Consider the following 54868-nt stretch of genomic DNA (forward strand, 5'->3'; position numbering starts at 1 on the left):
CGCCGCACCCGAATACGTCGCCGCGCCGATGCGCGCCGCTGCCCACGCGAACTCGGCTCCGGTGACCGTCGGCGCCTCGGCGTTGCCGTCGCGTCGCGAGGAGGCAGCGAACCGGCAGCGCGCGAAGAACGTCGCCGCCGCCCCGATCATGCCGACGCGGGTGCCGTGGCTCGCCGTAGGCGTGTTCGTCGTGATCGCGTTCGTCGGGGCCTGGCTCGTCGCCCTGCCGCTCTGGACCTCGGGCGAGGGCCTCGCGCATCCGCTCTTCGGGCTGCTCGCGCCGGCCATGATGTTCACCCCGGCACTCGCGACGCTCGTCGTCGTGCTGTGGGTGCGCCGCCCGGCGAGCATCCCGCGCTCGCTCGGCCTGTCACCGATCCGGCCGGCGGGGCGCACCTGGCTGTTCATCGCGCTCGCGTTCGTGGGCTTCACGGCGCTGCCGTTCCTCGCGATGCTGCTCGGGCACGCGCTCGGCATCATCCGGGTCGACCTCGTGGGGCTCAGCGGCGTGCAGGCCGTGATCGACGCGCTCACCGAGAGCGCGGGCGGGCAGGCGGTGCCGATCGACGCATCCGTGGTCGTGGTGATGACGCTCGTCTCCCTGCCGTTCCTGACCGCGATCAACAGCGTCGCCGCGTTCGGCGAGGAGATCGGCTGGCGCGGATGGCTCCTGCCGGCGCTGCGCCCGCTCGGCACCGTGCAGGCGCTGGTGCTCTCGGGTGCGATCTGGGGCCTCTGGCATGCGCCCCTGATCCTGCTCGGCTACAACTACCAGCGCACCGACCTGCTCGGGCTCGCGAGCATGGTCGCGTTCTGCGTGCTCACGGGCGTCGTGATCGGATGGATGCGGCTGCGCTCGGCGTCGGTGTGGCCCGCCGTCGTCGCGCACGGCGCGATCAACACGGCGACGACGCAGTTCCTGATCTTCGCCGACGCGGACTCGCTCGCCGACGGCGACGGCATCTGGGGGAGCGTGCTCGGCTGGCCGGGCTGGATCCTGCTCGCGGCGGCGATCGTCGTGCTCGTCGTTACTCGTCAGCTGTGGAAGCAGTCCGAGCCGGGGCTCACGCTCGCGGAGTCGCGCGTCTCGCCGGTCGCGTAGGCGCGCCGGCGCCGCATCGAGACCAGCGAAGGGCGGGTCTCGATACGCTGCGCTACTCGACCGGCGGGGTGACGGATGCCCCGTGCTCGCGCAGCCAGTCGAGCAGCACGACGGCGTGGTTCGCGTGCTCGTCGCGCGCACCGAAGAGCAGCGTGACACGCTCGTGCTCACGGCCGAGCTCGAGCAGCGCCTCGGCTGCCGGGTTCTCGTCGAGCTCCTGCCGATACCGCGCGGCGAAGCCGTCGAACGTCGCCTCGCGATCGGCCGCGTGGTGCCACTCGGTGCGCAGGTCGGGCGACGGCGCGACCTCCTTCATCCATGCGTCGAGTTCGGCGCGCTCCTTGCTCACGCCGCGTGGCCACAGCCGGTCGACGAGCACGCGGTATCCGTCGGATGCATCGGGCGGGTCGTAGACGCGCCTGGTGGTGAACGCCATGGGGCCAGTCTGGCACCGGTGCCGGGCGTTCTCGAGCGCGGGAGCCCACTCGCGCCCCACGCCCGCCACCGGCATCCGCTCGCCCTGTGGGTTCGCTGAGACCTGCGGACCTGCGCTTTCGCGACCTTCGCCGCAGGCGTACGCTGGAGTCAAGATTGTTACACAATCTGGATGGGGAGACGCGACAGATGAGCACCGCGAGCACCACCGGGATGCCGACCACCAGCACCAGCACCGACACGGGCGCCGACACCGCGACCACCGCCGCCTGGGCGGGCTTCGCCTCCGGCCCCTGGCAGGACGGCATCGACGTGCGCGACTTCATCCAGCGCAACTACACGCCCTACGAGGGCGATGCCGGCTTCCTCGCCGGCCCCACGGCGCGCACGACCGGCATCTGGGCGAAGCTCAGCGCGAAGTTCCCCGAAGAGCGCGAGAAGGGCGTCTACGACGTCGACCCGAACACCCCAGCGGGCATCACGGCCCACGCCCCCGGCTACATCGACCGCGACGCCGAGCTCATCGTCGGCCTCCAGACCGACGCCCCGCTCAAGCGCGCGATCATGCCGAACGGCGGATGGCGCATGGTCGAGGGCGCGCTCGACACCTACGGCTACCCGGTCGACCCCGTGCTCCGCGAGGTCTACACGACCCACCGCAAGACGCACAACCAGGGCGTGTTCGACGCCTACACGCCGAACGTCCGCGCCGCCCGCAGCTCCCACATCATCACCGGACTGCCCGACGCCTACGGCCGAGGCCGCATCATCGGCGACTACCGCCGCGTCGCGCTCTACGGAGTCGACGCGCTCATCGAGGCCAAGAGGACCGACAAGCTCCTGCTCGACACCACGCCGTTCAGCGAGTCCGTGGTGCGCGAGCGCGAGGAGCACGCCGAGCAGATCCGCGCGCTGGGCGAGCTGAAGCAGATGGCCGCGAGCTACGGCTTCGACCTCGGCCGCCCCGCCGAGACCGCCCAGGAGGCCGTGCAGTGGCTGTACTTCGGCTACCTCGCCGCAGTGAAGGAGCAGAACGGGGCCGCGATGTCGCTCGGCCGCGTCTCGACGTTCCTCGACGTCTACCTCGAGCGGGACCTCGCCGCCGGCGCGATCACCGAGGAGCGCGCGCAGGAGGTCGTCGACGACTTCGTCATCAAGCTGCGCATCGTGCGGTTCCTGCGCACCCCCGAGTACGACGAGCTGTTCTCGGGCGACCCGACCTGGGTCACCGAGACCATCGGCGGCATGGGCGAAGACGGGCGCACGCTCGTCACGAAGAACTCGTTCCGCATGCTCCAGACGCTCTACAACCTCGGCCCGGCCCCCGAGCCGAACATGACCGTGTTCTGGAGCGACCGGCTGCCCGAGGGCTTCAAGGCGTTCTGCTCGCAGGTGTCGATCGACACCTCGGCCGTGCAGTACGAGTCCGACGAGCAGATCCGTTCGGCATGGGGCGACGACGCCGCGATCGCCTGCTGCGTCTCGCCCATGGCGATCGGCAAGCAGATGCAGTTCTTCGGTGCCCGGGTGAACCTCGCGAAGACCATGCTCTACGCCATCAACGGCGGTCGCGACGAGGTCTCGGGCAAGCAGGTCGCCCCCGTGACCGCCCCGGTCGCCGAAGGCCAGCCGCTCGACTTCGACGACGTGTACGCCCGGTTCGACCGGACGATGGACTGGCTCGCCGAGACCTACGTCGAGGCGCTGAACGTCATCCACTACATGCACGACCGGTACGCGTACGAGCGCCTCGAGATGGCGCTGCACGACCGCGAGGTCCTGCGCACCATGGCGACCGGCATCGCGGGCCTCGCGGTCGCGACCGACTCGCTCTCGGCGATCAGGTACGCGAAGGTCGTGCCCGTGTTCGACGACCGCGGCATCGTGGTCGACTACGAGACCACCGGGGAGTTCCCGACCTACGGCAACGACGACGACCGGGCCGACGCCATCGCGGTCGACCTCGTCGAGCGGTTCATGGCGAAGGTGCGCACGCACCCGACCTACCGCGACTCGGTGCCGACCCAGTCGGTGCTCACGATCACCTCGAACGTCGTCTACGGCAAGGCCACCGGCAACACCCCCGACGGCCGCCGCGCGGGCGAGCCGTTCTCGCCGGGTGCGAACCCGATGAACGGGCGCGACCACCACGGCATGCTCGCCTCGGCGCTGTCCGTGGCGAAGCTGCCCTACCGCGAGGCGCAGGACGGCATCTCGCTCACGAGCACGATCATCCCGAGCGGCCTCGGTCGCACGCGCGACGAGCAGTTGGGCAACCTCGCCGGCATCCTCGACGCCTACTTCGGCGCGAACGGCTACCACATGAACGTCAACGTGCTCCAGCGCGAGATGCTCATCGACGCGATGGAGCACCCCGAGCAGTACCCCCAGCTCACGATCCGGGTGTCGGGCTATGCCGTGAACTTCGTGCGCCTGACGCGCGAGCAGCAGCTCGACGTGCTCAGCCGGACCTTCCACCGGTCATGAGCGCGACGATGCTCGCCCCGACCGGCGTGGCGCCTCAGGCGCTCCGTCGGTCGGCGGTGGGCCTCGGCATGCCGACGGCCGACGGCACGCGCGGTGAGCAGCTGCGCGCCCGCCGCGCCGGCGAGGTCGGCATGGTGCACTCGTGGGACCTCTCGACCGGGGCCGACGGGCCCGGCACGCGCATGACGGTGTTCCTCTCGGGCTGCCCGTTGCGCTGCCGCTACTGCCAGAATCCCGACACCTGGTTCGAGCGTGACGGCATGCCCGTCGGGGTCGCGGATGTCGCGGCTCGGCTCGAGCGGTACCGCGGCGTGTTCGCGGCCACCGGCGGCGGCCTCACCGTGAGCGGCGGCGAGCCGCTGCAGCAGCCCGCGTTCGTGGCGCGCCTGTTCCACGAGGCGAAGGCGCGCGGCATCCGCACCGCCCTCGACACGAGCGGGTTCCTCGGTCGCAACGCGACCGACGAACTGCTCGCCGACACCGACCTCGTGCTGCTCGACGTGAAGTCGGGCCTCGACGACGTGTACCGCGACACCACCGAGCAGGAGCTCGCCCCGACGATCGAGTTCGGCGACCGGCTCGCCGCGCTCGGCACCCCGGTGTGGGTGCGGTTCGTGCTCGTGCCCGGGCTCACCGACGGGTTCGACAACGTCGAGGCGGTCGCCGACCTCGTGGCCCGCTGGCCGAACGTCGACCGCGTCGAGGTGCTGCCCTTCCACCAGCTCGGCCGGTCGAAGTGGGAGGAGCTCGGACGCGAGTACACGCTCGCGGACACGCGCTCGCCCGACCCCGAACTCACCGAGCGCGTGCGCGGGCAGTTCCGGGCGCGCGGGCTCGAGACGACCTGACGTCCGACGGGCGCCCGTCGTGCCCGCGACGATTCGCCGCGGCATCCCGCAACTGGTAGACTCTTCAGGTTGCCGTGAAACGGCCGCGCATCAAGAGAGCTCAGGCATTCCGCCTCGGGCAGCGCGCAACGAAGAGAGAGGGGATCCCATCTATGGCACTCGAAGCAGACGTCAAGAAGGCGATCATCGAAGAGTACGCGACGCACCCCGGTGACACTGGATCCCCCGAGGTCCAGATCGCGCTCCTCACGAAGCGAATCAAGGACCTCACCGAGCACCTGAAGGAGCACAAGCACGACCACCACTCGCGTCGTGGCCTGCTCCTCCTCGTCGGTCAGCGTCGTCGTCTCCTCGGCTACCTCGCCGATGTCGACATCAACCGCTACCGCAAGCTCATCGAGCGTCTCGGCCTGCGCCGCTAAGCAGCACCCTGCCGCATCCGTGCGGCGCTGCGGCTCTCGTTGAACCCGCGAGCTTCTTGCGAAAGCCCCCCGCCCGCTCTTCGGAGCCGGCCGGGGGCTTTCGTCATTTCCCGGTGACGGATGCCGCAGGCGGGCAGGTGGACGCCGCCCCGTGTCATCGGGTGTCCTCCGGTCGCGCCAGAATGTTCGGGTGCCCCGACGCCGCCGTTCCCGACGCCTCTCCCTGCCCGCCTTCCTCGTGATCGTGCTCGCGGTCGCCGTCTGGGTGTACCTCTACGGCCCAGAGGGCACGAGGTCCGAGGCGGGTGACTGGTGGGCGCCGTCGGCGCCGAGCGCGACCTCCGGCGCTCCCGACGTCGTGACGTCGAACCCCGACCTCGCCGCCTTGGTGGTCGCCGGGCCAGGCTCGACGACGCCGTACGACCGCGACCTGTTCGGTGCGGCGTGGGCCGACGTCGACGGCAACGGCTGCGACACGCGCAACGACGTGCTGATCCGCGACCTCGTCGACATCGCGTTCCGTGCCGACAGCAACGGCTGCATCGTGCGCACCGGCACGCTGCACGATCCGTACACGGGTGCCGTGATCTCGTTCGTGCGCGGGCCCGACACCTCCGAAGCCGTGCAGATCGACCACGTCGTGCCGCTCTCGTACGCATGGCAGCACGGCGCGTCGACGTGGACCGACGTGCAGCGCACCGCGTTCGCGAACGACCCCGCGAACCTCTCGGCGGTCGACGGCCCGGCGAACCAGTCGAAGTCCGACTCCGGCCCGGCCGAATGGATGCCGCCGCAGGGCGGCTACGCCTGCACGTACGTCGACCGGTTCGCCGGCGTGCTGCTCGCGTACGGGCTCACCGTCTCGCCCGCGGACTACGCGGCGATGACGACGGTCGACGCCGGCTGCCCATGAGCCCGGGCCGCCGGAGCGAATCCGTCGGCGCCGGGCTCGGCGCAGGCGCTCACTCGACGATCGCCATCTCGCGCGGGGTGACGTTGAACCGGCGCGCGCCGTCGGCCGTGACCGTGACGATGTCCTCGATGCGCACGCCGAAGCGCCCGGGCAGGTAGATGCCTGGCTCGATCGAGAAGCACATGCCGGGTCGCATGGGCAGCTGCTCGCCCTCGACCATGTACGGCGGCTCGTGGGTCGTGAGCCCGATGCCGTGGCCGACGCGATGGATGAACTGCTCGCCGTAGCCGGCATCGGTGATGACCGCGCGCGCCGCACGGTCGACCTCCTGGCAGGCCACGCCGACGCGGACGGACTCGAATCCGGCCTGCTGCGCGCGTTGCACGATCTCGTGCACCTCGCGCTCCTCGTCGGTGGGTTCGCCCACGTGCACGGTGCGCGTCGTGTCAGACCCGTAGCCGTGCTTGAGGCCGCCGAAGTCGAGCACGACCATGTCGCCGTGCTCGATGACGCGGTCGCCCATCTCGTGGTGCGGGTTCGCGCCGTTCGGGCCGGAGCCCACGACGGTGAAGTCGACCTGCGAGTGCCCGAACCGACGCAGGAGGTCGGCGAGGTCGAGTCCGACCTCGGTCTCGGTGCGGCCCGCGAAGCGCACGCCGAGGATCTCGCCGTAGGCCGCGTCGGCTGCTGCGCCGGCGGCGGCGAGGCGCGCCAGCTCGTCGTCGTCCTTGATCGCCCGCAGCATCGGGATCTCGGCGGTCATCGAGCCGTAGGTCGTGTCGGGCAGGTGCGCCTGCAGTCCGAGCAGGTGCATGGCCCAGGCGGAGTCCGACAGGGCGTAGCGTCCGGGGCCGAGCAGTCGAGCCGTGGCCTCGTACGGGTCGCTGCCGTCGGTCCAGTCGGCGAGCGCGAACACCGCGGAACCGGGAGACTCCTCGGCGTCGGGTCGCTCGAGCTTCGGCACGATCATCGTCGGTTCGCCGTCGACCGGCACGACGAGCATCGTGATGCGCTCGGTGATCGCGACGGGCGCGTATCCGCTGAGGTAGAGCAGGTCGGGGCCGGGGGTGAGCAGCAGGCCGGTCAGCCCCGCCTCGCGAGCGGCCTCGGCGGCGCGTCGCAGCCTGGTCTCGAAGTCGGCTGCGGTGAACGGCGCGGGTTCGGCGCTCCCGGTCGGATCCGACATGCGCTGGCCCCCTCGCCCGGTCGCCTCGGAAGCGGCCGACGGGGGCGAATCTACTCCGCTTCGGCGCGAGCCCGATAGGCGCGCACGGCCATGCGGTTGCCGCAGCGCGTGGTGCAGAAGCGGCGCGAGCCGTTCTTCGAGAGGTCGACGTAGAGGCTCTCGCAGTCGTCGGCGTCGCAGATGCGCAGACGCTCCATCTGGTCGGAGCGGATGACGTCGACGAACGCCATCGCCGCCTCCACGAGGATGCGCGTGGCGAGCGGCTCGTCGAGCGCGGTCGCGTGGATGTGCCAGTCGAGGTCGTCGTGGCGCACGAGCCGGGGGAGCGCGTGCGCGTCGGCGAGCAGGGCGTTCACGGCGTCGGCCGCGTCGTCGCGGTCGAGCAGCCAGATCGTGCGGAGCTGCGTGCGGGCGTCACGCACTTCGCCGAGCTCGCGCGCGTCGCGGTCGTGCCGGCCCGAGTACTTCCAGGTCGTGATGAGCGCGCTCAGCTGGGCGATCGTGCGCAGCTCGTCGTCGCCGGAGTCGGATGCCGAGGCATCCGTGTCGGTGATGGCCGCGACGAAGGCGAGCGCCGACTCCGTGTCATGGGTGAAAAACATTTGACTCCTGACTTGGTGCACGAGTACTGTCACGAGCATAACGACTTTCGGGCATGACATGGGCTCGAGATCGCGAGCACGGCGCACGACCCACACGAACGAACCATCATCGACGGAACGGCAACGCAATGCGGGCATCACGCGGCATCCTCGGCATCGCGCTCGGCCTCGGGTCGGGCCTCGCGTTCGGCGCGGGCGGCGCCGTCGTCAAACCCCTGCTCGAGTCGGGCTGGTCGCCCGGCGCGGCCGTCTTCTTCCGCGTGCTCGTGGGGGCGCTGCTGCTGCTCGTGCCCGGCCTCGTCGCCCTGAAGTTCGACCTGCGGCCGCTCTGGCGCGCGAAGTGGACCGTGCTGACCTACTCGGTCGTCGCGGTCGCGGGCGTGCAGCTCGCGTTCTACATGTCGATCTCGCGCATCCCCGTGAGCACGGCGCTGCTCATCGAGTACCTCGCGCCCGTCGCGCTCGTCGCGCTGGCCTGGGTGCGCACGCGGCACGTGCCGCAGTTCGTGGTGCTCGCAGGCTCGGTCGTCGCGATCGTCGGTCTCGTGCTCGTCATCGGGCCCGCCGGCGGCGCACTCGACCCGCTCGGCATCGCGTTCGCCGCCATCGCGATGATCGGCGTGGCCGTCTACTACGTGCTCGGCGAACGCAGCGATACGGGCATCCCGCCGATCTCGCTCGCCGCGGTCGGCCTGTTCATCGGATGCCTCGTGCTCGGCACCTCGCTGCTGGTCGGCCTCGTGCCGTTCGAGGCGAACTTCACGACGATGCCGTACTTCGGCGGCAGCGCGCCGTGGTGGGTGCCCGTGCTGACGGTGGGCGCGGTCTCGACCGCGTTCGCGTACGTCGCCGGCATCCAGGCGATCCAGATCCTCGGCACGCGGCTCGCGTCGTTCCTCGGGCTCTCCGAGGTCGTCTTCGCCGGAATCGTCGCGTGGATCCTGCTCGGCGAGGCGATCGGCCCCGTGCAGATGCTCGGCGGGCTGCTCATCCTCGGCGGCATCGTGCTCGTGCGCTTCGAGCGCCCTGCACTCGCGGTCGCGCCCGACCTCGTGCCGGGCGCGACGCCCGCCGTCGAACCCGACCTGTCGTTCGACCCCGAGCCGCTGCCGGGCGAGTTCCCGAGCGGTCCGGGCGGGTCGGCCGGATCCGGCGGCACCGGCGCTGCGGCGCGGACGATGAGCCCCGCCGAGCGGCCCGCGACGTAGGCTTCGACCATGCGCTTCGGCATCTGCATCCTGCCCCAATACGACTGGCCAGAGGCCGCCCGACTGTGGCGTGGAGCCGAGGCGTACGGCTTCGACCACGCGTGGACGTACGACCACCTCTCGTGGCGCTCGCTCGCCGGTGAGCGCTGGCATGCGACGGTGCCCACCCTCACGGCGGCCGCGATGGTCACCGAGCGCATCGAGCTCGGCACGTTCGTCGCCTCGCCGAACTTCCGGCATCCGGTGCCGTTCGCGAAGGACATCGCGACCGTCGACCAGATCGCCGGCGGGCGCGTGCTGCTGGGCGTCGGCTCGGGCGGTACGGGCTTCGACGCGACCGTGCTGGGCGAGCGCGAGCTGACGTCCGTCGAGCGGTTCGAGCGGTTCGCCGAGTTCACCGAGGCCCTCGATGTGCTGCTGCGCTTCGAGGATCCGGATGCCGCGGCATCCGACGCCGAGGGCATCTCATTCGACGGCGACTGGTACCGGGCGGTGAACGCGCGCATGGTCGGGGCGCCCGCGCAGGCCCCGCGCATGCCCCTGCTCATCGCCGCCGACGGACCCAGGGCCATGGCGCTCGCCGTGCGCCTCGGCGACGGTTGGGTCACGACGGCCGGCTCGATCGACGACACCGAAGAGTGGTGGGCCTACGCCGCGAAGCTCTCGCGGCGGCTCGACGATGCCTGCGAGGCGGCCGGGCGCGACGCCGCGGGCATGTCGCGCACGCTGCTGCTCGACTCGTCGGCGCGGTACGCCCTCGAGAGCGTCGACGCCTTCGAAGACGCCGTCGGCCGTGCAGCCGCGCTCGGCTTCACCGACGTCGTCGTGCACTGGCCGCGCGCAGACGGCATCTACGCGGGCAGCGAAGTGGTGCTCGACGAGGTCGCGTCTCGTCTGCCCGCGCTCCGCTGACGGCTCGGCCGGCTGCTCCGCTGGGAGCCGCGCCACAGGTTCGCTTCGCTACGCTGGCAGGCATGCCCGCACCCCGCTCGAAGTCCCTGTTCGCGTGGGAGCCGCTCCCGTATCTCGTGGTGCTCGTGCTGCTGATCCTCACCGGCCTCGTGCGACCCTCGTCGCCGACGTGGCTGTTCTGGCCGTTCACGCTGCTGCTCGTCGCCGCGATCGCGTGGCTCGCGGTCGGGTTCGTGCAGCAGGGCCGCGACCGCTCGAATCCCGATCGATGGGGCGAGCTGGCCACGCTCGACGGCCTGGAGATCATCGACGCGCCCGGCCGGGCGCGCGAGGTGCGATCGGTGATCGCGGTCGCCGACGTGCACCGGCATCAGGCGGCGATCGACCTCGCGCGCATCCACGGCGGCGCAGACCAGCACGCCGTGCTCGTGCCGCGCGCGAGCCGTTGGCTCTCGAAGCGATACCGGGTCGGCGTGCAGCTCGTGGGCGGCGATCGGCCGCGTCACGCGGGGTTCCTGTCGGATGCCTCGGCCGAGCCCTGGCTCGACCGGCTCGACGCCCTGCGGCTCGACGGCGCGTTCGTGCGCGTCCCGGCCCGCATCACGGGCGACGCCCGCCCCTTCGGGGTCGACCTCGACGCGAGCGGACTCGCGGAGGCACTGGCGTCGTCGAGGGCCTAGACGGCCGAACGGGGCATCCGCTCGCTCAGGAGGCGGGCGTGCCTGCGCCCTCGGGCTGCTCGGCGGACTCGGCCGCGATCTGCTCGCGCACGAGGTCCATGTCGAGCGCGCGGACCTGCGAGACGAGGTCGTCGAAGACGGGCCGCGGCAGCGCGCCGGCCTGGGCGAAGACGCCGATTCCGTCCTTGAAGGCCATGATCGTCGGGATCGACGTGATGTTCATCGCCGCGGCGAGCTGCTGCTGGTCTTCGGTATCGACCTTCGCGAACACGAGGTCGGGGTTCGCCTCGGATGCGGCCTCGTAGTTCGGTGCGAACTGCAGGCACGGACCGCACCAGCCGGCCCAGAAGTCGACGAACACGGTGCCGCCCTCGAGGATCGTCTTCTCGAAGGTCTCAAGCGTCAGGGGAACGGTAGCCATTGCTCCAGCGTACGTTCCACCCATGTGAGGACGCCCGATGTTCGCTCACGGCGACGGCGAACGCCGCCACCGCAGGCCTTTCGCGCACGAATCCTGCGTCCTCGCGGCTGAGAGCGCGTTCTCGTGCGCAGCCGCACCTCGGGGGTTCCGGGATCCGTCGCGCCCGACCTATGCTGGCCCCCCAAACGGGTGTCAACGGGTGACATCCGTGCGGAAGGGAACATGATGCACCGATCTGCACCACGATCCAGAACTGCCAGAACGCTCGCGATCGGCGCCGCCTCGGCGCTGGCGCTCGCCCTCGTTCCAGCCGGTGCGGCCTTGGCCGGCGGCTCGTCGAACAAGTGCGACAACCGCAACAACAACACGATCTCGAAGCTGCTCGAGTGCGCCTCGGCGAACGGGGTGGTGGAGCACCTCGAGGAGTTCCAGTCGATCGCCGACGCGAACGGCGGCAACCGCGCCGCCGGGTTGCCCGGCTACGACGCGAGTGTCGACTACGTGGTCGACACCCTCGAGGACGCCGGGTGGAACGTCACCCTCGACGAGTTCCCGTTCACCTTCATCGGGCCGTCGACGCTCGCGCAGACCGCGCCGATCACCGCCGACTACGAGACGGGCTCGTTCACGGGCACCGGCTACGGCCCGATCGACGGCACGATCGTGCCCGTCGACGTGGTGCTCACCGCCCCGTACGAGCCGGTCACGAGCGGGTGCGAGCCCGCCGACTTCACCGCGCTCGACTTCAGCGGGCCGAACGACATCGCGCTGATCCAGCGCGGCACGTGCGAGTTCGGCGTCAAGGCGCGCAACGCGCAGGATGCCGGCGCCGAGGCGGTCATCATCTTCAACCAGGGCAACACCCCCGAGCGCTCGGGCCTGATCACGGGCACGCTGTTCGGTGCGAACACCGAGCCGCTGGACATCCCGGTCGTCGGTGCGAGCTTCGAGCAGGGCGTCGCCCTCGCGCAGGCGGGCTCGACGGCTTCGATCTTCGTGCCGGCTCCCGAGGAGCGGCCGCAGGTCAACGTCATCGCGGAACTGCCTGGCAAGAACGACTCCAACGTCGTCATGGCCGGTGCGCACATCGACTCGGTGCAGGCGGGTCCGGGCATCAACGACAACGGCAGCGGTTCCGCCGCGTTGATCGAGATCGCCCAGGCGCTCGGCAAGCTGAAGCCCGAGAACACGCTGCGGTTCGCGTGGTGGGGTGCGGAGGAGAGCGGCCTGCTCGGCTCGGCGGCCTACGTCGACGGCCTGTCGCAGCCCGAGAAGGACGACATCGCCCTGTACCTCAACTTCGACATGATCGCGTCGCCGAACTCCATCTTCATGGTCTACGACAGCGACGAGTCGGGCTACGAGGCGCCGGTCGTGGTGCCGGAGGGGTCGGTGGCCATCGAGGATCTCTTCGAGAGCTACTTCACGCTCATCGGCAAGCCGTACGACGACGCGGAGTTCTCGGGTCGCAGCGACTACGAGGCGTTCATCCTGAACGGCATCCCGGCGGGCGGCCTGTTCACGGGAGCCGAAGTCGTCAAGACCGAGCAGCAGGCGGCGATCTGGGGCGGCACGGCCGGTGAGCAGTTCGACCAGTGCTACCACCTCGTGTGCGACACGATCGACAACATCGACAAGAACGCCCTGTACGTGAACATGGGCGCCATCGCCACGGCGGTGCTGACGTACGCGTACTCGACCGAGGACGTCAACGGCGTCAAGGGCAAGAAGCTGCCGTTCAAGCTGCTCCCCGAGCCTGCGGGCCCGGAGGGCACCGTCGGCGGCGGTGGCGGGCTCGCGCCCGACCACGGGCATTCCCACGGTCCGCTCGACGCGGCGTAGCAGTCCGGGGAGTGCGAGCGGGGGTGCCTTCGGGCACCCCCGCTTCGTGCGCTCGAGGCCCGAGGGCCGCATTCGGAGGCTCGCTCGGAATCGACGCGACGCGGTGGGAATAGTGTGGCCGGGACATCCGTTGGACCCGATGTATGCAAATGCATATAGTTGAAGGATCAGACGGAACACCCAGGAGGGGCGCCATGCAATTCGGAATCTTCACGGTCAGCGACATCACCCAGGATCCGACGACCGGGCGCACCCCGACCGAGGCCGAGCGCATCCAGGCGACGCTGACGATCGCCAAGCACGCGGAAGAGGTCGGGCTCGACGTCTTCGCGCTCGGAGAGCACCACAACCCGCCGTTCTGGTCGAGCTCGCCCACGACGACGCTGGCCTACATCGCCGGCCAGACCTCGAAGCTGCAGCTGACCACGTCGACCACGCTCATCACGACGAACGACCCCGTGAAGATCGCGGAGGACTTCGCGATGCTGCAGCACGTCTCGAGCGGCCGCGCCGACATCATGCTCGGCCGAGGCAACACCGGCCCGGTCTACCCGTGGTTCGGCAAGGACATCCGCCAGGGCCTGCCGCTCGCCATGGAGAACGTCGAGCTGCTGCACCGCCTCTGGAACGAAGACGTCGTCGACTGGCAGGGCCGGTTCCGCACGCCGCTGCAGGGCTTCACGTCGACGCCCCGCCCCCTCGACGGCGTCGCCCCGTTCGTCTGGCACGGCTCGATCCGCACGCCCGAGGTCGCCGAGCAGGCCGCGATGTACGGCGACGGCTTCTTCGCCAACCACATCTTCTGGCCCGCGTCGCACACGCAGCGCATGGTCGCCCTCTACCGTCAGCGCTTCGAGCACCACGGCCACGGCACCGCCGCGCAGGCGATCGTCGGTCTCGGCGGCCAGGTCTTCATGCGCAAGAACTCGCAGGACGCGGTGCGCGACTTCCGCCCCTACTTCGACAACGCGCCCGTCTACGGGCACGGCCCGAGCCTCGAGGACTTCACGCAGCAGACCCCGCTCACGGTCGGCAGCCCGCAGGAGGTCATCGATGGCACGCTCGGGTTCCGCGACTACGTCGGCGACTACCAGCGCCAGCTCTGGCTCATCGACCACGCCGGACTGCCGCTGAAGACCGTGCTCGAGCAGCTCGACCTGCTCGGCGAAGAGGTCGTGCCCGTGCTGCGTCGCGAGTTCGCGAAGAACCGCCCCGCCGAGGTGCCGGATGCCCCGACCCACGCCTCGCTCGTCGCCGCCAAGTACGGCGACCAGGCGCCCCGACAGGCCACGCCGAACGCGAACCGCGGCGACAACCTCGCCGGCCCCTCGCCCTACCAGGACGCCCAGGCCACCACGCCCGCACCCGCACCCGTCAAGACCGGCTCGGCCTTCGGCCCCGCCGCCACGCGATAAGGAGCACGACCATGACCGACACCACCGCCGCCAAGCGCATCGTCGTCATCTCGTCTGGCCTGTCGACCCCGAGCTCGACCCGCCAGCTCGCCGACCGGCTCGCCGCCGACGCCGCGAGCATCCTGACCGAGCGCGGCGTCGCGGTCGAGGTGCAGACGTTCGAGCTGCGTGACCTCGCCCACGACATCACGAACAACCTGCTGCTGGGCTTCGCACCCCCGAAGCTCGAGGAGGCCCTCGAGGCGGTCGCCTCGGCCGACGGCCTCATCGCCGTCTCGCCGATCTTCACCACGAGCTATGCGGGCCTGTTCAAGTCGTTCATCGACGTGATCGACACCCAGGCACTCACCGACCTGCCCGTGCTGCTCGGCGCGACCGGCGGCACGCCTCGCCACTCGCTCGCCATCGACTACGCGATGCGCCCGCTGTTCACGTACCTGCACGCGGTCCCCGTGACCACGGGCGTCTACGCGGCGACGAGCGACTGGGGCGACGGCGGCGACGGCGTGCGCTCCCTGCCCGACCGCATCTTCCGCGGCGCGAAGGAGTTCGCCGACCTCGTCGAGCGCACCGACCGGTCGAGCCTCGTGAACGACCCGTTCGCGCTCGACCGGCAGACCGGTCACCTCATCGGCGGTCTTTCGGGGGAGTGACCCGATCCGGAGGCCCCGGCGCCGCACTCGGCGTCGGGGCCTCCGTCGCACCCGCTCGGCGAGCGGCGAACGCATCGAGTGCGGCGATGAGCCGGTCGACGCAGAGCCCGAGCACGATGGCCACCGGGATCGACACGAGCGTGGCCACCAGCGGCTGATCGCCGAACGCGGCGCCGATGAGCGCCCCGATGCCGACGTTGTAGCAGGCCCATGCGACCCCGGCCGCGAGCGAGAGCGGAAGGTACCGTCGCAACGGCACCCCGCCCGCACCGGCCGCGAGGTTCACCGCGATGCGCGCGAACGGCACGTACCTCGCCGTGAAGACGAGCACGGCCGTGCGACGGTGCACCGTGATGCGCGCTCGCTCGAGCGCCCGGTGCACGCGGCCGCGGCGCTGCCACGACCAGCGGTCGAGCCCGACCCGCCGCCCGATGAGGTAGCAGCACAGGTCGCCGACGACGGCGCCGGCGGCCGCCACCGGCACCACCGCCCAGAGCGACGGCGATCCCGTCGACGCGGCGAGGGCGCCGAGCGCCACGACGAGCGTCTCGCTCGGCAGCACCACGAGGAAGGCGTCGCCCACGACGAACGCGAACAGCACGGGCAGCACCCACGGCGAAGCGCTGATCGCGTCGAGGTCCACGCGTCGGTTGTACCCGGTGGAGGTGAACGGCAGGTTCCGGATGCCGCGGGCGGCCCGCCGCGGCATCCGTTCGCAGATGCACCGCCGGGTTCGTCGGGTCGCTACTCGCCGATGAGCGAGTCGGGCGCGAGGTCCCAGACCTTGTCCGGCGGCGGCGGGGCCTTCGTCTCGAAGCGCGGAACCAGGTGCTTCGCCGGCACCAGGGCGCGCACCGAGCCGCGACGCGGCGGAGTCGACGGGAGACCCCGGCAGCGGATGCCGCGCTCAGCCGCTCTTGCGGCGGAACTCCTGCTTCGTCGAGGCGTTGCCCTGCGCGTGGTCGACGGCGCTGCGGCCGTCGAGGTGCGCCTCGCCGCGGTGCTGCTGCTTGTTCTTGCGCTCGAGGGCCTCGCGGAACTTGCGCTTGACGTCGTCGGAGGGCCCCGTGGTCGCCTGGTCGTCGTCGCTACTCATGCTTCGAGTCTAGGTGCGCCCGGTCGAGTCGGCAGCCCGGCTCACGCCAGCGTGAGGTCGCGGGAGCGGAATCGCCAGAGGCCGAGCGCCCAGAGCGCGAGCGCCACGAGCGACAGCACGACGAGCGGCATGGCGTCGAGCTCGACGCCGGGGACGCGCGGCGTCGCGGCGATGGGCGTCGCCTCGATGACCTCGTCGGACAGCGAGAACAGCGGGCCGAACATGGCGATGACCACGCTCGCGCCGTAGACGATCCACGTGATGAGGATCGCCTGGTGCGGCAGCCAGCCGGTGAGCAGCACGGTCACGCCGACGAGCAGCAGCAGGCTCGGGATGTAGGCCGTCGACGCCGCCGTGATGCGCAGCACCTGGTCGGGGTCGCCCTGCGTCGCGGCGAACGCGAGCCCGAACACGAGTCCCGACGCCACGAGGATCACGACGCCCCAGACCGCGGCGAGCAGGAAGCGCGTGAGCGCCCAACGCGTGCGCGAGACCGCGCCCGCGAGCTGCGGCTCCAGCCGTCCCGACGCCTCTTCGAGTCGCACCGAGCACGAGCTCTGCACCGCGAACGCCGCAGCGACCATGACCGTGGCCATGACGAAGAGACCGACGATGCCGTCGAGCATCGAGTCGGCCTGCCCCATGAACGCCTTCGCGAAGGCGTTGCCGGAGTCGAGGAGGTCGGACATCGCCGAGGCGACGCCGCCGTAGAACAGGCCGCCGACGAGGCCGCCGAGCAGCCACCCGATCATGGGCCCGCGCTCGAGGCGCACGGCGAGTCCGAGGGGCGTGGCGAGCGAGCGGGAGGCGCGCGCCGGCCCCGGGCGGTCGGGCAGCACGCCCGCGCCGACGTCGCGGCGCGACTCGATGAGGCCGGCCACGAGGCATCCGCCGACGCCGAGGCCGACGAGCAGCAGCATCGGCCACCACACGTTCTCGCCGAACGAGCGCATGTTCTGCGCCCAGCCGATGGGCGACGCCCAGCTCAGCGGGCTGGGGGTGTCGCCCTCGGCCTGCACGTCGGCGATCGCGCGCACGAGGTACGAGGCGCCGAGCACGATCGAGGCCAGCGAGTTCGCCGCGCGGCTCGTCGAGGTGAGCTGCCCGGCGAGCGCCGCGATCCCGAGGAACGCGATGCCGACGCCGGCGATCGAGGCGCCCATCGCGAGCGAGCCCTCGGCGGGCAGGCCGAGGCCGATGCACGTGAGCCCGATGAGCAGGCCGATCGCGACGCTGAGGCCGCCCACGACGAGCTGGTTCGCGAGGCTGTAGGCGTGGTGGCCGACCGCCCCGGCGCGGATGAGCTCCGTGCGCCCGGCCTCCTCTTCGGCGCGCCCGTTGCGCGTGACGAGGAAGATCGAGGCGAACCCGATCGAGACCGCGAGCGTCATCCAGATCTTGATGTTCAGGATGCCGCCGAGCGTGCCTGCGCCGTAGGGGAGTCCCGTGAGCGCAGCCACCGCCGGAGTGTTGGCGACCGCCGCGTACGCGTCGCGCGACTCCTGCGTGGGGAACGCGACGCGCTGGGACTCGTAGACCATCGCGACCATGCCGACGAGCACGATCACCCAGAGGGCGAGGCGCAGCCAGTTGCGGCGCAGGATGAAGCGCGACAGCTCGGGGAAGGCGGTGAACGCCGCGACCGGGGGCGTGTGCCCGGGGGTCGAGGACGACGGCCGCGAGGGTGCGGGTGCGAGCGCGGTCATGATGCGCTCACCGACTCGTCGGCGGTCTCGGCCGAGGGCAGTTCGACGCCGTAGTGGCGCAGGAAGAGCTCCTCGAGCGACGGCGGCGTCGTCACGAGCGACCGCGGCGAACGGCCGGCGAGGTCGGCCAGCACGCCGCCGAGGTCGGCGTCGTCGACCGTGAAGCTCACGCGCTCGCCGTCGGCGACGAGGTCGTGCAGGTCGGTGCGCTCCGCGAGGGTGCCCGCGCCGTGCGGCAGCAGCACTGACACCGACGTGCGGTGCAGGTGGCGGAGGTCGGCGAGCGACCCCGACTCGACCGTGCGGCCCGCGCGGATGATCGTGACCTGGTCGCACAGCTTCTCGACTTCGGCGAAGATGTGGCTCGAGAGCAGCACGCTGCGGCCCTCGCGCGCGAGCCCCCGCACGACGTCGGTGAACACGCCCTCCATGAGCGGGTCGAGGCCGGACGTGGGCTCGTCGAGGATCAGCAGCTCGGCGTCGGAGGCGAGCGCGGCGACGAGCGCGACCTTCTGCCGGTTGCCCTTCGAGTACGCGCGGGCCTTCTTCGACGGGTCGAGGTCGAACCGCTCGACGAGCTCGTCGCGCCTCGTGCGGTCGACCCCGCCGCGCAGTTTCGACAGGATGTCGATCGCCTGCCCGCCCGTGAGGTTCGGCCAGAGGTTCACGTCGCCTGGCACGTAGGCGATGCGACGGTGGAGCTCGACCGCCTCGCGCCACGGGTCGCCGCCGAGCAGTCGCGCGGCCCCGGCATCCGCTCTCGCGATGCCGAGGAGGATGCGGATGGTCGTCGACTTGCCCGAGCCGTTGGGTCCGAGGAAGCCCATGACCTGACCCTGGTCGACGCGGAGGTCGAGCCCGTCGAGCGCGGTCACGGCGCCGAAGCGCTTGACCAGGCCCTCGACCTCGATGGCGGGGGTGGATGCTGCGTTCATGACGACTCCTTGAGGTAGTCCAGGTACTGGTTGAGGTAGGACTCGTCGGCGAAGACGCCGTACGTGTAGAGCTCGATCGACGGGAGGGCGATCTGCTCGAAGGTCTTGGCGAGCACGGTCTTGAAGTCGGTGAGCTCGATCTCGGGATGCATCGAGAGCATCACGACGAGCCCGCCGACCGATTGGGTCACCATCAGTCGCGCGCGCCCGACCGGGTCGAGGCTCGGGCGGAGCATGCCGTCGGCGACCGCCCGCTCGGAGTAGGCGACGGCGTCGTCGATCAGGTGCTCGATGAACGCCCTGCCCGCCGCGCTGCCGTCCTGCACGCTGCGGAGGATGTAGACGAGCATGGCGCCGTGCTCGTCGGCCTCGGCGAGCTGGGCCATGGCGTTGGCGGGGGACTCGAGGCCGACGGTCTTGAGCGAGCGATGGCGTTCGAGCACGGCTTCGTCGCACTCCGCACGCAGGGCGTCCTTCGAGCCGAAGTGGTGGCGGATGAGTCCGGCGCTGACCCCGGCACGGGCCGCGATCGTGCGCACGGATGCCCCGAACCCCTCGGCCGCGAAGCACTCGACGGCGGCGTCGCGCAGGCGTGCGCGAGTCGTCAGGTCGCTCGGGGTCGGGTCGGGCGCGGCGACCGTCTCGTCGCTCGGAACCGCCTCGGCTATACGCATGTATCGGATGCTACACGCGTGTATAGCCGACGTCCAGTGGGACGGATCGCCAACCCCGGGCGACCAGCAGGTGAACCTTCGCCGACCACGGCCCGGATGTGCGAAACCACGCCCGATCAGGCCCCACGCTGGTCGTGTGAAGGTCGCACTCCTCGCAGAATCGTTCCTCCCGCACATGAACGGCGTGACGCATTCCCTGCTCCAGGTGCTCCGCCACCTCGAGCGGCGCGGCCACGACGCCCTCGTCATCGCTCCACGGTCCGGGACCGCCGACCCCTCGCTCGAGCACTCCCTGCACGGAGCCAGGAGCGTGCTGCTGCCCTCGGTCCCGCTGCCGACCTACCCCGACGTGCGCGTCACGCTCGCCGGCGCGCACCGGCTCGCCGCACTCCTGCGCGAGCACGAGGCCGACGTCGTGCACCTCGCCTCGCCGTTCGTGCTCGGCTGGCGGGGCGTGCTCGCCGCGGAGATGCTCGGCATCCCGTCGGTCGCCGTCTACCAGACCGACATCCCCGCGTACGCGGAGCGGTACGGAGTACCGGGCGCCGCACCCGCGCTCGCGCGGCACATGGCGAGGCTGCACCAGCGCGCGACGGTCACGCTCGCGCCGTCCACCTCGGCCGTCGACCGGCTCACCGCGCTCGACGTCGATCCCGGCCGCATCGAGCTGTGGCGGCGGGGCGTCGACACCGAACGGTTCGCCCCGACCCGGCGCACCGCGACCTGGCGACGCGACGTGGCGGGCGCCGCGGGCGACGAGATCGTCGTCGGCTACGTCGGCCGCCTCGCCCCCGAGAAGCAGGTCGAGGACCTGCGCGCGATCGCCGACCTCCCGCGCACCCGGCTGGTCGTCGTCGGAGACGGCCCATCGCGGCCCGTGCTCGAACGGATGCTGCCGAGCGCCGTGTTCACCGGGTTCCTCGGCGGCGACGCGCTCGCCGAGGCAGTCGCCGGTTTCGACGTGTTCGTGCACCCCGGCGAGAGCGAGACGTTCTGCCAGACGATCCAGGAGGCGCTCGCGAGCGGGGTGCCCGTCGTCGCGACCGGTCGCGGCGGCCCCCTCGACCTCGTCTCGAACAGCGTCGACGGGTGGGTCTACCGCCCCGGCGACCTCGCGGAGTTCCGCGAGCGCGTGCGCGACCTCGTCGGCGACGACGCCAAGCGCCGCGCGTTCGCCGCCAATGCGCGGGCCGCAGTGCTCGGGCGGGGATGGGACGTGCTCTGCGACGAGCTCCTCGGGCACTACGGGCGCGCGGCCGCAGCAGCCGGGCGGATCCCCGAGCCCGGACATGCGGCCGCATCCCGTGCGCCACGCCCGCCCGCGTCCCGCGGCACCGCGCCGGCCGTCACCCGCGAGCGCCGCGTCGTGGCATCCGCCCCTCCCACATCGGTGCCGGCGATGCGGGACCGAACGCCCGTACCGCCGCGCTGGACCCGGTTCGTCGCCGTCGGCGACTCGCTGAGCGAGGGGCTCTGCGACACCTCTCGCATGGCCGCGGGGGAGTACCGCGGCTGGGCCGACCGCCTCGCGATGCTGCTCGCGCTCGCGAGCCCGACCGGCGATCGCGTCTCGTACGCGAACCTCGCCGTGCGCAGCCGCAAGGTCGCCGACGTCGTCGAGGCGCAGGTGCCGCACGCGATCGAGCTCGGAGCCGACCTCGTGAGCGTGCTGATCGGCGGCAACGACCTCGTCGGGCCCCGACCCGACGTGCACGCGCTCGCCGATCGGCTGGCGACCTCGGTCGCCGCGGTGCGCGCCACCGGTGCCGACGTGCTGCTCGTCACCCCGTTCATGCCGCAGCGGCCCGCCTCGCGCCTGTACGAGCGCCGGATCGCGGCCTTCGCCGACCGCATCGTCGGCATCGGCCATGACACCGGCGCGATCGTGCTCGACGTGGCCGCGCTGCCCGCGCTCACGGTGAAGGGCATGTGGGCCGAGGATCGCGTGCACCTGAACTCCGCCGGGCACCGCGCGCTCGCCTACGAGGCCGCCCGGAAGCTCGGGGTCCCGGATGCCGCGGCGCTCGCCGGACTCGAGCAGGCCGCGCACGAGGCCGACGCCCACGGCGTGGTCGCCGAGGGTGCGGTCGCCGACCGCCACGCGAGCGATGCGGAATGGCTCGTGCGCACGCCGTTCCGTGGGTGGCACGGCGGCTGCGCGGACGCACGGCGGGCGACGGGCGCGAGGCGAAGCGCCCGGAACTGTCGCCCGTGCTCGGCGTCGCCGATGCGACATCCGCTGTTCACGGGTGAAAAACCGGGCCTCTGCTAGGCTGGTTCAGGTTGCCGAACGGTCTCCGCGCAGGTGCGCGGCGCCGACCGGCGGCTGACGGAGCAGGCCGGCAGGAAGCTGGTCCCCTGTGGTGGATCACCAATCGACGAGCGATCGAGTGGTGGACTTCTACTGGTGGCCAGCGTGAACGCATCGTCCTGATGCGATTCGTATTGCCTGTTCCTGCTCCCGACGTACGAGTCGCGCCCATACGGGGTGCGACGAAAAACAAAGGAGAGAGACCTCTTGGAAGGTCCTGAAATCACGTTCGCCGAAGCCGTCATCGACAATGGCAAGTTCGGCACCCGCACCATCCGCTTCGAGACCGGCCGCCTCGCCCAGCAGGCGCAGGGCTCGGCCGTCGCCTACATCGACGAAGAGACCATGCTGCTCTCGGCGACGTCCGTCTCGAAGCAGCCGAAGGATCACTTCGACTTCTTCCCCCTGACCATCGACGTCGAAGAGCGCATGTACGCCGCGGGCCGCATCCCGGGCTCGTTCTTCCGTCGCGAGGGCCGCCCCTCGACCGAGGCGATCCTCACCTGCCGCCTCATCGACCGCCCCCTCCGCCCCTCGTTCGTCGAGGGCCTCCGCAACGAGGTCCAGGTCGTCGTGACCGTGCTCGCCATCGAGCCCGACGAGCTCTACGACGTGCTCGCCATCAACGCCGCATCGCTCTCGACGCAGCTCTCGGGCCTGCCGTTCTCCGGCCCCGTCGCCGGCGTGCGCGTCGCGCTCATCGACGGCCAGTGGGTCGCGTTCCCCAAGCACAGCCAGCTCGAGGACGCCGTCTTCAGCATGGTCGTCGCCGGTCGCGTCATCACCGAGGCCGACGGCTCGCAGGATGTCGCGATCATGATGATCGAGGCCGAGGCGACCGACAACGCGTGGAACCTCATCCAGGCCGGCGCCGTCAAGCCGAACGAAGAGGTCATCGCGCAGGGCATCGAGGCATCGAAGCCCTTCATCAAGCAGCTCGTCGAGGCGCAGCAGCAGGTCGCGAAGACCGCAGCGAAGCCCACCGCCGACTACCCGACCTTCCCGCCCTACCAGGCCGAGGTCAAGGCGGCCGTCGAGGCGTTCGCGAGCACCGAGCTCAAGGACGTCTACAAGATCGCCGGCAAGGTCGAGCGTCAAGACGCCGACGACGCGCTCAAGTCGCGCGTCAAGGAGCACGTCGCGGCCAAGGTCGAAGCGGGCGAGCTGCCCGAGTCGGCCAATGCCGAGGTCTCCGCGGCCTACAAGTCGGTCACCAAGAAGGTCATGCGCACGCGCGTGCTCGAAGAGGGCGTCCGCATCGACGGCCGCGGCCTCGCCGACATCCGCCCGCTCGACGCCGAGGTGCAGGTCGTGCCCCGCGTGCACGGCTCGGCCATCTTCCAGCGCGGCGAGACCCAGATCCTGGGCATCACCACGCTGAACATGCTGAAGCTCGAGCAGTCGATCGACTCGCTGAGCCCGGTCACCAAGAAGCGCTACATGCACAACTACAACTTCCCGCCCTACTCGACCGGTGAGACCGGCCGCGTCGGGTCGCCGAAGCGTCGCGAGATCGGGCACGGCGCACTCGCCGAGCGCGCACTCGTGCCCGTGCTGCCCACGCGCGAGGAGTTCCCCTACGCGATCCGTCAGGTGTCCGAGGCGCTCGGCTCCAACGGCTCCACCTCGATGGGTTCGGTCTGCGCCTCGACGCTGTCGCTGCTCAACGCCGGTGTGCCGCTGCGCGCACCCGTCGCGGGCATCGCCATGGGCCTCATCTCCGACACCGTCGACGGTGAGACCCGCTACGCGGCGCTCACCGACATCCTCGGTGCCGAAGACGCCCTCGGCGACATGGACTTCAAGGTCGCCGGCACGTCGGAGTTCGTCACCGCGATCCAGCTCGACACGAAGCTCGACGGCATCCCCGCCTCGGTGCTCGCCGGCGCGCTGACGCAGGCCAAGGAGGCTCGCACGACGATCCTCGCCGTGCTGAACGCCGCCATCGACGCCCCCGACGAGATGGCTCCGACCGCGCCCCGCGTGATCTCGGTGCAGATCCCCGTCGACAAGATCGGCGAGCTGATCGGCCCGAAGGGCAAGACGATCAACGCGATCCAGGACGAGACCGGCGCCGACATCTCGATCGAGGAAGACGGCACCGTGTACATCGGCGCCGTCGACGGCCCGTCGGCCGAGGCCGCCCGTGCCCAGGTCAACGCGATCGCCAACCCGACCAACCCCGAGGTCGGCGAGCAGTTCCTCGGCACCGTCGTGAAGATCGCCGCCTTCGGCGCGTTCGTCTCGCTGCTGCCCGGCAAGGACGGCCTGCTGCACATCAGCGAGGTGCGCAAGCTCGCCGGCGGCAAGCGCGTCGAGAACGTCGAAGACGTGCTCGGCGTCGGCCAGAAGATCCTCGTCGAGATCACGAAGATCGACGACCGCGGCAAGCTCTCGCTCGCCCCGGTCGTGGCAGAGGACGCCGACACCGAGGGTCGCGAGACCTCCGGCACGCACGCCGAGGAGCCCGCAGAGGGCGCCGACGCGTAGTCACCGCTTCTGACGCAGACCGATGCCCCGCCCGACCTGTTCGGGCGGGGCATCCGTCGTCCGGGCGAAGCCGCCTCGCGCCTCGCGCCTTGCGCAACGCGCCACGCGAACTGGGGGATGGGCGCCCGTTCGAGCGGGGCGTAGCCTCCGCACCATGTTGAACAATGCTCACTTCTCGGGGCGTTCGGCGTCCCGATCCGGCGCCCTCGGCGCCCTCGCCCTCATCGCGACGGCACTCGTCGTGGGCCTGGCCGCCGCCCCGGCCGCAGCCGCGCCGTCCGCAGCCTCGTCTGCTGCGGCATCCTCGAGCGCTGCGACGGGTGTCGTGACCGGCTGGTCGCCGCCCGCAGCCCGCGGGTACGTCGCGCTCGGCGACTCGTTCACCGCGGGCCAGGGTGCTCCGCCGTATCGCGACGACACGTGCAAGCAGAGCCGATACGCGAGCTACCCGACCATCGCCGCCGTCTTCAGCCTGTACCGCCTCACCGCGAACAAGGCCTGCTCGGGTGCGACCGTCGCCGCCACGGCCGCGCAGCTCGTCGGCGTCGCCGGCGACACGAAGCTCGTCACGCTCACGGTCGGTGGCATCGACGCGGGCTCGAACGACGTGCTCGCGGCGTGCGCGCTCAACCCGGATCCGAACGTCGACCCGTGCAGGACCGCCCTCGCGACGAGTGCGGCCAAGCTGGCCGCACTCGGACCGCAGCTCGTCGGCCTGTACTCGACGATCGCGGCGACGCTGCCGAACGCGAAGGTCGTGGTGCTGAACTACCCGCGGTTGTTCAACCCCGGCGTCGCACCGCTCGGCGACCTCGTCAACCAGTCGAGCGACGCGCTGAACGCCGTCATCGCGGGAGCCGTCGCGGCCACCGCGAACCCGCGCGTGACGCTCGTCGACGTGACGCAGGAGTTCGCGGGTCACGGCATCGGCTCGAAGCTGCCGTACATCGCGTTCGATCCGGCGAACCTGCTGGCCTCGGCGAACTTCCACCCGAACGCGCTCGGCAACGGGCTCGGCTACGCGAGGGCGCTCGCGAACGATCGCGTGCTGAGCCGCTGAGGGGGCTGCCGTCGCTGCCTCGTCGCGGCCCTCGCCGCGGCCTCGTCGTCGCGTCGTGCAGCCGTGTTGCGCAGACGCGAATGGTCGCTCTCCGATCAGGAGAGCGACCATTCGCGTCCGCTCGGCGAGCGCTGCCGGGGCGGTTCCGCGCGATCGCGCCGACGGATGCGCCGGGCGGCCGTCAGGAGAGGAACTGCACGCTGCTGCGGATCGTCGAGTCGCGCTCGGCGAGCGCGACTGCGGCGAGCGCGCGGGCCTCGGCCTTCGCGGCGACGCGGTCTCGGTCGTTGCGCCGGGCGGCCCGGCGCAGGCCCCATTCGGCGAGGCCGAGGCCGCTGCGCACGGCGAGTGCGGCGACGGCTCCCGAGCCGGGGGAGAGGAGTGCGGCGGTCATCTCAGGGCTCCTTCGTGTCGTCTTCGGTCGGTTCGCCGCGCATGAGCGGGAACGCGTTGATGTGGATCTGCACCGGTCGCGAGCCCGGCGTCGGCGTGCGCTTGTGCGCATCGATGTACTGCTTGAGCACGGCGTCGATGTCGGCGACGAGTGCGGCGAGCTGGTCGGGCGTGAGACGCAGGTTGATGGTGTCGCTCGTGGCGATGTCGAGCCACTCGTCGCCGAAGACCTGGTCGCCCTCGAGCACGAACTCCCGGAAGTTCGTCTCGCGCGAGCGGAACCACTCGTCTTCGACGAGCTTGACGGCGAGGCGCTCGGCGCTGCCGGCGGGCAGTGACCGTGCGTCGGGGATAGCGATCGAGCCCGGAGTACGCTCCCACCAGCGTTCGCGGCCCTTGCCGCGGGTGGTGTCCTCGCGCACGAGGCCCGCGCGCTCGAGCTGCCGCAGGTGGTAGCTCGTGGCGCCGCTCGACTCGCCGAGCCGCTCGCCGAGCCCGCTCGCGGTCATGGGGCCGTATGACGAGAGCTCGTCGTAGATGCGCACGCGCAACGGGTGTGCGAGCGACTTGAGGCTCGCCGAGGGCAGCACGTGGTCGATGCCGGGGTGGCGCGAGCTGCTGGGCTGCGCGCTGAGGTCGGTGGTGCGGTCTGCTCGTTCGTCGGTGGACATGTTGCAAAGATACCTCTGCAAAAGGAATGTTGCAAGGGTTTCTTTGCAATGTGTTGTTTGCACTGAAGCGAGGGGGTGCTGGTCGCGGTACCGCCTACCGTCGGCCGAGTCGCGTGATGGTCGCGTCGGCCAGTCGTTCGGCGCTGCCCGGCGCGCGATCGAGGTAGAGCATCGGCTCGACGAGCTCGAGCTCCAGCACGGCGAGGCTTCCGCCGAAGCGCACGACGTCGACCCGCGCATAGGCCAGGTCGAACGGCAGGCGGCCGAGCATCGCCGTGACCTGCGCGAGGTCCTCGGCGGCAGCATCCGTCCGCTCGACCGAGCCGCCGTAGATGCCGTGCGCCCGGAAGTCGCCCTCGGCCGGCCGCTTGCGCAGCACGTGGCTCGGTGCTCCGCCGAGGAACACGAACGAGAGCTCTCCCTCGTCGAGGATCGCGGGTGCGAACGGCTGCACCATCACCTCGGTCGTCGGAGGCAGCGACCCGAGGAGGCGGGCGAGCTCCCCGACCTCGGTTCGCACCACGCCGGTGCCGCCGACGCCGACGGCGGGCTTCAGCACGAGCTCGGCCCATTCCGCTCGCTCGACCGCGGCGACCATGGCCTCGGGTTCGCCGGGCAGGCCCCGCACGACCGGTACGACCGGCACGCCCCACAGCGCCAGGTCGTCGAGGTATCGCTTGTCGATGTTCCAACGCACCGCGTCGAGCGGATTGAGCAGCGTGCAGGGGGAGCGATCGATGCGCGTCACGACCTCGACGAAGCGGTCCGCCCGGTCGACGTAGTCCCACGTGCTGCGCAGCACCGCGGCGTCGTACGCGCCCCAGTCGACCCCGGACGTCGACCAGGCGACGGCCTCTCGGCCTCGACGCCTCGCGCGCGGTACGCGTCGATCAGCCGTCGATCGTCGTCGAACAGGGACTCGACCTCGGCGATCTCCCACGTGACGAAGCTCGGGAGTCGCTCGCAGCGGAGCACCGCGACGCGCATGTCGGGCTCAGCTCGGCCGCCCGAGCAGCGGCCCGAGTCGGTAGGGGATCACCTCGCCCATCGCGAGCGAGGTCTCGGTGCGCTCGACGCCGTCGATCGCGAGGATCACGCCGTCGATGCGGAACAGGTCGTGCGCATCGCGGCACACGACGCGCACGAGCAGGTCGACCGAGCCCGAGAGCCCGTGCGCCTGCGTCACCTCGGGGATCTCCGCGATCCGGTCGATGACCTCGGTCAGCTGCTTCTGCCGCAGGTGCACCGAGACGAACGCCTCGAGCGGGTAGCCGAGCGGCGCCGGGTCGATGCTGCGCTCGAACGAGAGGAAGGCTCCGGATGTCTCGAGCCGCGCCATGCGCGCCTGCACCGTGTTGCGCGAGAGCCCGAGGCGGTCGGCGAGCGCGACGACCGTCGCGCGCGGGTCGCGGCCGAGGGCTCCGAGCAGCGCGCGGTCGACGTCGTCGTAGCCGGTCATACTGCCAGACGATAGCACCCCGTGGGTGGCTCGTGTTGAGCAACATGCTCAACGGATTCTCGAATGCTTGAGCGCTGTGCCATCTCGACGTACGCTCGCGGTATCCGGCAGTGTCGCCGGGTACGGCTGCTCACGAAGCGGTCGTCGAGAGCGAGGATCCACCCATGACGCCATCCGAATCCACTTCGACCGGGCTGTTGACCCGGCACGCGGGCTTCGCCCAGCTCATCACTCCCGAGGGGGCACGCCGCCCCGACCCCGACCTCGATCGCTGGGTCGTCGACATCGACACCGAGGCGCTCCGGGGGCTCTACCGCGACATGTCGGTGCTGCGTCGCATCGACGCCGAGGGCATCGCGCTGCAGCGTCAGGGCGAGGTGGGCCTCTGGCCGCCGCTGCTCGGCCAGGAGGCCGCGCAGGTCGGCTCCGCCCGCGCCCTTCGCTCCGACGACTTCGTGTTCGGCAGCTACCGCGAGCACGGCGTCGCCTGGGTTCGCGGCATCGACCCGGCCGACGTGCTGCGGGTGTGGCGGGGTGCCGCGTCGTCTGGCTGGAACCCGTACGAGTTCGGCATGGCCGTGCCCCAGATCATCATCGGCGCGCAGTCGCTGCACGCGACGGGCTGGGCCATGGGCGCCGCCTGGGACGGATCGGATGCCGCGGCGGTCGCGTACTTCGGCGACGGCGCGACCAGCGAGGGCGACGTGAACGAGGCCCTCGTGTTCGCCGCCACCTTCGACGCGCCCGTCGTGTTCTTCTGCCAGAACAACGGCTGGGCGATCTCGGAGCCCGTCGGACTGCAGTCCAAGCAGCCGCTCGTGAACCGCGCCGACGGGTTCGGGGTGCCCGGCATCCGCGTCGACGGCAACGACGTGCTCGCCGTGCTCGCGGCGACGCGCGTCGCGCTCGATCGCGCCCGGCGCGGCGGCGGCCCGACCTTCATCGAGGCCGTGACGTACCGCATGGGTCCGCACACGACGGCCGACGACCCGAAGCGGTACCGCACCGACGACGAGCTCGCCGACTGGCGCGCACGCGACCCGATCGCGAGAGTCGGCGCGCTGCTCGCGGCATCCGGCATCGACCGTGAGGAGCTCGACCGCGAGGTCGAGGCCGAGGCGTCACGAGCGGCGGGCGCCCTGCGCGCGTCGATCGCGACCATGACCGACCCCGAGCCAATGAGCGTGTTCGACCACGTCTACGTCGAGCCGAACTCCCACCTCGAGCGCCAGCGCGAGCACTACGCGAAGTACCTCGCGCAGTTCGACGATCCGTCGACGGATGCCCCGGCGACCGCCTCGACCGCCTCGAAGGCCCCGACCGAGGGAGGCGCACGATGACCACGCTCACCCTCGGAGGCGCCATCAACGCCGGCCTCCGCCGCGCCCTCGCGGGCGACGATCGCGTCGTGCTCATGGGAGAGGACATCGGCACCCTGGGCGGCGTGTTCCGCGTGACCGACGGCCTCAAGTCCGAGTTCGGCGCGCACCGCGTGGTCGACTCGCCGCTCTCGGAGGCAGGGCTCATCGGCACCGCCGTCGGGCTCGCGTACCGCGGGTTCCGGCCGGTGGTCGAGATCCAGTTCGACGGCTTCATCTACCCGGGCTTCGACCAGATCGTCGCCCAGGTCGCGAAGCTGCACTACCGCTCGCGCGGCAACGTGCGCATGCCCATCACGATCCGCGTGCCGTTCGGCGGCGGAATCGGCGCGGCCGAGCACCACTCGGAGTCGCCCGAGGCGTACTTCGCGCACACCGCGGGGCTGCGCGTCGTCGCCTGCTCCGACGCCGCCGAGGCCTACGTCATGGTCCAGCAGGCCATCGCGAGCGATGACCCCGTGCTCTTCTTCGAGCCCAAGCGCCGCTACCACGTCAAGGGCGAGGTCGACGAGACGGCGAGCCTCGCCGACGCGAAGCCGATGGGCGTCGCCTCGATCGTGGCATCCGGAACCGACGTCACCCTCGTGACCTACGGAGCGCTCGTGCAGACTGCGCGCGACGCCGCGACCGCCGCGCGCGAGGAGGGCGTCTCGCTCGAGGTCATCGACCTGCGCTCGCTCTCGCCGATGGACCTGACGACGGTGGCCGCCTCGGTGCGTCGCACCGGACGCCTGGTCATCGCGCACGAGGCCGGGCAGCAGCTCGGGCTCGGCGCCGAGATCGCGGCGAGCATCACCGAGCGCTGCTTCGAGTTCCTCGAGGCCGCGCCCGTGCGCATCACCGGCCACGACATCCCGTACCCGCCCGCGAAGCTCGAACGCCACCACCTGCCCGACCTCGACCGCATGCTCGACGGCGTCGACCGGGTGCTCGGCCGGCCCAACTCGCTGAGCGGAGTGGAGGCATGAGCATGATCCGCGACTTCCCGTTGCCCGACCTCGGCGAGGGGCTGACCGAGTCGGAGATCGTCGCCTGGCGCGTCGCCGTGGGCGATCGGGTCGAGCTCAACCAGATCATCGCCGACGTCGAGACCGCGAAGGCCGTGGTCGAACTGCCGTCGCCGTTCGCGGGCGTCGTGACCGCGCTGCACGCGGGCGAGGGTGAGACCGTCAACGTGGGCGAGCCGTTGTTCTCGTGCGACACGGGCGAGGGCGATGCCGAGCAGCCCTCGGTGCCGGATGCCGCGGCGGCCCCGGCGGCTGAGGCTCAGGTCTCGTCGGCCGCGGTCGTCGTCGAGGCGACGGATGCCGCGTCCGGCCCGAACCTCGTCGGCTACGGCGCTCGTGCCGAGTCCGGCCCGAAGCGCCGAGCCAGGCGGGCCGCGCTCGCCGGCGACCTCGTGCCCGCCCTGCCCGAGGGAGCGGAAGCGGCGGCCACGGTCGCGCCGGAGCGCGCAGACCAGGCACCCGTGGTGTCGGCCGAGCGTCCCCGTTCGACGCCGCCCGTGCGCAAGCTCGCGCATGACCTGGGCATCGACCTCGCGCAGGTGCACGGCTCGGGCGAGCGCGGACTCGTCACGCGCGCCGACGTCGAGGCCGCGGCATCCGGTCTCAGGTCGCCCGATCTCGGAACTCCGGACTCGATGCGGTCGGGCGATGCCGATCGCGTCGGCGGGATCGACCGGTCGGGTGCCGGCGACGTGAGGATCCCGATCAGGGGCGTGCGCAAGCACACGGCCGCCGCGATGGTCGCGAGCGCGTTCACCGCGCCGCACGTCACGGAGTTCCTCACGGTCGACGTCACCGCGACCATGGAGCTCGTGCGCAGCCTGCGCGAGGACCGCGCGTTCGCCGGGCACCGCGTCACCCCCCTCGCGGTGGTGGCGAAGGCCGTGTGCCTCGCCGCCCGGCGGACCCCCGACGTCAACGCCCGTTGGGACGAGGACGCTCAGGAGATCGTGCAGTTCGCGTCGGTGAACCTCGGCATCGCCGCGGCCACCGAACGCGGACTCGTCGTGCCGAATGTCAAGGCGGCCGAGCGACTGACGCTCATCGAACTGGCCGACGCGATCGGCGAGCTCGCCGTCACGGCCCGCGAGGGGCGCACGCGTCCGGCCGACCTGTCGGGCGGCACGCTCTCGATCACGAACGTCGGCGTCTTCGGCGTCGATGCGGGCACGCCGATCCTGAACCCCGGCGAAGCCGTGATCCTCGCGACCGGGGCCGTGCGCCGCCAGCCGTGGGAGTTCCGCGGCGAGGTCGCCCTGCGCGAGGTCATGACGCTGAGCCTCTCGTTCGACCACCGCCTGGTCGACGGGCAGCAGGCCGCGTCGTTCCTCACCGATGTCGGCGCGATCCTGCGGGATCCGGCGCGTGCGCTGACGATGGTCTGACCCGGGCGTCGGAACGGGCCTGCCGCCGGTCGGCCCGTTCCGATGCCGCGGCCGGTCGCGGTGCGCTTCGGAGGCTCGTGACCGATCGCGACGTCGCGAGGTGCGCGCGTCCGCCCTCGCCACGGCGGCGACCGGGGAGGAGGATGGGGTCATGGACCCGCAGCGCATCCTCGCACCCGCAGAGACCGTCGACGCGCTCGCGCGCACGGCCTTCGTCCACACGGGCGACCGGCTCGTGGGCGCCTACCGGACCGACGACTTCGCAGGCGCCGTCCGCGTGCTCGACGCGGTCGCACCGGTCGCCGACGAGCTCGATCACCATCCCGACGTGCAGCTCGGGTGGGGCCGCGTCGTGTTCGAGCTGAGTTCCCACGACGTGGGAGGCGTGACTTCTCGCGATCTCGAACTCGCCCGGCGCATCGACGTGCTCGCCGGCGCCGCGGGCGCGCAGCGCGCAGACTGACGCGCAGCGCGCAGGCTGAGCCGCAGCGCGCAGGCTGAGGCACGGCATCCGCCCGGTCGCGGCATCCGCTCAGCGGAGCAGGTACACGCGCTCCTCGATCTCGGCGTCGCGGGCGTTCGCGAAGCCGTGCTCGGTGGCGACCTGCTCGAAGCCGAGGTGCTCGAGCACCCGGATCGACCCGGCATTGTCGCCGGCCACGCGCGCCCGCACGGGTCGTTCGTCGAGCACGTCGAGGAAGATCCGCATCGCCCGCGTGGCGATGCCGAGGCCCCAGTGCGCGCGGTCGATCCACGTGGTGACCTCGGCGGTGCCGTCGTCGTACCAGCGGCCGACGCTCCCGACGATCTCGCCGTCGGCGCGCACGGTTCGCACGTCGGTCGCGGGGTCGGCCATGAGCCGCCGCCAGTGCGCGTCGAACGTCGCACGATCGTCGGGGTCGGGCGCGGTGAACGCGGCCATCTGCACGGCGACTGGGTCGTGCCCGATCAGGAACAGGGTGTCGAGATCCGTGTCGCGGGTCGCGCGCAGGCTCACGACATGAGGCTCGCCCATGCCATCTCCTCGAGGATGCCGCGGACGGTGCCGTCGGCGGGTCTGCGCCCAGGGGTGCGGGCGCTGTGCGGTGTGGAGTTGAGCAGTCCGAAGGCGGCGTGTGCCCGGAACCGCAGCTCCACCTCGACCCGGTCGGGCCTGAGCTCTGCGAGGGTGGCGACCCAGCGTTCGACGTAGCGTCGCTGCAGCGAGCGCACCTCGTGGCGGACGCCGGCGTCGAGTTGTTCGAGTTCGCGATCCTGCACGGCGATCACGTCGGCCTGGCCGAGCGCGAAGTCGACGTGGAAGCGGATGAGCGAGCGCAGCGCGGAGGCCGCGTCGGGCGCGTCGGCGAGCACGTGCTCGGCGCCGTCGAGCAGCGACCGGCTGGCGTCCTCGAGGATGGCGGCGAGCACCGCGGACTTGCCCGTGAAATGCCGGTAGACGGCCGGGCCGCTGACGCCGACGGCGGCGCCGAGGTCTTCGATGGTCACGCCCGCGTAGCCGCGCTCGGCGAACAGGCGCGCGGCGGCCGTGAGGATCGCGGCGCGACGGTCGGCCTTCTGGCGGCCGCGCTCGGTGAGCGCCGGTGCCGCCTGGGTCGGTGCCTGCGGCGTCGACGGTGCCGGCTGTGCCGCCGTGGGGGCTGCTGCGGGTGTTCTTGCCATTTCGATGCCTGCTCGCTAACCTCGGGAATCGAGTTAGTGAACACTAACCGAAAATCGCGAGGTCGCACAAGGGCCGGTCCCCACCCGCCGCACGGCGCGGCTCGCGACGAGGCGGAGGGCCGATGACGACACTCACGACGGCGATCGACCGATCCGGCGAAGGCGCCAGGCGCAACGCCGACGCGCACGCCGAGCTCGTCGGCGAGCTGCGCAGGCGCCTCGCCGCGGCCGCACGCGGCGGCCCCGAGGCATCCCGCGACCGCCATGTCGCGCGCGGCAAGCTGCTGCCGCGCGACCGGGTCGACCGCCTGCTCGACGAGGGCAGCCCGTTCCTCGAGCTCTCGCCGCTCGCCGCCGACGGCATGTACGGCGGCGACTCGCCCGGGGCGGGCATCATCACGGGCGTCGGCCTCGTGCACGGTCGCCCGGTGGTCGTGGTCTGCAACGACGCGACGGTCAAGGGGGGCACCTACTACCCGATGACGGTCAAGAAGCACCTCCGGGCGCAGGAGGTCGCGCGCGAGCACCGGCTGCCGTGCATCTACCTCGTCGACTCGGGCGGCGCGTTCCTGCCCATGCAGGACGACGTGTTCCCCGACCGCGAGCACTTCGGGCGGATCTTCTTCAACCAGGCGCAGCTCTCGTCGATGCGCATCCCGCAGCTCGCGGCCGTGCTCGGCTCGTGCACGGCGGGCGGCGCCTACGTGCCGGCGATGAGCGACGAGTCCGTCATCGTGCGCGACCAGGGCACGATCTTCCTCGGCGGCCCGCCGCTCGTGAAGGCCGCGATCGGCGAGGTCGTCACGCCCGAGGAGCTCGGCGGCGGCGATCTCCACTCGCGCGTCTCTGGGGTCACCGACCACCTGGCCGACGACGACGAGCACGCGCTCGAGACCGTGCGCGACATGGTCGCGACGCTGCCCGAGCCGGCGCCGCGCGCCTGGGCCGTCCGCGAGTCGCGGCCCCCGCTCGTCGACCCCGCGGGCCTCACGGCCGCCGTGCCGGTCGACGTGCAGCAGCCGTACGACGTGCGCGAGGTCATCGCGCGGCTCGTCGACGCGAGCGAGTTCACCGAGTTCAAGCCCGACTACGGCGACACGCTCGTCACCGGGTTCGCGCACCTCGACGGCCACCCGGTCGGCATCGTCGCGAACAACGGCGTGCTGTTCAGCGAATCGGCCATGAAGGGCGCCCATTTCATCGAGCTCTGCGACCAGCGCGGCATCCCGCTGCTGTTCCTGCAGAACATCTCGGGCTTCATGGTCGGGCGCGACGCCGAGGCGGGCGGCATCGCCAAGCACGGCGCGAAGATGGTCACCGCGGTCGCCACGACCCGCGTGCCGAAGCTCACGGTCGTGATCGGCGGTTCCTTCGGCGCCGGCAACTACTCCATGTGCGGGCGCGCGTACTCGCCGCGGTTCCTCTTCATGTGGCCGAACGCGCGCATCTCGGTCATGGGCGGCGAGCAGGCGGCATCCGTCCTCTCCACGGTCAAGGGCGACCAGCTCGCAGTGCGGGGCGAGGAATGGTCGGATGCCGCGGCGGAGGCGTTCAAGGCCCCGATCCGCGAGCAGTACGAGCAGCAGGGCAGCCCCTACCACTCGACCGCGCGGCTCTGGGACGACGGCATCATCGACCCGGCCGACACGCGCACGGTGCTCGCGATGGCGCTCGAGCTCGCCAGCCGCACGCCGTTGCCAGAGCCCGCGTTCGGGCTCTTCCGCATGTGACCCGGCGAATCCGCCGCTGAGCCCTGCCCCCGTGCAAGAGTGTTCCCGTACGCGTCGGCGTGCGCGAAGGGGGATCAGGGCGGAATGCAGCGACCACTGGCCGGGCTGACGGCGAAGCACCTCGCCACCGAACTGACCGCCGGCGTGACGCTCATCGCCATCGCGATCCCGCTCAACATCGGATACGCGCAGATCGCCGGGCTGCCTGCGACCGCTGGCCTCTACGCGCTCATCGTGCCGACCGTCGTGTACGCGCTCGTCGTCTCGTCACGGCAGGTGGTCGCGTCGCCGGATGCCGCGGCCGCGGCCCTCGTCGCGTCCTCGATCGGCGGGCTCGCCGCCGCAGGCAGCGCGGACTACGCGACGCTCGCGCTCGCGCAGGCGATCATCTGCGGCGTCATGTTCGTGCTGCTCGCGGTGTTCAAGCTCGGGTTCCTCGCGAACTTCCTCTCGAAGCCGATCCTCGTCGGATTCGTCGGCGGGCTCGCGCTCGACATCATGGTCAGCCAGATCGCGAAGATGCTCGGCGTCAAGATCGACTCGGGCGGCGAGTTCGTCGACAAGCTCGGCGGGCTCATCACCGGACTGGGCACCACGAACCTCTGGTCGCTGGCCATCTCGGCGGTCTCGGTCGCCGTGCTGCTCGTCGGCAAGCGGTTCCTCGGCGCCGTGCCCTGGGCGCTCGTCGTCCTCGTGCTCACGACCGTGCTGGTGGTCGTCGCGAACCTCGACGACGCCGGGGTCGACGTGCTGGGCGAGGTGCCGGCCGGGCCGCCGGCGCTCACCTGGCCCGTCATCGACTGGACGACCTGGGCCGCCCTCATCCCGTCGGCGATGGCGCTCACGCTCGTGACGACGGCCGAGGGCCTGCTCGTCTCGCGGTCGTACGCCGAGAAGCACCGCTACCCGTTCCACGCGAACCGCGACCTGCTCGCGTTCGGTCTCGCGAACGTCGCCGCGGGTGCGCAGGCCAGCTTCTCGGTCGGCTCCTCGACCTCGCGCACCGCCGCGATGGACCAGGCCGGATCCCGCACGCAGCTGCCTTCGCTCGTGCTCGCGGTCGGCACGCTGCTGCTGCTGCTCTTCGGCACCGCGCTGCTCGCCGACATCCCGTCGCCCGCGATCGGCGCGGTCGTCGGCGTCGCCATCATCCCCCTGCTCGGCATCCGCGAGTTCGCCGACCTCTGGCGCAAGGACCGGTTCGAGTTCGTCGTCGGCGGGGCGTGCTTCCTGGTGACGCTGTTCGTCGGTGCGATCCCGGGCATCCTGGTCGCGTTCGTGCTCGCACTCGTCAATCTCGCCAAGCGGGCTGCGAACCCCGCGATCGACGTGCTCGAGGCCGAGGGCGACCCGGCCGAGTCGCTCCTCGAGGACGCCCCCGCAGGCACGACGACGGCACCGGGCGTCATCGTGCTCCGCCTGGCGGCCCCGCTCTTCTTCGCCAATGGCAGCGTCTTCACGGCGGCCGTCAAGGGCGCCGTCGCCTCGGCCGAGCACGCCGACGGCGGGCCCGTGCGCGAGCTCGTCATCGACATGGAGGCCGTGACCGACATCGACGTGACCGGCGCGGAGGAGTTCGAGGCGCTCAAGGCCTGGCTCGCGTCCGGCGGCGTGCGTCTGTCGTTCAGCCGCATGCGCGATCCCGCGCGACGGCGGCTCGTGCAGCTCGGCCTGCTCGGCGACGAGCGCGTGTTCGACACGAATCGCGCGGCGATCGCGGCGCTCGCGACCGATTCCCCGCAGACCGCCGCGACCGAAGCCGGCACCACCGAGAAGGGCTCTTCGTGAATCAGACCATCGGCGCCATCCTGCCGCTCGCCCTCGGCGTGGCGATCAGCCCGATCCCGATCATCGCGGCGATCCTCATGCTGCTCTCGCCGAAGGCGCGCGTCACGAGCGTGGGATTCCTGCTCGGCTGGCTCGTGGGCATCATCGTGGCGGTCACCGTGTTCACGCTGCTCGCGTCGGTGCTGCCCGAAGAGGATCCCGACGCCTCCAAGCCGATCCAGGGCGTCATCCAGTTGCTGCTGGGTGCGGGCCTGCTCGTGCTCGCCGTCGGGCAGTGGCGCAAGCGCCCGAAGCCCGGCGAGGAGCCGATGCTCCCGAAGTGGATGCAGGCGATCGACAAGGTCACGTTCGTCGGCGCGCTCGGGCTGGGGTTCCTGCTCTCGGCGCTGAATCCGAAGAACCTCATCATGGCCGCCGGAGCCGGTACGGCGATCGGGGCGGCCGCGCTGTCGACGGGCGAGGTCGTCGGCGTGATCGCGATCTACGTGGTCATCGCGGCCAGCACCGTGGCGATCCCGGTGATCGCGTACCTCGTCGCATCGGCGAGGCTGCGGGGGCCGCTCGATGCGCTGCGCGTGTGGCTCGCGCACGAGAACGCGGTCATCATGGCCGTGCTGCTGCTCGTGATCGGCGTCTCGCTGCTCGGCAAGGGCATCGGCAGCTTCTGATCGGGGGCGCTCGCCCGACCTGCGCGAGCGCGGGGTCGTGAGGTGACGGCGCCGCGTCAGGCTCCGGATGCCGCGGCCGCGCGCTCGACGTCGGCGACCGCCTGCTCGACGCCGCCATGCCAGGGCGACCCGTGCCCGGGCAGCACCCATGCGGCCCCGAGGCCCGCGATGCGGTGCAGCGAGGCGAGCGCCTCGGCGGGATCGTCGGTGAACGGCGCCGGCTGCGGGCCGGTCGCGCCCGTCAGCACGTGCCGGGTCGTGAGGCCGTCTCCGACGAACACGGCGTCGACCGCGGGCACGTGGATCGCGATGCTGCCGGGGGAGTGGCCGGGCAGCCCGATCACCACGGGCGAGCCGGGCAGGTCGAGCACGTCGCCGTCGCGCACTGCGACGACCTCGGTGACCGGGGTCGTGCGCAGTCCGTTCTTGCGCATCGCGTACCAGAAGAACTTCGCCGTGGCCCCGAGCTTCATGTGGCCCCATTCGGGCTTGCTGGACTCCTCGCCGCGGGCGCGCGCGGCATCGGCCTCGTGCACGAACACGGGCACGCCGTGGTCGCGGCGCAGGCGTTCGGCGAACCCGATGTGGTCGCTGTCGCCGTGCGTGAGCACGACGCCGCGCACGTCGGCGAGCGAGCGGCCCATGGCCTCGAGCTCGGCGAGGAACTCCTTCCACTGGCCGGCGAGCCCGGCGTCGATCACCGTGACGCCCTCGGGCGTCTCGACGAGGTAGACGGCGACGATGTCGTTGCCGACGCGGTGCAGTGAGGGTGCGAGTCGCATGGGGTGCTCCGGTCTCGGTCTGTTCGGTCTCGGCGGCGGTCTGCCGTCCGGGGTGGCGATGGCTACGATACATAGCTATGATGGCTAACGTCAATAGCCATATCGGACGGGATGTCGCGACGCGCCGGCATCCGCAGTGCATCACCGAAGGAGCCTCCATGCCGACGCCCGACCGAACCTCCCTCGCCGCGATCGTCGAGGCCGGCCGCGATCTGCTCGAGCTCGGCGGAGTCGACGGCCTCACCATGCAGGCCGTCGCCACGCGGGTCGGGGTCCGTGCTCCGTCGCTCTACAAGCGCGTGAGCGGGCGCGATGCCCTCATCGCGCTTGTAGCCGACGCCACGCTCCGCGAACTCGGCGAAGAGGCCGATCTCGCCGCCGAGCGGGCGGGCGCCGACCCTCGGGCGCGCCTCGTCGCACTCGCGCATGCGCTGCGCGCGTTCGCACACCGCAGGCCCGTCGCGTTCCGCATCGTGTTCGCACCGGGCTCCGAACTCCACCTCGACGGCGAGACGTTGCGCGCGTCGAGCGTCGCCGTGCTGGATGCCGCGAGTGACCTCGCTGGCGAGGAGCACGCCCTCGACGCCGCGCGGACCTTCACGGCCTGGGCCAACGGCTTCGTGAGCATGGAGCTCGCGGGGGCGTTCCGCCTCGGCGGCGATGTGGACCGGGCGTTCGAGTTCGGCGTGGATGCGCTGGTCGCCGCCGTCGCGGCGCGAGCCTCCGCCGGGCGGTAGTCGCCGCGCCGCGCGGCCGGGCGCCCTGCGCGCTTGCGATTTCAGTTAGTGATCACTAACATCGATTCCAGTTAGTGCACGCTAACCGATTTCGCTCGGCGTGCATCCTGCAGAGAGGCAGACGACACGCAGATGGGCATCCACTCGGGTACGCAGCCGGGCACGGCCGACGACGGCGCCCGCCCGTTCGAGCGCGTGCTCGTCGCCAACCGCGGCGAGATCGCCGTGCGGGTCATCCGCACGCTGCGCCGCCTCGGCATCCGCTCGATCGCCGTGTTCTCCGACGCCGACGCCGATGCCCCGCACGTGCGCCTCGCCGACGAGGCCGTGCGCATCGGGCCGGCACCGGCCGCGCAGAGCTATCTCGACCCCGCACGACTCGTGGCCGCCGCGCTCGAGTCGGGCGCGCAGGCCGTGCATCCCGGCTACGGGTTCCTCTCCGAGCACGCGGGGTTCGCCCAGGCGTGTCGAGACGCCGGCATCGTCTTCGTCGGCCCGGGCGATGAGGCGCTCGCCGTCATGGGCGACAAGATCCGCGCGAAGGCGCACGTCGCGGCATCCGGCGTCCCGGTCGTGCCCGGCGTCTCCGACGCGGACCTCGACGGCGCCGCCCGCGACGATGCCGCCCTCCTCGCCGCCGGCGAGCGGATCGGATTCCCGCTGCTCGTGAAGCCCTCGGCGGGCGGCGGCGGCAAGGGCATGCAGATCGCCCGCGACGCGTCCGAGCTCGCCGAGGCGATCCCGGCCGCCAGGCGAGTGGCCCGCACCTCGTTCGGCGACGACACGCTCCTGCTCGAGCGCCTCATCGAACGGCCGAGGCACATCGAGGTGCAGGTGCTCGCCGACGCCTTCGGGGCCGTCATCCACCTCGGCGAGCGCGAGTGCTCGTTGCAGCGCCGCCACCAGAAGGTCGTCGAGGAGGCGCCGTCGCCGCTCCTCGACGCGGAAACGCGCGAGCGCATCGGCCGTGCGGCCTGCGACGCGGCCCGCAGCGTCGACTACCTGGGCGCCGGCACGGTCGAGTTTCTGGTCTCGGATGCCGCGCCCGACGAGTTCTTCTTCATCGAGATGAACACCCGGCTGCAGGTCGAGCACCCCGTGACCGAGCTCGTCACGGGCGTCGACCTCGTCGAGCAGCAACTGCGCATCGCCGCCGGGCAGCGGCTCGGCCTCGCCCAGCACGACGTGCGGCTCACGGGCCACGCGATCGAGGCGCGCGTCTACGCCGAGTCGCCAGAGCGAGGTTTCCTGCCCTCGACGGGCGAGCTGCTCGAGTGGCGGCCCGCGACCGGCGACGGCGTACGCGTCGACGCCGGCATCCGCACGGGGCAGGTCATCACCGCCGACTACGACCCCATGCTCGCGAAGGTGATCGCGTTCGGCGCCGACCGTGCAGAGGCGCTCGACCGGCTCGACGCGGCGCTCGCCGAGACCGTCGTGCTGGGCGTCGACACGAACCTCTCGTTCGTGCGGCGGCTGATCGCCGAGCCCGAGGTGCGCGCGGGCGCCCTCGACACGAACCTCATCGGGCGGATGCCGCCCGCCGCCGCCGAGCCGCCGAGCCCCGAGCAGCTGGCCGCCGCGGCATCCGCCGTGCTCGCCCGCGCAGCGGGCGCCGCCGACCGCGCGCGCCGCACGCAGGGTGCCGACGGCCCGGCCGCCTGGACGGATGCCTCGGGCTGGCGCGTGGGCGCCCACCGCACCCCGGCCGTGCTCCTCGCCCCGCGTGACGACCCCGATGCCGTCGTGGTCGCCACCCCCTCCGCTCCCTCCGCCCCCCATGCCGAGCCGGTCGTGCGCATCGCCGCCGACGGCACGGTCTGGGTGCACGACCTCGGGGGCACGACCGCGTTCCTCCAGGTCGATCGCCGTGCCCGCGCGGAGGCCCGTCGCGCACTCGCCGTGCGGGGCGGCGTGGCGCTGAGCCCCGACCTGCGCGCGCCCATGCCCGGCACCGTCACGGCCGTCTTCGTCGCCGACGGCGACCCGGTCGACGCCGGCGACCCGATCATCGCGATCGAGGCCATGAAGATGGAGCACCGCATCACCGCCACCGCGGCCGGAACCGTGCGTCTCGCGGCATCCGTCGGCGACCTGGTCTCGCGCGACCAGCCGGTCGCGCGCATCGAGCCCGCACCTACCGAACCTGCGAGCGACACCATCGACGCAGCATCCGCACCCGCATCCGATCTCCCCGAGACCCGGGAAGCACACGAACAGGAGCCAACGCATGCAGTATGACCTCACCGACGAGGAGCAGCGCCTCTCCGACGACGTCGCCGACTTCGCCGACCGCGTCGTCGCCCCGGCCGCATACGAGTACGACACGCAGCGCCGCCTGCCGATGGAGATCATCGCGCAGATGGGCGACATGGGCCTGTTCGGGCTGCCGTTCCCGAAGGAGGTCGGCGGGCAGGGCAAGACGTACTTCCAGCTGTGCCTCGCCGTCGAGGCGCTCGGCCGGGTCGACCAGTCGATCGGCGTCACGCTCGAGGCGGGCGTCGGGCTCGGCGTCATGCCGGTCTACCGGCACGGCACGTCCGAGCAGCAGGCCGAGTACCTGCCCGATCTCGTCACGGGGCGGGCGCTCGCCGGGTTCGGCCTGACCGAGGCCGGGGCGGGCAGCGATGCCGGCGCCACGGCGACCACGGCCGATCTCGTCGGCGACCAGTGGGTCATCAACGGATCGAAGCAGTTCATCACCAACTCGGGTACGCCCATCACGCGCTTCGTGACGATCACCGCCGTGACGGGGCAGCGTGTGGGCGCCCGCGGCGAGCTCAAGCCCGAGCTCTCGACGATCATCGTGCCGAACGACACCCCGGGCTTCACGGTCGAGCCGGGCTACGACAAGGTCGGCTGGCACACCTCCGACACGCACCCCCTCACGCTGCGCGATGTGCGCGTGCCCGCGTCGAACCTGCTCGGCGAGCGGGGCCGCGGCTACGCGAACTTCCTGCGCACGCTCAACGAGGGTCGCGTCGCGTTCGCGGCGCTCGCGACGGGCGCCGCCCAGGGCTGCCTCGAAGAGGCCATGCGCTACGCGAACGAGCGTCGCGTGTTCGGCACGAGCATCGGCTCGAACCAGCACATCGCGTTCAAGATCGCGCGCATGCAGGCCCGTGTGCACCAGGCGCGGCTCGCCTGGCACGACGCGGCGCGCAAGCTCGATGCGGGCAAGCCCTTCACACTGGAGGCATCCATCGCCAAGATGGTGTGCGGGGAGGCGGCCATGGACAACGCACGCGACGCGACGCAGATCTTCGGCGGCTACGGCTTCATGAACGAGAACGCCGTGGCCCGCCACTACCGCGACTCGAAGATCCTCGAGATCGGCGAGGGCACCACCGAGGTGCAGCTCATGATCATCACGCGCGAGCTCGGCATCGGCGCCGAGCAGCTCGTGCCGACCGCATAGGAGCACACGATGACGGATGCCGCGAGGGACGCCGTGCCGACGCCCGGGCCCGGACAGGGCGGCGGCGACCGGCCGGAGCTGCGCGAGGTCGTGCAGCGCGGGCTCTGGTTCGAGGAGTTCGAGGAGGGCGTGCGCTACCTGCACCGCCCGGGCCGCACGGTGACCGAGGCCGACAACGTGCTCTTCACGACGCTCACGATGAACCCGCAGCCGCTGCACCTCGACGCGGCGTTCGCGGCGACGCAGCCGTTCGGCCGCATCCTCGTGAACTCGCTCTTCACCCTCTCGACGCTGGTCGGGCAGTCGGTCGGGCAGCTCACGCTCGGTACGCTCGTGGCCAACCTCGGGTTCGGCGAGGTCGCGTTCCCGCATCCGGTGTTCGTGGGCGACACGCTCTCGGGCGAGTCCGTGGTGGTGTCCAAGCGCCTCTCGTCGTCCAGGCCGGGCGAGGGCGTCGTCGTACTCGCGCACACCGCGCGCAACCAGCACGGCGTCGTGGTCGCGACGGCATCGCGCACGATGCTCGTGCACACACGTGCGGCGGGCGAGCTCGCGGCGACCGGCCCGGCGGCGACCGAGGGGGCGAACGGATGACCCGGCCGCCCTTCCGGTTCGGGCCGGCGCTGCTCTTCTGCCCGGGCGACCGCCCCGACCGCTTCGCGAAGGCCTTCGAGCGCGCCGACGCCGTGATCCTCGACCTCGAGGATGCGGTGGCCCCTGCGGCGAGGGACGATGCGCGGCGCGCGGTCGCGGCATCCGACCTCGATCCCGAACGCGTGATCGTGCGCGTGAACCCGGCTTCGAGCGATGCATTCGCGGCCGATCTCGCCATGCTCGCCGACACCGGGTACCGCACGGTCATGCTCGCCAAGTGCGAGGGCACCGCCGACCTCGTCGAGCTCGAGCCGTTCGAGGTGATCGCGCTGTGCGAGACGGCCCGCGGCGTGCTCGCGGCCGAGGCCGTCGCCGCCCTGCCGAACGTGTCGGCGCTCATGTGGGGTGCCGAAGACCTCGTCGCCTCGCTCGGAGGCTCGTCGAGCAGGCATGACGACGGGGGTCGTCGAGGCGAGTATCGAGGCGTGCCCGCCTACGCCCGTGCGCACGTGCAGCTCGCGGCCGCCGCGCACGGCGCTGCCGCGATCGATGCCGTCCACCTCGACATCGCCGACCTCGAGGGCCTCGGCGAAGAGGCCCGCGACGCCGCCGCGCTCGGGTTCGCGGCCACCGCATGCATCCACCCGTCGCAGGTCGAGGTCGTCAGAGAGGCGTACCGTCCGGGCGCCGAGCAGCTCGAGTGGGCTCGTGCGGTGCTCGCCGCCGGGAGCGGCGAGCAGGGGGTCTTCGCGTTCCGCGGAACCATGGTCGACGAGCCGGTGCTGCGCCAGGCGGAGGCCGTCGTGCGCCGCGCCGCGGCCGCCTCCGGAAGCTGACGCGGCATCCGATCCGATCGGGGTCGGGCTCCGAATCATACGTACGGAGGCATCGCATGTCATCCGTTCGGGGGACTCGCCGAAACGATTGGGTAACGGTTCACCCGAAGTTCCCCGGAAACACGCGGAAGTCAACGTATTCTCATTTCAATCCTGGGGAGGAGGAGAAGTGGCGAGACGGCACTTGGCAGGGGGGCGCGACACGCACCGTGGATCCGATCACGGCGCAGCGGTCGCGACCGCGGAACGCGATGCATTCCAGCACGCGGATGCGAGCGGCACGGCGCTCATCGACGAGCCCCGCACGCCCGCGCACCGCGCGGAGGTCGTGTCGAGCAACACGTTCTCCGGGCCCATCTACGTTCCGCTCCGAGCGCGGCTTGGCGACACCGACATGAGCGTGCACCGGCTCGCGATCGGGGGCAGCACGTTCGGCTGGACCCTCGGCTCCGAAGACGCGTTCGCAGTGCTCGACCGGTTCGCCGGAACCGGCGGCGACCTCGTCGACACGGCCGACAGCTACGCAGCCGGCCGCAGCGAGTCGATCATCGGCGCGTGGATGGCCTCGCGCGGCTCGCGCGACCGCATGCACGTCATGACCAAGGTCGGCCGCAACCAGGACCTCCCGGGGCTCGCTCCCGTGACCATCCGCGCCGCGGTCGACGCGAGCCTGCAGCGGCTCGGCACCGACCGCATCGACGTGCTGTTCCTCCACGGTGAGGACACCGACATCCCGCTCGAGGAGTCCCTCGGAGCGGTCGGCGCCCTCGTCGACGCGGGCAAGGTGCGCGCCGTCGGCGCGAGCGACTTCGGACCGGAGCGCCTCATCGAGGCGCGGGTGCTCGCCGCGAACGGGCTTCCCAGGTTCCAGGCGCTCACCACGCGGTACAGCCTCATGGAACGCCGTGGATTCGAGGGCGCGACCGAGCTCGTCGCGCACGCGCAGGGGCTCGCGGTCATGCCGTACTTCGCGCTCGCGAACGGGTTCCTCGCCGGAGGCATCCGTCGCCGAAGCGACGTCCGTCACGACGCACGAGGCGAGCGCGCGGCCGCGCACCTCGGCAGGCGCGGACAGCGCGTGCTCGCCGCCCTCGACCAGATCGCCGACGTCCACGGTGTCGCACCCGCGACGATCGCACTGGCCTGGCTCCTCGCGAAGCCCGGCGTGGTCGCACCCGTCGTGAGCGCGACGACCGCCGATCAGGTCGACGCGCTCATCGCCGCGGCATCCGTCGAACTGCACCGTTCCGAACTCGTCGAACTCGACCGCGCCTCGCACTGACGGGCCTCGCACTGACGGGCCTCGCGCACGTCGGCAGGCGGTCGGCGCGGGTCGCCGAGCGAATGGACACATGGTGGCCTAGGCTGGAACGGATGAACACCGGCGCCGTCGACCTCCCCCTCGGCACTGCCGAACTCTCCTTCACGGCTGCCGGCGACGCGCTCGTACGGCGGAGCATCCTGCCGTCGGGCGTTCGCGTGCTCACCGAGCACATGCCGGGCAGCCGCAGCGCGACCATCGGGTTCTGGGTCGCGGTCGGGTCGCGCGACGAGACCGCCGCAGATCCGGCGCACCCGGCCACCTTCGGATCGACGCACTTCCTCGAGCACCTGCTCTTCAAGGGCACCCCCTCGCGGACCGCACTCGACATCGCGATCTCCTTCGACGCCGTCGGCGGCGAGCACAACGCGCTCACCGCGAAGGAGTACACGTGCTACTACGCCAAGGTGCAGGACCGAGACCTGCCGATGGCGGTCGACGTGCTCTCCGACATGTTCACGTCGTCGCTGCTCGACCCCGCCGAGTTCGACAACGAGCGCGGCGTGATCCTCGAGGAGCTCTCGATGGCGGGCGACGATCCCGGTGACGTCGCGAACGAGCGCTTCTTCGAGGCGGTGCTCGGTGAGCACCCGCTCGGGCGCCCGATCGGCGGCAGCCCCGACACGATCAACCAGGCGACGCGCGAGGCCGTCTTCGAGCACTACGCCGCCAACTACCGGCCGAACGACCTCGTCGTCACTGCCGCAGGCGCAGTCGACCACGACGAGCTCGTCGCGGCACTGCAGGTCTCGCTGACCGCCGGCGGATGGGATCTCTCGATCGAGGCCGTCCCGGTCGAGCGCCGGGCGGCGAAGGCCGGGGTGCTCGCCCCGCCCCGCGAACTCACGGTGGTGCAGCGCCCCATCGAACAGGTCAATCTCATGCTCGGCGCGCAGGGACTCGTCGCGACCGACGAGCGCCGCTCCGTCATGAGCGTGCTCAACACGGTGTTCGGCTCCGGCATGTCGTCGCGCCTCTTCCAAGAGGTGCGCGAGCGGCGCGGGCTCGCCTACGCGGTGTACTCCTTCGCGCCCGCCTACTCCGATGCCGGGCTCTTCGGCATGTACGCCGGATGCGCGCCGACGAAGGCGCCCACGGTCGCCGAACTCATGCGCTCCGAACTCGCACGCCTCGCGAGCGACGGCATCACGCCCGAAGAGCTGCGCCGCGCCTCGGGGCAGCTCGCCGGGGCATCCGCCCTCGCCCTCGAAGACTCCGATACGCGGATGTCCCGCCTCGGCCGCGCCGAGCTCACGCTCGGCGAGTTCGTCGACCTCGACGAGGCGCTGCGACGCATCGCCAGGGTCACGGCCGACGACGTGCGCGCGCTCGCAGCCGACCTCGCGTCCCGTCCGTTCTCGCTCGTCGCGGTCGGCGCCGCCGACGAAGGCGACTTCGCGAACACGATCGACCTTCCACCGACCTCCGACGCCGCCTAAGGCCGCCGACCCGACCAGCACAGGAAGCGCATCGTGCCACACCACCTCTACCTCGTACGCCACGGCGAACAGCTCGACGCCGAGCACGGCCTGCAGGACGGCCCGCTGTCGCCCCGCGGACGCCGCCAGGCCGAGCTGCTGGCCGAGCGTCTCGGCGGCATCCCGTTCGACAACGCCTGGCACTCGCCGCTGCAGCGCGCGACCGAGACCGCCGAGATCATCGCGGCCAAGATGCCCTCCCTCTCGCCCGAGCCGTCGGCCCTGCTGTTCGACTGCATCCCCTCGGGCCCGGCCCCCTCGACGCCCAAGGCCTACGACGCGTTCTTCGGCTCGGTGACCGAGGCCGAGATCGAGGCCGGCACCGCCCAGATGGAGGACGCGGCGGCCGAGTTCCTCCGATCGCACCGCGACGACCGCCACGACCTGCTCATCACGCACAACTTCGTGATCGGGTGGTTCGTGCGCGAGGCACTGGGTGCGCCCGACTGGCGTTGGGTCTCCATCAACCAGGCGAACTGCGGTCTCACGGTGCTCACCCAGAAGTCCGGCCGCCCCTGGAACCTCGCCGTGCACAACGACCTCGCGCACCTGCCGTTCGAGCTGCGCACGGGCCTGCCCGAGGCGTTCGCGGTCTGAGGCGTTCGCGGTCTGAGGCGCGGTTCAGCCGCTCAGTCGGACAGTCGCTTGGCGAACCAGGTCGTCGCGTTGGGGTTGTCGTTGTACGGCGCGATCTCGACGAATCCGCTCGAGCGGTAGAGGCCGCCTGCGGCCGCGAGGCTCGCGTTCGTGTCGAGCACGAGTTCCTCGGCACCGAAGCCGCGGGCGCGACGTTCGAGCTCCACGAGCAGGGCGCGTCCGGCTCCACGGCCGCGCGCGGCATCCGTCAGCCAGAGGTGCTTGACCTCGTAGCGCACGAGTCCGGTCGCCGGGTCGGCATCGATGCGTCGGATGCCGCCGCAGCCGATGCCCGTCGGCCCCGCGACATCCGGTGCCGCATCGTCGACGATGAGGAACACGCCCTCGGGCGGGGTGAACGCCGCGTCGACGGGAAAGGTCGGGCGGTACTCGCCCTGCTCGACCGGGAACCCGGCAGCACGCTCGGCGAAGTACGCCTCGAGCATGCCGTGTGCCTCTGCGCCGCTGACCGGCACCGCTCGGAACTGCATGCAGGCCAGCCTAATCGGCGCTTGCTAGGGTGAAGCACGTGACGATACGGGTCGCCGTGGCCGGGGCCACGGGCAAGATGGGCAAGCTGGCACTCTCACTCGTCGAGGGGGCGGACGACCTCGAACTGCACGCGGCGCTGTCGTCGAAGTCCGAGCTCGACGAGATGCTCGGCGCCGATGTCGTGCTCGACGTCACGCACCCCGCCGCGAGTGCGGGCATCGTCGAGTTCGCGACGGGCGCCGGAATCCCGATCGTCGTCGGCACCTCGGGCTGGTCGGCCGACCGCATCGCCGAGATCGAGCGCTTCGTGCGCGGCCACGACGAGGCCGGCGCGGTGCTCTTCATCCCGAACTTCTCGATCGGCAGCACGCTCGGCACCGCGTTCGCCGCACTCGCTGCGCCCTGGTTCGACTCGATCGAGATCGTCGAGGCGCACCACGCGGGCAAGGTCGACTCGCCTTCGGGCACCGCGGTGCGCACGGCCGAGCTCATCGGCGAGGCGCGCGCAGCCGCCGGCCCGGTCGAGGCGCCGCACGCCGACCAGCGCGCTCGCGGGCAGCTCGTGTCCGGCGTGCCGGTGCACAGCCTGCGGATGTCGGGGCTGCTCGCCGAGCAGCGCGTCGTGCTCGGCGGCGACGGCGAGACGCTCACGATCGCCCACTCGACCCTGTCGCCGAGCTCGTACGAGGCCGGCATCCTGCTCGCCCTGCGCCGCGCGCCAGAGGCGACCGGCGTTACCGTCGGCCTCGGGGCCCTGCTCGGGCTCGAGCTGCCCGCCGCCGTGGCGACGGCAGAGACCGCGGCTTCGGCCGCGACATCCGCCGAATGACCTCCATGACGAACGGATGCCGCGCATGAGCGCCAAGATCGGCGCCATCTCGATGGCCGTGCTGCTCGCGGTCTACGTGGCCCTCGTCGGATGGCGCGCCGTGCAGTTCGTGGCGACCGGCGAGCCGATCGCGATCGTCATGGGCATCGCGCTCATCGTGCTGCCGATCATCGCGGCATGGGCGATCTGGCGCGAGGTCTCGTTCGGCATCCGCTCGCAACGGCTCGTGAAGACGCTCGAAGCCGAAGGGGCGACCGATCTCGGCATCGACACCACCCCGAGCGGGCGCGCCGATCGGGCATCGGCCGACGCAGAGTTCGGCCGGTTCCGCACCGAGGCCGAGGCGGAGCCCGATTCATGGCGCGCGTGGATGCGGCTCGGCATGGCCTACGACGCCGCGGGCGATCGCCGTCGCGCGCGACGTGCGGTGCGGAAGGCTATCGACCTCGAGCGGGCGCGCTGAGCATCGCGTCGATCGCGGACTCGACGGTCTCGTGCGCGAACGCGAATCCGTCGTCGGAGAGGCGCTGCGGCACCACCTTCGCGCTCGCGAGCAGCAGGTCGTCGGCCGCCTGACCCAACGCCATGCCGAGCACCCGCTCGGGCACGGCGAGCGAGTACGGGCGGTGCATCTGCCGCGCCATGGCGCTCATCACCCGGTCGGCCGTCGCGGGCGTCGGCCCGACGAGGTTGACCGGCCCCACGATCGACGAGTCGAGCAGGTGCACGATCGCCGACACCTCGTCGTCGAGCGCGACCCACGGCCAGTGCTGTCCGCCGGTGCCGAGACGCGTCGAGACGCCGAGCTTCGTCATCAGGCCCACGGGCTTCATCGCACCGCCCTGCCCGATCACGAGGCCCGTGCGCAGGTTCACGGTGCGCGTCTCGTGCGGGGCGAGCGCCGCCGCCTTCTCCCAGCGTTCGACGATGTCGGCGAGGAAGCCGTTGCCGGCTGGGGAGGCCTCGGTGAGCAGCTCGCCCGGTCGGTTGCCGTAGTAGCCCACGGCGGAGCCGCTCAGGAAGACCGCCGGGGGAGTGCGGGCCTTGCGCATCGCGTCGGCGAGCGTGCGCGTCGCGCTCACCCGGGACTCCAGGATCTCGCCGCGGTACGACTTCGTCCACGGCAGGTGCGAGAGCGAGGCCCCCGACAGGTTGATCACGGCATCGACGCGATCCATGATCGTGAAGTCGATGATGCCCGCCGCAGGCGACCAGGTCACCTCGTCTGGCGAGGTCGTGCGTCGGCGCACCAGCCGGAGCACGTCGTGACCGTCGGCGACGAGGCGCTCGACGAGAGCCGTGCCGATGAAGCCGGATGCTCCGGCGATCAGGACCCGCACGTCAGGCGAGTTCGGCTTCGATCGTGATCGGGATGCCGGTGAGGGCCTTGGAGATCGGGCAGTTCGCCTTGGCATCGTCGGCGAACGCCTCGAACTCCGCCTCGGTGAGGCCCGGAACGCGTGCGCTCACGAGCAGGTGGCTGCCGAGCACGCCGCGACCGGCCTCGAACGTGACGGCCGCGGTCGTCTGGATCGATTCGGGCGCGTGCCCCGCCTCGGTCAGCGCGTGCGCGAGCGCCATCGAGTAGCACGACGAGTGCGCGGCGCCCAGGAGCTCTTCGGGGTTCGTGGTGCCGGCCTCGCCCGCTGAACGGGCGCGCCAGTTCACGGGAAACTCGGCGACCCCTGAGGAGTCGAGCTTCGTCGTGCCCGAACCATCGGCGAGCGTGCCGGTCCAGACGGTGGTCGATTCACTCGTGACGGCCATGGGTCCTCCTCGTCGAGCCGGAGTTCTCAGCCTAGCCCGGGACGCTCGCCGAGCGGCATGGCGAACCGCCGACGTGCGTCGGCCCGCGGGTCGTCGGTCGTTCGCGGCGGCCGGTCCGCGGCGGTCGGTCAGGCCCGCTGCACGAGGCGCGCGCGCACGAGCAGCAGGTAGATCTGGCATCCGAGGCAGTAGTCGAACACGGCGTTCAGGAACGCGGCGATGAACGCGAAGCCCGCCGCGATCGCTACCGCGTACTCGACACCGAACAACCCGAGCACGACGCCGACGATCGTCACGATGAAGCCCACGAGCTGCGCGAAGGTCGGCGGGCGCGGGTCCTCGAGCTCGGTCGGCGGCGCGAGGCGCGGCCGCACGAACGTGCGGAAGATCACGCCGAACGGATGCCGCTTCACCCCCGCGACCGCGCCCCAGAGGAAGAGCGCGGAGAGCGCGGTGAGCAGCGCCCAGGCGGTCACGTCGAGGCCGGCGACCGACAATACGACGACGGCGAGCAGCAGCACGGCGGTGATCGCCGCCGAGAACCGCGGTGCGCGCGGGTCGATACCGGAGGGGGCCTCCGACGTGGGCGCGGTGGTGGATTCAGGATGCGACATGGGGGCTCCCGATGAGGGTCTCGAGTTGGGTGCGCACGGCCGCGAGTCGCGGCACGCCGCCGATGCGCGCCGTGGTTGTGCCGTCGGCGCGCAGGATCAGGGTGGTCGGCGTCTGCCGCACGTGGAAGCGGTCGGCGAGGTCGGCGCGATGCGTGAGGTCGATCTCGACGTGGCGCACGCCCGCGTAGTCGTCGGCGATCTCGCCGAGCTGCCGTGCGGTCGCGGGGCAGCGGCTGCAGTACTCGGTCGAGAACTGCACGAGCGTCGCGTCGGCGCCGAGGTCGGCGTCGACCAGGCCCAGCGCCGCAGCCGACGAGCTGCGGGCGGCGGCGGCGGCGGCGTTCGCCACGACCGGCCCGGTGGCCTGACCTGCCGACGCCGGCACGGCGCGGACGCGCCCGGTGCGGGCCTTCCACGCGAGGCCCACGACGGTGGCGAGCGCGGGCAGGCCGAGGCCCGCGATGAGCGCCGCCTGCCAGTCCATGCGCCAAGGGTACGAGCGCGCTCGCGCGGCGGGTCGAGTGTGACGAGGCATGACGGGCGGCGGGCGACGGGCGACGGGCGGCGGGCGGCGTCGACGCACGACGGACGACGGATGCCGCGACGGCCCGCCGTGCGCACGACGCCGCCACGCGGCATCCGCTCGTCGAATGCCCTGTGTCGCGGCCCCGACGGCCTCGGCCCGGGTTAGCATCGATGCGATGTCCGAGACGCTCAGCACCCCGTACGAAGACCTCCTGCGCGACGTGCTCGAGCACGGCACGCGCAAGACCGACCGCACCGGCACGGGCACCACGAGCGTGTTCGGGCGGCAGTTGCGGTTCGACCTCTCGCAGGGATTCCCGCTCGTGACCACCAAGCGCGTGCACTTCAAGTCGATCGCGTACGAGCTGCTCTGGTTCCTCCGGGGCGAGTCGAACGTCGGCTGGCTGCGCGAGCACGGCGTGACCATCTGGGACGAGTGGGCCGACGCCGACGGCGAGCTCGGCCCCGTCTACGGCGTGCAGTGGCGCTCGTGGCCGACCGAGAACGGCGAGACGATCGACCAGATCGCCGAGGTCGTCGAGCAGATCCGCACGAACCCCGACTCGCGCAGGCTCATCGTGTCGGCGTGGAACCCGGCCGACATCCCCGAGATGGCGCTCGCGCCCTGCCACGCGGTGTTCCAGTTCTACGTCGCCGACGGCAAGCTGTCGTGCCAGCTCTACCAGCGCAGCGCCGACCTGTTCCTCGGTGTGCCGTTCAACATCGCCTCGTACGCGCTGCTCACCCACATGGTCGCCGCGCAGACCGGCCTCGAGGTCGGCGACTTCGTCTGGACCGGCGGCGACTGCCACATCTACGACAACCACGTCGAGCAGGTGCGGCTCCAGCTCGAACGCGAGCCGTTCGCGCCGCCGACGCTGCGCCTGACGCGTACGCCCGACTCGATCTTCGACTACGAGTACGACGACTTCGAGGTCGTGGGCTACGAGCACCACCCCGCGATCCGCGGCGCCGTCGCCGTATGAGCGGAGCGGATGCCGCGGGCGGGCCGCTCCCGGCCGATGCCGTCGACCCGGCTCGCGCGGCCGACACGGTCGTCGCACCGGAGGCGCCGCGTCCGGCGATCGGGCTCGTCTGGGCCGAGGCCGAGGGCGGCGTCATCGGCCGCGACGGCGGCATGCCCTGGCATGTGCCCGAGGACCTCGCGCACTTCAAGGCCGTGACGCTCGGCGCCCCGGTCGTCATGGGCCGCAAGACGTGGGACTCGCTGAACCCGCGTTACCGGCCGCTGCCCGGCCGCCGCAACCTCGTGGTGACCCGACAGCCCGACTGGGCCGCCGACGGTGCGGTCGCCGCGGCCTCCGTCGAGGAGGCCCTCGTCCTCGCCGGGCAGGTCGACCGGGTCTGGGTGATCGGCGGATCCGAGCTGTTCGCGCTCGCGCTGCCGCTCGCCGATCGACTCGAGGTCACCGAGCTGCGGCACGCAGACAACTCCTTCGCGCCGCTCGACGACGACGTGCTCGCGCCGAGCATCGGGCCCGGATTCGCGGCCGCCCGGGGCGACGAGCAGACCTCGGCCACCGGCATCCGGTACCGCTTCGTCACCTACACCCGCGCCAGCGACTGACCCGGCCCCGGCCCCACTGGCGTCTGGGCACCAACTCGCCCCAGCAAGCGCCTGCCGCGTCACCCTCGCACCAGACGCATTCGCCGAATGTCGGATCCGCGCGGCGGCGCGCCGCCAACTGGCGACGACCTCCGGCGCGGCGCCCGTGAGGGGCGACATTCGGCGAATGCAGGGCCAGGCGGGCTCGTCCTCCACAGGCGGCGATCGCCGGCGTTGCGTGCACCATGGCCCTCAGCCGGCGTTCTCGGCGGTGAGCTCGCGCAGAGTGGCGCAATGCGCATGGAAGCTCTCGCCGTGTTCGACGGCCTGCCCATCCGACGCACGGCAGAGCTGTACCGAGCCGGTTGGACGGCGTACGACCTCGCCGGTGCCGTCGACGCACGAGAGGTCGAACGGGTGCGGCAGGGCGTGTTCGCGTTGCCGGGCACCGATGCCGAGGTCGTCGAGGCCGCGCGCCACGGCGGAATGCTGAGCTGTCTCTCGGCGGCCCGCCGTCTCGGACTGTGGGTCCTCGATGACGGGCTGCTCCATGTCGCCGTGGGCGCCCGAGCGCGCGTGCACCGGCACGCGGGATGTACATGCGAGACGCATCGCGTCCGCAGCGCCCGACTCGGCGCGTGTGCCCCGCTCGAGCACGCGCTTGGCCAGATCTTCGTGTGTCGTGGTGCGGAGGATTTCTTCGTGGCCGTCGAATCCGCATTGCGCCTCGGCATGCTCGGCGACGCGGCGCTTCGTCGGCTCCGCCTCGCGGTCCCGGCCGCCGCCCGGAGCGTGATCGATCTCGCGCGCGCGGACGCCGACAGCGGGTTGGAGTCGATCCTGCGTTTCCGGCTGCTTCCGTACGGCATCGAATTGCAGAGCCAGGTCGAGGTGCCCGGTGTGGGCCTGGTCGATTTCGTGCTCGGCGATCGACTCATCCTGGAGGTCGACGGCCGGGTGAATCACGACGGGCCATCGATGCGTCACAAGGACCTGCGCCGGGATGCCGCCGCGGCGGCACTCGGGTTCGAGACGCTCAGGTTCGACTACGCCCTCATCATCCACGACTGGCCGCTGGTGGTCGCTGCGATCCTCGCCAGACACGAGTCCCGCCTGGTCGACGGCGGGGCTCGACGCGCCTGACCGCGCAGTCGACGGATGTCGGATGCAGGCGCCGGCGCGCCGGTGCGACGCCTGCCAATTGCGCGTGTCGCCCGCGGCATCCGACATTCGGCGAATGTCACGGGGTGGAACCGGGCGGATCGGGGGCCGCTCGACCCGATACCCTTGAGGGCGTGACTCAGGAAAACCCCTTCGGACAGGTACTCGTCGCGCTCGTCACGCCGTTCACGGCTGACGGCGAGGTCGATTGGCCCGGGGTCGAGAAGCACATCGACCACCTCATCGAGGGCGGTGCCGACGGCATCGTCGTGACGGGCACCACGGGCGAGACGAGCACGCTCACCGACCCCGAGAAGATCCGCCTCGTCGAGGTGGGCAAAGACGTGGCCGCCGGTCGCGCGAAGATCATCACGGGCGGCGGCTCGAACGAGACCGCGCACGCGATCGAGCTCTACAAGCACTCCGAGCAGGCCGGCGCCGACGGCATCATGATCGTCACGCCGTACTACAACAAGCCCACCCAGGCGGGCATCCTCACGCACTTCCGCATGGTCGCCGACGCGACCGACCTGCCCGTGATCCTCTACGACATCCCGGGCCGCACCGGTGT

56 protein-coding genes (2 of these 56 only partly in view) are annotated in these 54868 nt (G+C 71.6%); 35 read left to right on the forward strand and 21 right to left on the reverse strand.

The annotated features are described in order from the left end of the window. Window positions 1-1102 carry the 3' portion of a CPBP family intramembrane glutamic endopeptidase gene (locus BM342_RS17480; RefSeq protein ID WP_255368900.1) on the forward strand. Its footprint begins 74 nt before the window's first position, so only the last 1102 of its 1176 coding nucleotides appear in the window; its start codon lies off the left edge, out of view; its stop codon occupies window positions 1100-1102. Window positions 1103-1154: 52 nt separating this feature from the next. Here BM342_RS17480 and BM342_RS17485 read toward each other — a convergent pair whose 3' ends face one another. Further along, the gene (locus tag BM342_RS17485) at window positions 1155-1538 is read right to left on the reverse strand and encodes a DUF488 domain-containing protein (protein WP_092968381.1); all 384 of its coding nucleotides are present in this window, start codon (window positions 1536-1538) and stop codon (window positions 1155-1157) included. Window positions 1539-1750: 212 nt separating this feature from the next. Between BM342_RS17485 and pflB the strand changes: the two genes are divergently transcribed. The 4 genes from pflB to BM342_RS17505 all read left to right on the forward strand — a co-directional run bounded on the left by pflB (window position 1751) and on the right by BM342_RS17505 (window position 6207). Further along, on the forward strand, window positions 1751-4024 hold the full coding sequence (pflB, locus tag BM342_RS17490) for a formate C-acetyltransferase (protein WP_092968863.1): 2274 nt from the start codon (window positions 1751-1753) through the stop codon (window positions 4022-4024). Then, on the forward strand, window positions 4021-4872 hold the full coding sequence (gene pflA, locus BM342_RS17495; RefSeq protein WP_092968383.1) for a pyruvate formate-lyase-activating protein: 852 nt from the start codon (window positions 4021-4023) through the stop codon (window positions 4870-4872). The genes pflB and pflA overlap by 4 nt, the downstream gene beginning before the upstream one ends. Window positions 4873-5024: 152 nt before the next feature. Beyond that, window positions 5025-5294, forward strand: a complete 270-nt coding sequence (gene rpsO, locus BM342_RS17500) for a 30S ribosomal protein S15 (RefSeq protein ID WP_056658110.1) — start codon at window positions 5025-5027, stop codon at window positions 5292-5294. Between the two features lie 190 nt (window positions 5295-5484). Continuing rightward, complete coding sequence (locus tag BM342_RS17505; protein ID WP_092968385.1) at window positions 5485-6207, forward strand: HNH endonuclease family protein; 723 nt, start codon at window positions 5485-5487, stop codon at window positions 6205-6207. Window positions 6208-6256: 49 nt separating this feature from the next. On the opposite strand, the gene BM342_RS17510 is transcribed toward BM342_RS17505, so the two are convergent. Both BM342_RS17510 and BM342_RS17515 read right to left on the reverse strand, forming a co-directional pair. Continuing rightward, complete coding sequence (locus tag BM342_RS17510) at window positions 6257-7393, reverse strand: aminopeptidase P family protein (RefSeq protein WP_092968390.1); 1137 nt, start codon at window positions 7391-7393, stop codon at window positions 6257-6259. A gap of 50 nt (window positions 7394-7443) precedes the next feature. Continuing rightward, window positions 7444-7995, reverse strand: coding sequence for a CGNR zinc finger domain-containing protein (locus tag BM342_RS17515; protein WP_092968391.1), 552 nt, complete (start codon window positions 7993-7995; stop codon window positions 7444-7446). Between the two features lie 128 nt (window positions 7996-8123). Between BM342_RS17515 and BM342_RS17520 the strand changes: the two genes are divergently transcribed. From BM342_RS17520 to BM342_RS17530, 3 genes are all read left to right on the forward strand, one after another. Continuing rightward, on the forward strand, window positions 8124-9203 hold the full coding sequence (locus BM342_RS17520) for an EamA family transporter (RefSeq protein WP_092968392.1): 1080 nt from the start codon (window positions 8124-8126) through the stop codon (window positions 9201-9203). A gap of 9 nt (window positions 9204-9212) precedes the next feature. Then, a complete protein-coding gene (locus BM342_RS17525; protein WP_092968393.1) occupies window positions 9213-10115 on the forward strand; it encodes an LLM class flavin-dependent oxidoreductase in 903 nt (300 codons plus the stop codon). Between the two features lie 62 nt (window positions 10116-10177). Next, a complete protein-coding gene (locus BM342_RS17530; protein WP_092968394.1) occupies window positions 10178-10795 on the forward strand; it encodes a hypothetical protein in 618 nt (205 codons plus the stop codon). A gap of 25 nt (window positions 10796-10820) precedes the next feature. On the opposite strand, the gene BM342_RS17535 is transcribed toward BM342_RS17530, so the two are convergent. Next, window positions 10821-11216, reverse strand: coding sequence for a thioredoxin family protein (locus tag BM342_RS17535; RefSeq protein ID WP_092968395.1), 396 nt, complete (start codon window positions 11214-11216; stop codon window positions 10821-10823). 225 nt (window positions 11217-11441) lie between these two features. Here BM342_RS17535 and BM342_RS17540 point away from each other — a divergent pair, with 225 nt between their 5' ends. From BM342_RS17540 to BM342_RS17550, 3 genes are all read left to right on the forward strand, one after another. Next, the gene (locus tag BM342_RS17540; RefSeq protein ID WP_218154956.1) at window positions 11442-13058 is read left to right on the forward strand and encodes a M28 family metallopeptidase; all 1617 of its coding nucleotides are present in this window, start codon (window positions 11442-11444) and stop codon (window positions 13056-13058) included. Between the two features lie 194 nt (window positions 13059-13252). Further along, window positions 13253-14473: an LLM class flavin-dependent oxidoreductase gene (locus BM342_RS17545; protein ID WP_092968398.1), complete on the forward strand. Its 1221-nt coding sequence runs from the start codon at window positions 13253-13255 to the stop codon at window positions 14471-14473. Window positions 14474-14484: 11 nt separating this feature from the next. After that, a complete protein-coding gene (locus BM342_RS17550) occupies window positions 14485-15126 on the forward strand; it encodes an FMN reductase (protein WP_092968400.1) in 642 nt (213 codons plus the stop codon). Here the strand turns inward: BM342_RS17550 and BM342_RS17555 are convergent. From BM342_RS17555 to BM342_RS17575, 5 genes are all read right to left on the reverse strand, one after another. Then, window positions 15101-15769, reverse strand: a complete 669-nt coding sequence (locus BM342_RS17555; protein ID WP_255368902.1) for a DedA family protein — start codon at window positions 15767-15769, stop codon at window positions 15101-15103. The two genes, BM342_RS17550 and BM342_RS17555, sit on opposite strands and share 26 nt — an antisense overlap. 264 nt (window positions 15770-16033) lie before the next feature. Then, on the reverse strand, window positions 16034-16222 hold the full coding sequence (locus tag BM342_RS17560; RefSeq protein WP_092968406.1) for a DUF5302 domain-containing protein: 189 nt from the start codon (window positions 16220-16222) through the stop codon (window positions 16034-16036). Between the two features lie 41 nt (window positions 16223-16263). Beyond that, window positions 16264-17928 (reverse strand): ABC transporter permease, encoded by a 1665-nt coding sequence (locus tag BM342_RS17565; RefSeq protein ID WP_092968408.1) that lies wholly within the window; start codon window positions 17926-17928, stop codon window positions 16264-16266. Continuing rightward, complete coding sequence (locus tag BM342_RS17570) at window positions 17925-18863, reverse strand: ABC transporter ATP-binding protein (RefSeq protein ID WP_092968410.1); 939 nt, start codon at window positions 18861-18863, stop codon at window positions 17925-17927. Before BM342_RS17570 ends, BM342_RS17565 begins: the two co-directional genes overlap by 4 nt. After that, window positions 18860-19537, reverse strand: coding sequence for a TetR/AcrR family transcriptional regulator (locus BM342_RS17575; protein ID WP_177232243.1), 678 nt, complete (start codon window positions 19535-19537; stop codon window positions 18860-18862). The genes BM342_RS17570 and BM342_RS17575 overlap by 4 nt, the downstream gene beginning before the upstream one ends. Window positions 19538-19673: 136 nt before the next feature. Between BM342_RS17575 and BM342_RS17580 the strand changes: the two genes are divergently transcribed. The 3 genes from BM342_RS17580 to BM342_RS17590 all read left to right on the forward strand — a co-directional run bounded on the left by BM342_RS17580 (window position 19674) and on the right by BM342_RS17590 (window position 25398). Next, window positions 19674-21809 (forward strand): glycosyltransferase, encoded by a 2136-nt coding sequence (locus tag BM342_RS17580; RefSeq protein WP_218154957.1) that lies wholly within the window; start codon window positions 19674-19676, stop codon window positions 21807-21809. Window positions 21810-22055: 246 nt separating this feature from the next. Further along, a complete protein-coding gene (locus tag BM342_RS17585; RefSeq protein ID WP_092968412.1) occupies window positions 22056-24338 on the forward strand; it encodes a polyribonucleotide nucleotidyltransferase in 2283 nt (760 codons plus the stop codon). Window positions 24339-24492: 154 nt separating this feature from the next. Next, window positions 24493-25398 (forward strand): SGNH/GDSL hydrolase family protein, encoded by a 906-nt coding sequence (locus BM342_RS17590; RefSeq protein WP_177232244.1) that lies wholly within the window; start codon window positions 24493-24495, stop codon window positions 25396-25398. Window positions 25399-25579: 181 nt separating this feature from the next. Here BM342_RS17590 and BM342_RS17595 read toward each other — a convergent pair whose 3' ends face one another. The 4 genes from BM342_RS17595 to BM342_RS17610 form a co-directional block, all read right to left on the reverse strand. Then, the gene (locus BM342_RS17595; protein ID WP_092968414.1) at window positions 25580-25792 is read right to left on the reverse strand and encodes a hypothetical protein; all 213 of its coding nucleotides are present in this window, start codon (window positions 25790-25792) and stop codon (window positions 25580-25582) included. A 1-nt stretch (window position 25793) separates the two neighbouring features. Next, window positions 25794-26462 carry an ArsR/SmtB family transcription factor gene (locus BM342_RS17600; RefSeq protein WP_177232245.1) on the reverse strand — a complete coding sequence of 223 codons (669 nt, stop codon included), beginning with the start codon at window positions 26460-26462 and terminating at the stop codon, window positions 25794-25796. Window positions 26463-26556: 94 nt separating this feature from the next. Continuing rightward, window positions 26557-27264, reverse strand: a complete 708-nt coding sequence (locus BM342_RS17605; RefSeq protein ID WP_092968416.1) for an ATP-grasp domain-containing protein — start codon at window positions 27262-27264, stop codon at window positions 26557-26559. Between the two features lie 192 nt (window positions 27265-27456). Continuing rightward, window positions 27457-27921: an Lrp/AsnC family transcriptional regulator gene (locus tag BM342_RS17610; RefSeq protein WP_092968425.1), complete on the reverse strand. Its 465-nt coding sequence runs from the start codon at window positions 27919-27921 to the stop codon at window positions 27457-27459. Window positions 27922-28085: 164 nt separating this feature from the next. On the opposite strand from BM342_RS17610, the gene pdhA reads away from it, so the two are divergent. The 4 genes from pdhA to BM342_RS17630 all read left to right on the forward strand — a co-directional run bounded on the left by pdhA (window position 28086) and on the right by BM342_RS17630 (window position 32155). Further along, window positions 28086-29261, forward strand: coding sequence for a pyruvate dehydrogenase (acetyl-transferring) E1 component subunit alpha (gene pdhA / locus BM342_RS17615; protein ID WP_092968429.1), 1176 nt, complete (start codon window positions 28086-28088; stop codon window positions 29259-29261). Further along, entirely contained in the window at window positions 29258-30268 is a 1011-nt protein-coding gene (locus BM342_RS17620; RefSeq protein WP_092968430.1) for an alpha-ketoacid dehydrogenase subunit beta, read from the forward strand. Before pdhA ends, BM342_RS17620 begins: the two co-directional genes overlap by 4 nt. Before the next feature lie 2 nt (window positions 30269-30270). Continuing rightward, on the forward strand, window positions 30271-31692 hold the full coding sequence (locus tag BM342_RS17625) for a dihydrolipoamide acetyltransferase family protein (RefSeq protein ID WP_092968431.1): 1422 nt from the start codon (window positions 30271-30273) through the stop codon (window positions 31690-31692). 151 nt (window positions 31693-31843) lie between these two features. Then, window positions 31844-32155, forward strand: a complete 312-nt coding sequence (locus BM342_RS17630; RefSeq protein WP_092968432.1) for a 4a-hydroxytetrahydrobiopterin dehydratase — start codon at window positions 31844-31846, stop codon at window positions 32153-32155. 69 nt (window positions 32156-32224) lie between these two features. Here BM342_RS17630 and BM342_RS17635 read toward each other — a convergent pair whose 3' ends face one another. Further along, the gene (locus BM342_RS17635) at window positions 32225-32707 is read right to left on the reverse strand and encodes a GNAT family N-acetyltransferase (protein WP_092968433.1); all 483 of its coding nucleotides are present in this window, start codon (window positions 32705-32707) and stop codon (window positions 32225-32227) included. Further along, window positions 32686-33354, reverse strand: a complete 669-nt coding sequence (locus tag BM342_RS17640) for a TetR/AcrR family transcriptional regulator (RefSeq protein WP_092968434.1) — start codon at window positions 33352-33354, stop codon at window positions 32686-32688. Before BM342_RS17640 ends, BM342_RS17635 begins: the two co-directional genes overlap by 22 nt. A 122-nt stretch (window positions 33355-33476) precedes the next feature. Between BM342_RS17640 and BM342_RS17645 the strand changes: the two genes are divergently transcribed. From BM342_RS17645 to BM342_RS17655, 3 genes are all read left to right on the forward strand, one after another. Continuing rightward, a complete protein-coding gene (locus tag BM342_RS17645; protein ID WP_092968435.1) occupies window positions 33477-35084 on the forward strand; it encodes a carboxyl transferase domain-containing protein in 1608 nt (535 codons plus the stop codon). Between the two features lie 84 nt (window positions 35085-35168). Continuing rightward, window positions 35169-36872: a SulP family inorganic anion transporter gene (locus tag BM342_RS17650; protein ID WP_092968437.1), complete on the forward strand. Its 1704-nt coding sequence runs from the start codon at window positions 35169-35171 to the stop codon at window positions 36870-36872. Beyond that, a complete protein-coding gene (locus BM342_RS17655) occupies window positions 36869-37540 on the forward strand; it encodes a GAP family protein (RefSeq protein WP_092968439.1) in 672 nt (223 codons plus the stop codon). The genes BM342_RS17650 and BM342_RS17655 overlap by 4 nt, the downstream gene beginning before the upstream one ends. A gap of 56 nt (window positions 37541-37596) precedes the next feature. Here the strand turns inward: BM342_RS17655 and BM342_RS17660 are convergent, their stop codons facing one another. Continuing rightward, on the reverse strand, window positions 37597-38322 hold the full coding sequence (locus BM342_RS17660) for an MBL fold metallo-hydrolase (RefSeq protein ID WP_092968441.1): 726 nt from the start codon (window positions 38320-38322) through the stop codon (window positions 37597-37599). Between the two features lie 158 nt (window positions 38323-38480). Here BM342_RS17660 and BM342_RS17665 point away from each other — a divergent pair, with 158 nt between their 5' ends. From BM342_RS17665 to BM342_RS17700, 8 genes are all read left to right on the forward strand, one after another. Continuing rightward, complete coding sequence (locus BM342_RS17665) at window positions 38481-39059, forward strand: TetR/AcrR family transcriptional regulator (RefSeq protein ID WP_092968442.1); 579 nt, start codon at window positions 38481-38483, stop codon at window positions 39057-39059. Between the two features lie 132 nt (window positions 39060-39191). Beyond that, window positions 39192-41300, forward strand: a complete 2109-nt coding sequence (locus BM342_RS17670) for an ATP-binding protein (RefSeq protein ID WP_092968443.1) — start codon at window positions 39192-39194, stop codon at window positions 41298-41300. After that, a complete protein-coding gene (locus tag BM342_RS17675) occupies window positions 41290-42477 on the forward strand; it encodes an acyl-CoA dehydrogenase family protein (protein ID WP_092968444.1) in 1188 nt (395 codons plus the stop codon). The genes BM342_RS17670 and BM342_RS17675 overlap by 11 nt, the downstream gene beginning before the upstream one ends. A 9-nt stretch (window positions 42478-42486) precedes the next feature. Beyond that, the gene (locus BM342_RS17680; protein ID WP_092968445.1) at window positions 42487-43071 is read left to right on the forward strand and encodes a MaoC family dehydratase; all 585 of its coding nucleotides are present in this window, start codon (window positions 42487-42489) and stop codon (window positions 43069-43071) included. After that, window positions 43068-43907, forward strand: a complete 840-nt coding sequence (locus BM342_RS17685) for an HpcH/HpaI aldolase/citrate lyase family protein (protein WP_092968446.1) — start codon at window positions 43068-43070, stop codon at window positions 43905-43907. The genes BM342_RS17680 and BM342_RS17685 overlap by 4 nt, the downstream gene beginning before the upstream one ends. 169 nt (window positions 43908-44076) lie before the next feature. Further along, window positions 44077-45189: an aldo/keto reductase gene (locus tag BM342_RS17690; RefSeq protein ID WP_255368905.1), complete on the forward strand. Its 1113-nt coding sequence runs from the start codon at window positions 44077-44079 to the stop codon at window positions 45187-45189. Between the two features lie 92 nt (window positions 45190-45281). Then, on the forward strand, window positions 45282-46667 hold the full coding sequence (locus BM342_RS17695) for a M16 family metallopeptidase (RefSeq protein ID WP_092968448.1): 1386 nt from the start codon (window positions 45282-45284) through the stop codon (window positions 46665-46667). 33 nt (window positions 46668-46700) lie between these two features. After that, the gene (locus tag BM342_RS17700) at window positions 46701-47303 is read left to right on the forward strand and encodes a histidine phosphatase family protein (RefSeq protein ID WP_092968449.1); all 603 of its coding nucleotides are present in this window, start codon (window positions 46701-46703) and stop codon (window positions 47301-47303) included. Between the two features lie 32 nt (window positions 47304-47335). On the opposite strand, the gene BM342_RS17705 is transcribed toward BM342_RS17700, so the two are convergent. Then, a complete protein-coding gene (locus BM342_RS17705) occupies window positions 47336-47833 on the reverse strand; it encodes a GNAT family N-acetyltransferase (RefSeq protein WP_092968458.1) in 498 nt (165 codons plus the stop codon). Window positions 47834-47871: 38 nt separating this feature from the next. Between BM342_RS17705 and dapB the strand changes: the two genes are divergently transcribed. Continuing rightward, window positions 47872-48663 (forward strand): 4-hydroxy-tetrahydrodipicolinate reductase, encoded by a 792-nt coding sequence (gene dapB, locus BM342_RS17710; protein ID WP_092968869.1) that lies wholly within the window; start codon window positions 47872-47874, stop codon window positions 48661-48663. A 25-nt stretch (window positions 48664-48688) separates the two neighbouring features. Then, window positions 48689-49126: a hypothetical protein gene (locus BM342_RS17715; RefSeq protein ID WP_177232246.1), complete on the forward strand. Its 438-nt coding sequence runs from the start codon at window positions 48689-48691 to the stop codon at window positions 49124-49126. Here BM342_RS17715 and BM342_RS17720 read toward each other — a convergent pair. From BM342_RS17720 to BM342_RS17735, 4 genes are all read right to left on the reverse strand, one after another. Then, on the reverse strand, window positions 49101-50003 hold the full coding sequence (locus tag BM342_RS17720) for a TIGR01777 family oxidoreductase (RefSeq protein ID WP_255368908.1): 903 nt from the start codon (window positions 50001-50003) through the stop codon (window positions 49101-49103). The genes BM342_RS17715 and BM342_RS17720 overlap by 26 nt on opposite strands. A gap of 1 nt (window position 50004) precedes the next feature. Beyond that, window positions 50005-50430: an OsmC family peroxiredoxin gene (locus tag BM342_RS17725; RefSeq protein WP_092968460.1), complete on the reverse strand. Its 426-nt coding sequence runs from the start codon at window positions 50428-50430 to the stop codon at window positions 50005-50007. 128 nt (window positions 50431-50558) lie between these two features. Continuing rightward, a complete protein-coding gene (locus tag BM342_RS17730; RefSeq protein ID WP_092968461.1) occupies window positions 50559-51044 on the reverse strand; it encodes a DUF4395 domain-containing protein in 486 nt (161 codons plus the stop codon). Next, window positions 51031-51528 carry a TlpA family protein disulfide reductase gene (locus tag BM342_RS17735; RefSeq protein WP_092968462.1) on the reverse strand — a complete coding sequence of 166 codons (498 nt, stop codon included), beginning with the start codon at window positions 51526-51528 and terminating at the stop codon, window positions 51031-51033. The genes BM342_RS17730 and BM342_RS17735 overlap by 14 nt, the downstream gene beginning before the upstream one ends. 217 nt (window positions 51529-51745) lie before the next feature. Here BM342_RS17735 and BM342_RS17740 point away from each other — a divergent pair, with 217 nt between their 5' ends. The 4 genes from BM342_RS17740 to dapA all read left to right on the forward strand — a co-directional run. Next, entirely contained in the window at window positions 51746-52555 is an 810-nt protein-coding gene (locus BM342_RS17740) for a thymidylate synthase (protein ID WP_092968463.1), read from the forward strand. Continuing rightward, complete coding sequence (locus BM342_RS17745) at window positions 52552-53157, forward strand: dihydrofolate reductase (protein ID WP_092968464.1); 606 nt, start codon at window positions 52552-52554, stop codon at window positions 53155-53157. The genes BM342_RS17740 and BM342_RS17745 overlap by 4 nt, the downstream gene beginning before the upstream one ends. An 87-nt stretch (window positions 53158-53244) precedes the next feature. Then, window positions 53245-54279, forward strand: a complete 1035-nt coding sequence (locus BM342_RS17750) for a DUF559 domain-containing protein (RefSeq protein WP_255368910.1) — start codon at window positions 53245-53247, stop codon at window positions 54277-54279. 152 nt (window positions 54280-54431) lie between these two features. Next, a protein-coding gene (dapA, locus tag BM342_RS17755; protein ID WP_092968466.1) for a 4-hydroxy-tetrahydrodipicolinate synthase crosses the window boundary here: on the forward strand, window positions 54432-54868 show its start. Its footprint extends 538 nt past the window's final position; the window shows 437 of its 975 coding nt (coding positions 1-437); its start codon is at window positions 54432-54434; its stop codon lies off the right edge, out of view.

The sequence above is a fragment of the Agromyces sp. CF514 genome, assembly GCF_900113185.1.
Classification (GTDB): domain Bacteria; phylum Actinomycetota; class Actinomycetes; order Actinomycetales; family Microbacteriaceae; genus Agromyces.

Excerpts from the sequence above, each read along its gene's own strand:
- BM342_RS17485 (WP_092968381.1), bottom strand. The coding sequence starts at position 1,538 with ATGGCGTTCACCACCAGGCGCGTCTACGACCCGCCCGATGCATCCGAC.
- pflB (WP_092968863.1), top strand. The coding sequence starts at position 1,751 with ATGCCGACCACCAGCACCAGCACCGACACGGGCGCCGACACCGCGACC.
- pflA (WP_092968383.1), top strand. The coding sequence starts at position 4,021 with ATGAGCGCGACGATGCTCGCCCCGACCGGCGTGGCGCCTCAGGCGCTC.
- rpsO (WP_056658110.1), top strand. The coding sequence starts at position 5,025 with ATGGCACTCGAAGCAGACGTCAAGAAGGCGATCATCGAAGAGTACGCG.
- BM342_RS17510 (WP_092968390.1), bottom strand. The coding sequence starts at position 7,393 with ATGTCGGATCCGACCGGGAGCGCCGAACCCGCGCCGTTCACCGCAGCC.
- BM342_RS17515 (WP_092968391.1), bottom strand. The coding sequence starts at position 7,995 with ATGTTTTTCACCCATGACACGGAGTCGGCGCTCGCCTTCGTCGCGGCC.
- BM342_RS17520 (WP_092968392.1), top strand. The coding sequence starts at position 8,124 with ATGCGGGCATCACGCGGCATCCTCGGCATCGCGCTCGGCCTCGGGTCG.
- BM342_RS17525 (WP_092968393.1), top strand. The coding sequence starts at position 9,213 with ATGCGCTTCGGCATCTGCATCCTGCCCCAATACGACTGGCCAGAGGCC.
- BM342_RS17530 (WP_092968394.1), top strand. The coding sequence starts at position 10,178 with ATGCCCGCACCCCGCTCGAAGTCCCTGTTCGCGTGGGAGCCGCTCCCG.
- BM342_RS17535 (WP_092968395.1), bottom strand. The coding sequence starts at position 11,216 with ATGGCTACCGTTCCCCTGACGCTTGAGACCTTCGAGAAGACGATCCTC.
- BM342_RS17540 (WP_218154956.1), top strand. The coding sequence starts at position 11,442 with ATGCACCGATCTGCACCACGATCCAGAACTGCCAGAACGCTCGCGATC.
- BM342_RS17545 (WP_092968398.1), top strand. The coding sequence starts at position 13,253 with ATGCAATTCGGAATCTTCACGGTCAGCGACATCACCCAGGATCCGACG.
- BM342_RS17550 (WP_092968400.1), top strand. The coding sequence starts at position 14,485 with ATGACCGACACCACCGCCGCCAAGCGCATCGTCGTCATCTCGTCTGGC.
- BM342_RS17560 (WP_092968406.1), bottom strand. The coding sequence starts at position 16,222 with ATGAGTAGCGACGACGACCAGGCGACCACGGGGCCCTCCGACGACGTC.
- BM342_RS17565 (WP_092968408.1), bottom strand. The coding sequence starts at position 17,928 with ATGACCGCGCTCGCACCCGCACCCTCGCGGCCGTCGTCCTCGACCCCC.
- BM342_RS17570 (WP_092968410.1), bottom strand. The coding sequence starts at position 18,863 with ATGAACGCAGCATCCACCCCCGCCATCGAGGTCGAGGGCCTGGTCAAG.
- BM342_RS17575 (WP_177232243.1), bottom strand. The coding sequence starts at position 19,537 with ATGCGTATAGCCGAGGCGGTTCCGAGCGACGAGACGGTCGCCGCGCCC.
- BM342_RS17590 (WP_177232244.1), top strand. The coding sequence starts at position 24,493 with ATGTTGAACAATGCTCACTTCTCGGGGCGTTCGGCGTCCCGATCCGGC.
- BM342_RS17595 (WP_092968414.1), bottom strand. The coding sequence starts at position 25,792 with ATGACCGCCGCACTCCTCTCCCCCGGCTCGGGAGCCGTCGCCGCACTC.
- BM342_RS17600 (WP_177232245.1), bottom strand. The coding sequence starts at position 26,462 with ATGTCCACCGACGAACGAGCAGACCGCACCACCGACCTCAGCGCGCAG.
- BM342_RS17610 (WP_092968425.1), bottom strand. The coding sequence starts at position 27,921 with ATGACCGGCTACGACGACGTCGACCGCGCGCTGCTCGGAGCCCTCGGC.
- pdhA (WP_092968429.1), top strand. The coding sequence starts at position 28,086 with ATGACGCCATCCGAATCCACTTCGACCGGGCTGTTGACCCGGCACGCG.
- BM342_RS17620 (WP_092968430.1), top strand. The coding sequence starts at position 29,258 with ATGACCACGCTCACCCTCGGAGGCGCCATCAACGCCGGCCTCCGCCGC.
- BM342_RS17625 (WP_092968431.1), top strand. The coding sequence starts at position 30,271 with ATGATCCGCGACTTCCCGTTGCCCGACCTCGGCGAGGGGCTGACCGAG.
- BM342_RS17630 (WP_092968432.1), top strand. The coding sequence starts at position 31,844 with ATGGACCCGCAGCGCATCCTCGCACCCGCAGAGACCGTCGACGCGCTC.
- BM342_RS17635 (WP_092968433.1), bottom strand. The coding sequence starts at position 32,707 with ATGGGCGAGCCTCATGTCGTGAGCCTGCGCGCGACCCGCGACACGGAT.
- BM342_RS17640 (WP_092968434.1), bottom strand. The coding sequence starts at position 33,354 with ATGGCAAGAACACCCGCAGCAGCCCCCACGGCGGCACAGCCGGCACCG.
- BM342_RS17645 (WP_092968435.1), top strand. The coding sequence starts at position 33,477 with ATGACGACACTCACGACGGCGATCGACCGATCCGGCGAAGGCGCCAGG.
- BM342_RS17650 (WP_092968437.1), top strand. The coding sequence starts at position 35,169 with ATGCAGCGACCACTGGCCGGGCTGACGGCGAAGCACCTCGCCACCGAA.
- BM342_RS17660 (WP_092968441.1), bottom strand. The coding sequence starts at position 38,322 with ATGCGACTCGCACCCTCACTGCACCGCGTCGGCAACGACATCGTCGCC.
- BM342_RS17665 (WP_092968442.1), top strand. The coding sequence starts at position 38,481 with ATGCCGACGCCCGACCGAACCTCCCTCGCCGCGATCGTCGAGGCCGGC.
- BM342_RS17670 (WP_092968443.1), top strand. The coding sequence starts at position 39,192 with ATGGGCATCCACTCGGGTACGCAGCCGGGCACGGCCGACGACGGCGCC.
- BM342_RS17675 (WP_092968444.1), top strand. The coding sequence starts at position 41,290 with ATGCAGTATGACCTCACCGACGAGGAGCAGCGCCTCTCCGACGACGTC.
- BM342_RS17680 (WP_092968445.1), top strand. The coding sequence starts at position 42,487 with ATGACGGATGCCGCGAGGGACGCCGTGCCGACGCCCGGGCCCGGACAG.
- BM342_RS17685 (WP_092968446.1), top strand. The coding sequence starts at position 43,068 with ATGACCCGGCCGCCCTTCCGGTTCGGGCCGGCGCTGCTCTTCTGCCCG.
- BM342_RS17695 (WP_092968448.1), top strand. The coding sequence starts at position 45,282 with ATGAACACCGGCGCCGTCGACCTCCCCCTCGGCACTGCCGAACTCTCC.
- BM342_RS17705 (WP_092968458.1), bottom strand. The coding sequence starts at position 47,833 with ATGCAGTTCCGAGCGGTGCCGGTCAGCGGCGCAGAGGCACACGGCATG.
- BM342_RS17715 (WP_177232246.1), top strand. The coding sequence starts at position 48,689 with ATGAGCGCCAAGATCGGCGCCATCTCGATGGCCGTGCTGCTCGCGGTC.
- BM342_RS17725 (WP_092968460.1), bottom strand. The coding sequence starts at position 50,430 with ATGGCCGTCACGAGTGAATCGACCACCGTCTGGACCGGCACGCTCGCC.
- BM342_RS17730 (WP_092968461.1), bottom strand. The coding sequence starts at position 51,044 with ATGTCGCATCCTGAATCCACCACCGCGCCCACGTCGGAGGCCCCCTCC.
- BM342_RS17735 (WP_092968462.1), bottom strand. The coding sequence starts at position 51,528 with ATGGACTGGCAGGCGGCGCTCATCGCGGGCCTCGGCCTGCCCGCGCTC.
- BM342_RS17740 (WP_092968463.1), top strand. The coding sequence starts at position 51,746 with ATGTCCGAGACGCTCAGCACCCCGTACGAAGACCTCCTGCGCGACGTG.
- BM342_RS17745 (WP_092968464.1), top strand. The coding sequence starts at position 52,552 with ATGAGCGGAGCGGATGCCGCGGGCGGGCCGCTCCCGGCCGATGCCGTC.
- BM342_RS17750 (WP_255368910.1), top strand. The coding sequence starts at position 53,245 with ATGTCGGATCCGCGCGGCGGCGCGCCGCCAACTGGCGACGACCTCCGG.